Source organism: Maribacter aquimarinus (genome assembly GCF_047345505.1).
Classification (GTDB): Bacteria; Bacteroidota; Bacteroidia; order Flavobacteriales; family Flavobacteriaceae; genus Maribacter.
This window is the reverse complement of record NZ_JBLFEO010000031.1, coordinates 1-46,671: the sequence shown is the minus strand read 5'-3', so window position 1 is coordinate 46,671 and position 46,671 is coordinate 1. Positions and strand designations below refer to the sequence as shown.

The window sequence follows — 46,671 nt, the reverse complement described above, 5'->3', positions numbered from 1 at the left end:
AAAAGGCGGAGAACATTTTAAACAACAGGCCCAGAAAAAGGTTCGGGTACAGAACGCCCAACGAGGTTTTTGCCGCAGCAATAGAAAATCAGGGCATTGTTGCGTTTATGACTTGAATCCAGCTGGGTTAAAGGAAGGGACAAAAGTTTAGGGCAGCCATACCTCACTTCGGCACGGATTATGGATGGTAAAAGGTGGCGGCTTTGACCGGACTAATTTCCAAGTAAGCATAAAATTGAATACCTTCATATTACTTTTTAAGAACACACTATGAAAAACACGGTTGTTATCCTTTTGCTCTGTTTGTTCGGAGTACAGACCTTTGCCCAGCGAAAACCCAAGATCAAGGGCAACAGGAACGTGGTGGAGACCAGACAGGAACTGCCCCCCTTCAACGCCATTGAGCTAAATGATGACGTTCCCGTGGTCCTGGAGAATGCCAATGCGCCCGGGGTGGCCATAGAGGCAGACGAGAATTTGTTGGAAGTGCTCCGTTTCGATGTGGTCAATGAGGTGCTCACCATTTCCTCTTTCTATAAGATCACCTCCAAAAAGAAGCTGAACATCAAGGTGTTCCATACCGGGCTTTTCAGTATCGATGTCCGTGCGGGCGAACTGGCCATGAAGGATGTCATTTCCACAGCCTCCCTAAAGGTGCGCACCTCCGGTACGGCCAGGGTGGAGCTCAACGCCACGGCAGATGTCATTGACTTGACCATGGAGGGCATAAGCTCGGGAGATCTGAATGTGGCCAGTGATTCCTTGATGGTGACCCTCAAGGACCGTATTGATGCCAAGATCTATTCCACCGGAAAAACCAATACCGTGTTCATGTACAAAAATGCCTCGGCCAAATGGGAGGGGAGCACGGATAGCCTAAAGGCCACCTTGTATGGGAACAGCGATCTAAAAGCGGAAAAATTGGAGGCACGGCAAGCCAATTTGATCATGGAAGATTCGCCCAACGCCAGGATCTTGGCCTTGGACCAGTTCAATCTCACTTCCAAAGGGTCTGCGAAAACCAGCCTCTACGGGAATCCCAAAATAATCATGGACAGTTTTTTGGACACCTCCCAACTGCACAAGGAAAACAATTGACCGCACTTGGCAAAGGGCTGGCGCCCGGACCGCGGCCTTAAGTCCTTTGCCAAGAGGAGGCAATGGGCGCCGTCATCAAGGTTTCCGGTATGCCAAAACCGTTCACCAGCACCTCTATATGGGGCCTTAGTTCGGTAGATAGGCGCTCTACCCGTTGGCGTATGGCCTTGCTCTTATTGCTGCCAAAATACCCTTGTTCCAAATACCAGCTGGCGTCTTTCCTGAGCTCGTGCAGGGCGTAAAGGCACCCTAGCTTTTGAAACAATTCCTTGTGCTTCCCTTCCGGCATTTGTGCCGTAAAGTCGGCAAAGGTGCTGTAGGCCAATTCAACGCTGTAGGCCTTGCCCAGGGCCAAGAGGTGGGTCTGCACCTTTAAGAAGGCCTGGTAAGAGGGCATGCCCTTTTTAATGTAGTCCCGGATTCGCATGGCCAGCGTGTAGGTGAGCCTTTCGGTCCTATGGGCAAAGGCGTGCCTGTGAAACTTGGGGTTGTAGAGGTGCTCTTTGTCCACCTTGTTCACGTACATGGGGTTAATGGAGGCGAGCTTGTTGCCCAGTTGTTGGCCCAAAAGCTTCAGCACCGAGGCAAAGCCCGCACTGTTGAACTCGGCCTTAAAGTCAGACAGCACCCCTTTGGCCGCCAATTGCAGCAGTACGTTGTTGTCTCCCTCAAAGGTGGTGAAGATGTCCACATCGCCCTTAAGATCCGCGATCCTGTTTTCCAAAAGGTATCCCTTGCCCCCGCAGGCTTCCCTACATTCTTGGATGGTGCTGTTGGCATACCAGGTAATCACAGATTTGAGGCCGGCCACTTGGGTTTCCACCCTACGCTTGTCCGGTTGGCCCTCGTCACAGTAGATCTGCATCATCTTGTCCAGGGTAACGTGGTACACGTAGGCACTGGCCACCAAGGGGGTTAGCCGCAGTTGGTGGGTGGGATAATCCATCAGGAGGTCTTCCTGTACCTTGATGCTGTCGTTAAATTGCCTGCGTCTAAGGGCGTGCCTTACGGCAATGGCCAAAGCCATTTTGGCCCCTCCAAGGCCGGCCCTGGCCACACAGATGCGGCCGCCCACCAAGGTGCCCAGCATGGTAAAAAAGCGTTTGTTGGGGTTTTTGATTTCAGACTCGTACGCTCCCGCTGCGCTGATGCGGCCGTACTTGTCCAACAGGTTTTCCCTGGGAACGGCCACTTGGTGAAACCAGATTTTGCCGTTGTCCACGCCGTTGAGGCCCAATTTATACCCGTTGTCCTCAATTGTGATGCCCGGTAAGGTGTTGTGCTCCGCATCCCGTAAGGGCACCAAGATGGCATGCACGCCCTCATTCTTTCCGTTCACGATCAATTGGGCAAAAACGGAGGCCATGGTACTGTGCAGGGCGTTGCCTATGTATTCTTTGTTGTCGTTGGGCCCGGGGGTGTGTATGATCAAGGCGTCCCGCTCCCGATCATAGGTGGCTGTGGTTTTTATGCCCCTCACGTTGCTGCCGTGCCCCGTTTCCGTCATGGCAAAACAGCCCAAGAGTTGGGCTTTCCCCGTTTGGGTCAGGTAGGCGTCATGGTGCCTTTGGGTACCCAGCTTTTGTATGCTTCCCCCAAAAAGGCCAAACTGCACCCCAAATTTTATGGTAAGGCTCCCATCGGCATACATCATGTTCTCAAAGATGGTGGCGTAGCCTTCCATGTCCCCGGTGCCGCCGTGGGCCTTGGAAAAGGCCATGGCCCCAAAGCCCTCTTGGGCCAAGTGTACCACCTGATCCAGCACCCTTTTCCGGAAGGCTTCCTTGTCCCGCTGCACTTGCCACTGAAAGTTGGGGTGTTCCAAGGCTTTACGGAAACGATCTACCACCGCGGCATTTTGGCCCTTCAGGATGTGGTCCAACTCGGCCGCGCTGTAAAAATTGGAGCTGATCTCGTGCACCGTTTCCACCTCAAAGAGATGGTTGTAGTGGTTGGGCTGTATGCCCAGGTTCACCTCAATGTGCTTCAGGGCTTCGTTAAACGGGCACTCCTCATGGTAATGGCACACCACTTTCTGGCTAAAGGTGGCCAGGGGATAGGTTTCCGTCTCGATCAATGTTACCTTGGATCGGTCAATGAGCTGTTTCCACGCTTTCAGGGTTTCGTTCCGTGGCGGTTTGGAGACCTTGAGCCAGGAGTGCAGTAGCTTTCTGTCTTCCTGGGTTAGGCTGGCATCCGAGTCAATGGCCGTGCTCACTACGTTTATTTCCGAGGCGGAGACCAAATCGTCTGACCAGATCACATAAAAAAAGGGAACATATTGTAGGGTTCCCGGGGTATAGGGCTTCTTTTTCATGGTCTGAAAATACGAAATTCTGTACGAATCCATCATAAATTATCCCCTTCGTTCCACAAAAAAGATTGAAGTCATTTGCCTATCTTTGTTGGGATGAACGAACATTTAGACCCTTCGGCAGATGGTTTTTCGGAGGCCGAACTGGATTTGGAAAAGGCCCTGAGACCGGTAAGTTTTGACGATTTTACCGGTCAGGAACAGGTGTTGGAGAACCTCAAGGTATTTGTGGAGGCCGCCAACCAGCGCGGAGAGGCCCTGGACCATACCTTGTTTCACGGTCCTCCCGGTCTGGGCAAGACCACCTTGGCCAATATTCTGGCCAATGAGCTCGGGGTGGGCATTAAGATCACCTCCGGTCCGGTGCTGGACAAGCCGGGCGATCTGGCCGGTCTGCTCACCAATCTGGATGAGCGCGATGTGCTGTTCATAGACGAGATTCATAGACTGAGCCCCATTGTGGAGGAATACCTGTATTCTGCCATGGAGGATTTTCGCATAGACATCATGATAGAGACCGGTCCCAATGCCCGATCGGTACAGATCAACCTAAGTCCCTTTACGCTGATCGGCGCCACCACACGCTCCGGTTTGCTCACGGCACCCATGCGGGCCCGCTTTGGCATTCAGAGCAGGTTGCAGTACTACTCCACCGAGCTGCTCTCCACCATCGTGACCCGAAGTGCCGAGATCCTCAAGGTGCCCATCTCCCACGAAGCGGCCATAGAGATTGCGGGCAGGAGCCGGGGAACGCCCAGGATATGCAATTCCCTCTTGCGACGCGTGCGCGATTTTGCCCAGATCAAGGGCAACGGAAAGATAGATATGGAAATCTCCAAATTTGGGCTCAAGGCGCTGAACGTGGACGCCCACGGGCTGGATGAGATGGACAATAAGATACTGACCACCATCATAGACAAGTTCAAGGGGGGGCCGGTGGGCATCACCACCCTGGCCACGGCTGTTTCGGAAAGTGCGGAGACCATTGAGGAAGTGTACGAGCCCTTTCTGATCCAACAGGGCTTTATCATGCGCACCCCGCGGGGCCGTGAGGTCACGGAATTGGCCTACAAGCACTTGGGCCGCATTAAGAACAACATACAGGGAGGCTTGTTCCAATGAAGAAACTTCCCCTTGTCTCCCGGAGCCATGTGATCAAGAACAGAAAGCAGATCCTAAGGAATCCCCTGCCCTTTCACCATGACAACTTTAACCGCCTGGGCGATGTTTTTGAGGTCGCCGTGGGCTTTGGCAAGCGCATTGTCTTTACCCGAGATGCCCAATTCATTAAACAGGTGCTCCAAACCGGGCAAAAAAAATATCAGAAATCATCCCTACAGACCAAAGATCTGGCCAAGTACATTGGCAAGGGGCTGCTCACCTCCAACGGGGAGCATTGGCGCAAACACCGCCGCTTGGTGCAACCTGCCTTTCATAAAAAGAAATTGCAGGGACTGCTGCAGATCATGTACCGTGCCATAGCCACGGAGGTGGATCGCATACGCCCCAATGAACACCAAGATGTTTACCCGCTCATGGGCGATCTGGCCTTTCAGGTCGTGGCCACTTCCCTGTTCAGTAGGGACGACATCCAGAAGGAAATGGCGGCCCTCAAGGACATTACCGAGAGCAACCAGCGCATGCTCATTAAGGAAATGAGGCAACCCTACCTGAATTGGTGGTACCGACTTTCCGGTAAAATTGCCCATCACAAGAAATTGTCCAATGGGGCGAGGGACATCTTGAACACCATTGTGGATGAACGCTTGGCGCAAGAATCGGACAAGGACGATTTATTGGACATGCTCTTGAACGCCCGTTACGAAGACGGCACGCCAATGCCGCGCCGGCAGCTCTTGGATGAAGTGCTCATTCTTTTTGCCGCGGGGCATGAGACCACCGCAAACGCCTTGGGCTTTACCCTCTTTCTGCTGGCCCGCCACCAGGAAGTTCAGGAGAGGGCCCACTCGGAAGTGGCGCGCATACCTTGGGACACGGAGATCACCATGGGGCACCTAAGGCAATTGGGCTATGTAAAGCAGTGCGTGGAGGAAGGCATGCGCCTATACCCGCCGGCCTATTACATAGACCGTGAATGTGTGGCCGAGGATACCGCCAACGGCTACACCATCCCCAAGGGCACCATGCTGTTGCTGGCCATTTATGAGCTGCACCGGGACCCGCGCTTTTGGGAAACGCCGGAAGATTTTGTTCCGGAGCGTTTCGATCCCAGCAATAAAAAGGATTTCAGTGACTATTATTTTCCGTTTGGGGCCGGCCCCAGAATGTGTGTGGGCAATAATTTTGCCATGCAGGAAATGATTTTGACGGTGGCCGAGATTTTGCGTAAATTCCGGTTGCAACCGCCCGCGCAGCCCTTGGAAGTGGATCCGCTCATTTCCCTGAAGCCCAAGGGCATTCCCCTTTTTTTTGAAAGCCGATGAACCTTTCCCAGCGTACCGCAGCCATAAAAGAGGAAGCCAAGCGCCTGGGGTTTCTGTCCTGTGGCATGTCCAAGGCGCAATTCCTGGAAGAGGAGGCCCCGCGCCTGGAGCAGTGGCTCAACAAGAACATGCACGGGGAAATGGCCTATATGGCCAATCATTTCGATAAGCGTTTGGATCCCACAAAATTGGTGGAGGGCGCCAAGACCGTCATTTCCCTGCTCTACAATTACTACCCGCACCAAGAACAGCGCCAAGACACCTACAAGGTGAGCAAATACGCCTACGGGCGCGACTATCATTTTGTGATCAAGGACAAATTGAAGGAACTGATGCATTTCATCACTTCGGAAATTGGAGCGGTGCACGGCCGCGCCTTTGTGGATTCTGCACCGGTCTTGGACAAGGCCTGGGCGGCCAGGAGCGGCCTGGGCTGGATCGGCAAACACAGCAACCTGCTCACCCAGAAAGTGGGGTCTTTTTATTTTATTGCAGAGCTCATCCTGGATTTGGACCTGGCCCATGACGCCCCGGTCACGGACCATTGCGGCAGTTGCACCGCCTGTATCGATGCCTGTCCCACCCAGGCCATTGTGGAGCCCTATGTGGTGGATGGAAGCAAGTGCATCTCCTACTTTACCATTGAGCTCAAGGACGAACTTCCCAGTGCCTTCCAGGGTAAATTTGACGATTGGATGTTTGGTTGCGACGTGTGCCAGGACGTTTGTCCGTGGAACCGGTTCTCCAAACCGCATCGGGAACCCCTCTTTGACCCCCACCCCGATTTGCTGTCCATGTCCAAGAAGGAATGGGAGGAGGTGACCGCAAACGTTTTCGGTGAAATTTTTAGGAAATCGGCCGTGAAACGCACCAAATTTTCAGGATTAAAACGTAATATTGAGTTCTTGAAGAAATAGTGGAAATGGCTGGGAAGCCAACCTTTAATGGAAATTTTGGCATGTTGGGACCCCGGGGCGCAGACCTGCCTTTTGGCAGCCGGGGCGGGAAGAGGGCATTGGCCCTTTTTGCTTAAGAATGCGTTCCGCCATCTTAAGCGTGCAAAAGAAATTGGGAAGATGAAAAACCAGGTACAGTTGATCACTTACGTGGATCGGATTGGCGGCGAGACCATCGCAGACCTCCATAGACTCTTACAGGGACCTTTAAAGGACATGTTCGGCGGGGTGCACCTTTTGCCCTTCTATGACCCCATTGATGGGGAAGACGCGGGTTTTGATCCCGTGGACCACACCAAGGTGGACCATAGGCTGGGCACCTGGGAAGACGTCAGGGCACTGGGCACCACCCATGATGTAATGGCCGATGTGATCGTGAACCATATGTCTGCCCTCTCCACGGAATTTCAGGATTACCTGCAAAAAGGGCAAGCGTCTGTCCACGCCGACCTCTTTCTCACCTTTTCCAAGATTTTCCCCCAGGGAGCCTCTGAAGAGGACCTACTGGCCATTTACCGCCCCAGACCCGGGTTTCCCTTCACCAAAATGCGGTTTGCGCAAGAGGGTGCACGTCTGGTCTGGACCACCTTCACGGCCAACCAAATAGACATTGACGTCACCGCTGCCCAGGGCAAGGCCTATCTGGACCGAATATTGAAGAAATTGCAGGATGCCGGCGTAAAGATGATCCGGTTGGATGCCGCGGGCTATGCCCTCAAGAAAGCCGGCACTTCGTGTTTCATGCTGCCGGAAACATTTGAATTCATTGACCATTTTACCCAAAAGGCAAAAAAAATGGGGATGTCCGTCTTGGTGGAGGTACACTCTTTTTACAAGACCCAGGTGCAGATTGCGGAAAAAGTGGATTATGTCTATGATTTTGCCCTTCCCGTGCTGGTGCTGGACACCCTGTTTAACCGCAATGCAAGAAATTTGAAGCATTGGCTGCAGATCGGCCCGCGCAACTGCATTACGGTATTGGACACCCATGACGGCATTGGTATTGTGGATGTGGCCTCGGAAAACGGGGTGCCCGGACTGATCGATGATGATGCCCTGGACGCCATTGTGGGCAAAATACACGAAAACAGTGGGGGCAATAGCAAAAAGGCCACCGGGGCCGCAGCCTCCAACCTAGATCTGTACCAGGTAAATTGCACCTATTTCGAGGCCCTGGGCCGCAACGGGCGCAACTATCTCCTGGCCCGGGCCATCCAGTTTTTTGTGCCCGGACTGCCACAGGTGTATTATGTGGGCCTCTTTGCGGGCGAGAACGATATGCAGCTGCTGCAAAGGACAGGGGTGGGGCGAGACATCAACAGGCATTATTTTTCCAAGGAGGAAGTGCGGGAGAAAACCGGAGAATTGTTGTTCCGGGCCATGGCAGAACTGATGCGCTTGCGCAACCGGCACCCCGCCTTTAACGGTGATTTTGAGCTGGTGCCCAGCCGGGACACGGTGCTGGAGCTTCGGTGGTCCTTGGCCTCGGATGCCATTGGGCTCCACGTGGATTTGGAAGAGGGCAGCTTTAACATCAGCGGTACGGGCCCCGAGCTCGATCAATTGGAAGATTTCCATCGCTTTTTGGGGCAAGAAGCCTGATCGCCACACCGTGCCTTGGCACAGCGATGGGGCGCCGCCGCAAGAAGGTGAAAAGAGGGCCAAAAAAAAGAAAAAACCGGCAATATTCAGTGCTTCTTCACTGGTGATGCCCATATAACGTCAACACCATGATGAACATTAAAAAACCCAGGCTCAGCTTTTGGCAGATTTTCAATATGAACGTGGGCTTTCTGGGCATACAGTACAGCTTTGGGTTGCAGCAGACCGCCATAAACCCCATTTTCCTATACCTGGGCGCGCCGGAAGAGTCCCTGCCCATTCTCAACATCGCCGGCCCGGTCACGGGACTCATTGTGCAGCCCATTGTCGGTGCCATGTCAGACAAGACCTGGTCTCCCAAATGGGGGCGTCGCAAACCCTATTTTTTAATTGGCGCTCTCATTGGCAGCCTATGCCTCTTTGCCTTCCCGAACAGCCCGGTGCTGTGGTTTGCCGTGGGGCTGCTCTGGATCTTGGATGTGGGCAACAACATGGCCATGGAGCCTTATCGCGCCTTTGTGGGAGACAAGCTCCCTGAAAAGCAATTGAGTCTGGGCTACCAGATGCAGAGTCTTTTTGTGGGGGCTGGCATTCTTTTGGCCAATGGGTCCATAATACTTTTTCAGAGACTTTTGGGCGAGGGGTCCGTAGAAGTGGCCGGTACCATTCCGCAATGGCTGTACTATTCGTTTTACATAGGCGGTATCCTCTCCATTACCACCATTCTTTGGTCCGTTTTAAAAACACCCGAAATACCTCCCTCCGAAGAAGAACTGAAGGAAATCCAAAAAGATGCCGCCCAGCCCTTTATGGAGCGCTTTGCCAAGCCCTTTAAGGAGATTGGATCGGCCATTCATGACATGCCCCCTTTTATGTGGAAACTGGGTGCGGTCTATCTGTTTCAGTGGTACGCCCTCTTTATCTATTGGCAGTACATTACCCCATTGTTCATGAAGACCTTGGGCTATGGCATTTCGGAAGCCGCCTCACAGTCGGCCACGATGAGCACAACGTACAACGTGGTGACCATAATGGTGGCCTTGGCCCTGGTGCCCCTTACCCTAAGATTTGGGGGCCGCAAGATTTACGCCCTCAGTCTGGTGGGCACGGCCCTGGCCCTTTTCTGCATTCCCTTTATTTCCCATCCGTTTTGGGTATTGGCGCCCATGGTGCTCTTTGGCATTGGTTGGGCCGCGATGATGGGCATACCCTATACCATGGTGTCCAAAGTGGTGCCCCAAGACCGTCGCGGGGTGTACATGGGCATTCTAAACATGATGATCGTGATTCCTCAGGGCATAGAAACGCTGACCTTTGGTCCCATCTACAAGTACCTCTTGGGCTCTGATGCCGTGAACGCCATGCTTTTTGCCGGGGTCTTTTTTGTGATGGCCGCTGTGCTGGCCACCAGGCTCACCGACAAGAAGCTGGACTGATGGCGCCGTTCTTCCGGAGTGTTCTGGGTGGCCTTGGCAGAAATTGAGGGGCCCGTACCGATTTTCTTCGGAATACCCCTAAATTTGTTTTTTTTAAAGCGAAATGCATGAGTAAGGAAAGACAACGCATGGAGGCCCTGATCTATCACGCCAAGCCACAGCCCGGCAAGATCAAGGTGGTGCCCACCAAACCCTATTCCACCCAACGGGACCTGGCCTTGGCCTATTCTCCGGGCGTGGCGGAACCCTGCCTGGAAATAAACAAGAACAGGGAAGAGGTTTACAAGTACACCTCCAAGGGCAATGTGGTGGCCGTGATATCCAACGGTACCGCCGTCCTGGGACTGGGCAATATTGGCCCGGAGGCGTCCAAGCCCGTGATGGAGGGCAAATGCCTGCTCTTTAAGATTTTCGCGGACATTGATGGTATCGATATTGAACTGGACACCGAGGACGTGGACAAGTTTGTGGAGACCGTAAAGACCATTGCGCCCACCTTTGGGGGCATTAACCTGGAAGACATCAAGGCCCCCGAGGCCTTTGAGATCGAGCGAAGGCTCAAGGAAGAGCTGGACATTCCGGTCATGCATGACGATCAGCACGGCACTGCCATCATTTCCTCGGCCGCCCTGCTCAATGCCCTGGAGCTCATAGAAAAGGACATTGCCAACATAAAGATCGTGGTGAGCGGTGCGGGTGCCGCGGCCATTTCCTGTACCCGCCTGTACCAAGCTTTTGGGGCAAGTGCGGAAAATATTGTGATGTTGGACAGTAAAGGGGTGATCCGAAAAGATCGCGAAGGCCTCTCTGGCCAAAAACTGGAATTTGCCACCCAAAGAAAAATAGATACCCTGGAAGAGGCCATGAAGGGAGCCGATGTCTTTATAGGGCTCTCCAAGGCCAATGTGCTTACCCCGGACATGCTGAACAGTATGGCCAAAGATCCCATTGTGTTCGCCATGGCCAATCCCGACCCGGAGATAGAGTACAAACTGGCCCTGGCCACCAGGAAGGATGTGATCATGGCCACTGGCCGATCCGATCATCCCAACCAGGTGAACAACGTGCTGGGCTTTCCCTTTATCTTCAGGGGGGCGTTGGATGTCCGTGCCACCAAGATCAATGAAGAAATGAAAATGGCGGCCGTGCGCGCCCTGGCGGAACTTACCAAGGAGCCGGTACCGGAACAGGTGAACATTACCTATGACATTACCCGACTTACCTTTGGCCGGGACTACATCATTCCCAAGCCCTTTGATCCGCGCCTCATTTCCACCATACCGCCCGCGGTGGCCAAGGCCGCCATGGAGAGTGGTGTGGCCAAGGCGCCCATTGAGGATTGGGACAAGTACCGGGAAGAATTGATGCTTCGCTCCGGAAATGACAACAAGGTGGTGCGCATGCTGCACAACCGGGCCAAAATGAACCCCAAGCGCATAGTTTTTGCCGAGGCCGAGCTACTGGATGTGATCAAGGCCGCCCAAATTGTGTACGAAGAGGGCATTGCCGTTCCCATATTGTTGGGGCACAGGCCCACCATAGAAAAACTAAAGAAGCAGCTGGAGTTTGATGCCGATGTAACGATCATTGACCCGCGCGCGCCAGAATCTGACACCACCCGCACCAAATATGCGGACAAGCTCTGGAACATGCGCAAGCGCAAGGGAGAGACGCGTTACAGTGCCCGGGTAAACATGGGCAAAAGAAATTATTATGGGGCCATGATGTTGGTGGAAGGCGATGCGGACGGGATGATCTCCGGGTACTCCAGGGCCTATCCCAAGGTGCTGCGGCCTGTTTTTGAGGTCTGCGGCAGGGCCAAGGGCGTAACCAATGCCAGTACCGTGAACATCATGATCACGGACCAGGGGCCCTTGTTGTTGTCAGATACCTCGGTGAACATAGACCCAAATGCCGAGGAACTGGCAGAGATAGCGCAGATGACGGCCAATGTGGCCAGTACCTTTGGCTTTGAGCCCGTGGTGGCCATGCTCTCCTATGCCAATTTTGGGTCCAGCAACCACCAAGGGGCCAAAAAGGTTCGGGAGGCGGTCCGTATCCTGCACGAAAAAAACCCCGGATTGGTGGTGGACGGAGAAATCCAGACCGATTTTGCCCTGAGCCAAGACCTTTGCCAAAACAATTTTCCCTTTTCAAAATTGGCGGGCAGGAAGGTGAACACCTTGATCTTCCCCAACCTGGACTCGGCCAACATTACCTATAAGCTCTTAAAGGAACTGCACAAGGCAGATTCCATTGGCCCCATCATGATCGGTTTAAAAAAGGCCGTGCACATCCTGCAATTGGGGGCCAGTGTGGACGAGATGGTGAACATGACCGCCGTGGCCGTGATCGATGCCCAAGAACGGGAGAAGCGCAAAAACGCAAAAAAGAAGGGCAGTTAGGGCCGGGGCATCAACAGAACGGCTCGGTCTTGGGTTCCTTTCATGGCCGTGGCGTTCGGATTTAAAAAAATGGGATTTGGTCCTGCTCCATCCTAGGGGCCACAGTGGACAGGATGGAACCGGGCCCATCCATCCAAAGGAACAAAAAAAAAGGTTTGGGAAGGCACCCTGGTGCTGGGCAAGGCATAACGTTGCCGGACACCACCAATGAACACAACAAAACAGTATTGTCATGATCCATCACCTGAGCGGGAAATTGGTAGAGAAGAACCCAACCTACATTGTTGTGGAATGTGCCGGCGTGGGCTACTTTGTCAATATTTCCCTGCACACCTTTTCCAAGCTCACCGATCAAGAGAACATATCCATTTTTACCCACTTGCAGGTAAAGGAAGATGCCCATACCCTTTTTGGTTTTGCCCAGAAGTCAGAACGGGAGATCTTCCGCTTGCTGCTCTCGGTCTCGGGGATCGGTTCCAGTACCGCAAGGACCATGTTGTCTTCCTTGGAGCCGGCCCAGATCAGGGACGCCATAGCCAATGCCGATGTGCGCACCATACAGGGCATTAAGGGCATTGGTGCCAAGACGGCACAACGGGTCATTTTGGACCTGAAAGACAAGATTTTGAAAGTCCAGGAAATGGGCGAAGTTTCAACCATATCGAACAATACAAACAAAGAAGAAGCGTTATCTGCATTGGAGGTTCTCGGATATACCAGGAGGCAGTCCGGGAAAGTGGTGGACAAGATCGTTGCCCAGCACCCCTCCCCAAGCGTTGAGGACATCATAAAACTCGCGCTCAAAAATTTGTAGATAGTTTGAGACAAGGGGCTTTTAGAATTCTTAAAAATCTTTTTAAGGTTGCTTTCCTGTTCTTCATGTTGATGGCCACGGTTTACACGGCCCGGGCGCAGGAGAACCAGGAGCAAGAGGCGGACTCCGTAAAGACGGGCTATGATCTGGGTCGCTTGGTGATGAAGAACCCCGAGAGCATCGTGTCCAAGTACATCTACGATGCGGATATGGACCGCTACATCTACAATGAAAAAATAGGCGATTTTGACATTGGCTATCCCATTATCCTAACCCCGGAACAGTATTACGAGCTGGTGCGCAAGGAAGGCATCAAGGACTACTTCAAGGCAAAGTCGGATGCCTACTCCGGCCAAAAAGAGGGAAGCGAGGAGGCCCGCAAGAACCTGCTGCCCAACTTCTATGTGGACAACAGTTTCTTTGAATCGGTCTTTGGGGGCAACACCATTGAGGTGATCCCGCAGGGGTCGGTGGCCATGGACCTTGGGGTCATTTGGCAAAAAAACGACAATCCCGCCCTGTCCCCCAGGAACCGGACCAATCTTTCCTTTGATTTTGATCAGCGCATAAGCCTGAGCATGCTGGGCAAAATTGGGGAGCGCCTGCAGGTGAACGCCAACTATGACACCGAGGCCACTTTTGATTTCCAGAACATTGTGAAGCTGGACTACACGCCCACCGAGGACGACATCATCAGGAAAATTGAGGTGGGCAACGTGAACATGCCCCTGAACAGTTCCCTGATCCAGGGCGCCCAGAGCCTTTTTGGGGTAAAGACACAACTGCAGTTTGGCAAGACCACCGTAACGGCCGTCTTCTCCGAACAGCGCTCACAGAACAATACCGTGGTGGCCCAGGGCGGGGGCACCTTGAACGAGTTTAACCTAACGGCCCTGGACTACGACGAGGACAAGCACTTCTTCCTGGCCCACTATTTCAGGGACAACTACGATCGTGCCCTTTCCGAATATCCCTTTATCCAGAGCCAGGTGCAGATCACGCGGCTGGAAGTTTGGGTCACCAACCGCAGTCAGCAGACCTTGAACGTCAGGAACGTGGTGGCCCTGCAGGATTTGGGCGAGCCCGATCCTGACCGCACCCGGGTTTCCCAGAACAACGGCAATGCCCCCGGATTCTTTAACAATCCCAGCGACGATCGGCCCCGCAACAACGCCAATGCCTTTGATCCGGCCCGTATCGGGGCGGGCGGCGCCCTTACGGACGGCATACGTGACATTGCCACCGTGGACAACGCCTTCAATGCCGCCAGTTTTGCCGGGGGCTACCGGCCCAACCAGGGGTTTGATTATGCCATTCTGGAAAACGCCAGGAAACTGGAGCCGGGGCGGGACTATGAGTTCGATCGGCAGTTGGGCTACATTTCCCTGAACCAAAGACTCAGCAATGATGAGGTATTGGCCGTGGCCTATCAATACACCTTTCAGGGAGAGGTGTTCCAAGTGGGGGAGTTTGCCAATGGCGCCCTGGACGCCACCACGGTCTCGGCCGGGGCCAATCCGATCATTGAGAACAATACCTTGGTGCTGAAGCTCCTCAAGAGCAACATCCTGAACGTGAGCGACCCCATCTGGGACCTGATGATGAAGAACATTTACGCCACGGGGGCCTTTAGGCTCAGTGAGGAAGATTTTAACATGAACATCCTGTATTCCGATCCCACGCCGCGAAACTACATTACCCCCATAGACGAGGGCCCCGGATCCGGATGGCCAGAAGGTTTGGAAGAACGGATCCTATTGGATGTCTTTAACCTGGACCGTTTGAACATCTACAACGATGTGCAGCCCGGAGGCGATGGTTTCTTTGATTTTGTGCCCGGCCAGACCATAGACATCCAGGGCGGTAGGATCATCTTTACCAAGGTGGAGCCCTTTGGCCGTTACCTCTTTGAGACCCTGGCCAATGGCAACCAAAACGACTATGACAATCCCGCGGCCTATAATGAAAATCAGGAGTTCTATGTCTTCAGGGACATGTACGAGCTCACCAAGGCGGCCGCCCTGCAGGACCCGGAAAAGAACAAGTTCATCTTAAAGGGCCGCTACAAATCGGAGGGCAGCAATGGCATTCCCATTGGCGCCTTCAATGTGCCCCGCGGTTCCGTGCGCGTTACCGCCGGGGGCAGGCAATTGCAGGAGGGCATTGATTATACGGTGAACTACCAGGCGGGTACGGTGCAGTTGCTGGACCCCAGTCTGGAGGCCTCCAACGTGCCCGTGAACATCTCTGTGGAGAACAATGCCGTCTTTGGCCAACAGACCCGCCGGTTCACCGGGGTGAACGTGGAACACCAGTTCAACGAAAATTTTGTCCTGGGCGGAACCCTGCTGAACCTCAATGAGCGGCCCCTTACCCAAAAGGCCAATTTTGGCGTGGAGCCCGTGAACAACTCGGTCTTTGGGCTAAACGGAAACTTTTCCACGGAACTGCCCTTCCTGACCCGTTTGGCCAACAAGCTGCCCAATATTGATACCGATGTGCCCTCTAACCTCTCCCTGAGGGGCGAGGTGGCCGCCCTGAGCCCCGGATCGCCCAAAAATGCCGATTTCAGGGGAGAGACCACCACCTATTTGGACGATTTTGAAGGCGCACAGACCCTGGTGGACATTAGGAGCTTCCTGGGCTGGACCCTGGCCAGTACCCCCTTGGAGTTTGCGCCAGGAGGGCAGTTGGCCGGTGGGAGCCCCGAAGATGCGGACAACCTGCTCAACGGATATGGCCGCGCCAAGATGGCCTGGTACACCATAGACCCCATCTTTTATACCAACCAACGCCCCAATGCCATCACCGACAATGACCTTTCCACCAACGCCACCAGGAGGGTGTTCATAGATGAGGTGTTTCCACAGGTGGACATTGCCCAAGGGCAGACCACCGTACAGGGCACCTTGGACATTGCCTATTATCCCAACCTTAAGGGCCCCTACAACAACAATCCCAATTTTGACACCGAGCCTGCCACGGACAGATGGGCGGGCATCATGCGCTCCCTGAGCAGCACCAACTTTGAGCAGACCAACGTGGAGTTTGTGCAATTTTGGGTCTTGGATCCCTATGTGGACGGGGAGGCCACCTCATCTGGCGAACTGGTGATCAACTTGGGGAACATTTCCGAAGACATTCTAAAAGACGGCCGGAAACAATACGAGAACGGCCTGCCCGGGGTGGACAGCAATGAGTTTGTGGCCCCTACCTCTTGGGGCGAGGTGCCCGCCACCCAATCCTTGGTCTATGCCTTTGATGCCAGTGAGGCCAACCGCAGCCTACAGGATTTGGGACTGGACGGATTGGACGATGCACGTGAGGGGGATATCTACACGGCCAACCCGGGAGACGATCCCGCCCTGGACAATTTTCAGTACTACCTGAACCGGGATGGGAACATCCTGGAGCGCTATCTGGACTTTAACAACCCTGATGGCAACTCGCCCGTGGAGGTCACCAACATCAATAGGGGATCCACCACCCTGCCCGATGTGGAGGACATTGACCGTGACCTTACCATGAACACCGTGAACAGCTACTATGAGTACCGCATAGAGATCAAGCCCAACACCACCATAGACGACAAGTACGTAACGGACATCAAGGAGGGCACCACCCCCGAGCTTCCCAACGGAGATCGGCTCAACCGCAGGTGGATCCAGTACAAGATCCCGCTCAACGATTTTACCCAGGCCGTTGGCGGCATCACGGATTTTAGGTCCATTAGCTTTATGCGGATGTATATGACCGGCTTTAACGACCCCACGGTATTGCGCTTTGCCACCCTGGACCTGGTGCGGGGAGATTGGCGTACCTACGTAAAGACGCTTCAGGATGCCGATGTGGACAATGACCCCACCGATGATGGCACCACCCTGGAGGTGAACACGGTGAACATAGAGGAAAACAATGGCCGGGTGCCCATACCCTATGTGCTGCCCCCGGGCGTGTTGCGCGAGCAGCTTAACAACAACAACACCATCATTCGCCAGAACGAACAATCGCTCTCCCTTTTGGTGGACAACCTGGAGCCCCGGGATGCCCGTGGGGTGTTCAAGAACCTGAACATAGACATACGGCAGTACGAAAAGCTGAAGATGTTCATGCACGCCGAGAAGATATCGGATTTGGACTATCCGGACGATTCCACCCCCTTGGTGGGCTTTTTGCGGATCGGTACGGACTTTACCCAGAACTATTACCAAATAGAGCTGCCCCTGAAATTTACGCCTTTTGGGGCCACCACGGCCGATGAGATATGGCCGGCGGAAAATGAGCTGAACATCTCCCTGGCCGATTTGAACAAGGTGAAATCGCTCTGGATCACCGGCGGGGACCTCAGTGAGGTGCGCTTCTTTGAGCTCCAGGACGGCGAGGTCTTCCCCGTGAACGAATTTGACCCCAGACCGCCCGGCACCCTGCGGATCGGTATAAAGGGAAATCCGTCCCTTGGAAGTATTCGCAGCATGATGGTGGGCGTAAAGAACCAGGACATTTTGCCCGCCAGGGGAGAGGTCTGGTTCAACGAGCTGCGCTTGGCCGGCCTGGACAACAATGGGGGCTGGGCGGCGGTGGCGGCCCTGGACGCCAACATGGCCGATTTTGCCAACATCACCGCCACGGGCAGCAAGAGCACTTCCGGCTTTGGTTCCATAGACCAGATGCCCAATGAGCGCGCCCGGGAAGATGCCATTTCCTATGATGTGGTGACCAACGTGAACGTGGGGCAGTTGCTGCCATCCAAATGGGGGGTGCAACTGCCGTTCAACTATGGTATCTCGGAACAGCTCATTACCCCGGAGTTCGATCCGGTGTACGATGATTTAAAGCTCAATGACCTTATAGAGGCGGCCCCTACGGCCGAGGCAGCGGAAGAGATCAGGGAACAGGCCGAAGACTACACCAAGCGCACCAGCATCAACTTCATAGGGGTGCGCAAAGACCGTGGGCAGGAGGCCGATGCCAATTTTTACGATGTGGAGAACTTTACCTTCAACTACTCCTACAACGAGACCAACCACCGGGATTTTGAGATCGCCCAACTGCGCGATCAGAACGTGAACACCGGTTTTGTCTATAACCACGCCTTTGATCCCGTGGAGGTGGCCCCCTTTAAAAAGAACGATTCCCTTTTAACGGCAAAGTACTGGCAGTGGCTCAAGGACCTGAATTTTAATCTGCTCCCGGCCACGATCTCGCTCAACTCCAACATCAACCGGCAGTTCAACGCCCAGCGGTTCAGGGACGTGCGCGAAGAGGGCGTGGACCGTTTGGAGCTTCCGGAGCTGCAACAGCGCAACTACCTTTTCAACTGGCAGTACGCGGTAAATTACAACCTTACCAAATCGCTCCGTCTCAACCTTACGGGGTCCAACAACAATATTGTACGGAACTATTTCAACCTGAACGAGCCCGAGGATTCCCGGGAGCGCATAGACCAGACCTTGGGCCTCTGGGACGGTTTCTTTGACCTGGGCGAACCCAACAGGCATTCCCAGCAAATGCAGCTCAACTATGACATTCCCTTTGCCAAGATACCGGGGCTGGACTTTATCACCGGCCAGTACACCTATACCAGTAATTTTGACTGGCAGCGGGGCGGCGATGCCCTGATTGCCGTGGCCGGGCAAACCATAAACACGGTGCAAAACGCCAACACCCACAACTTTACCGCCTCCATGACCATGCAGAAATTGTACGATCTGGTGGGCCTGAGAAAACGTGAGGGCGGTGCGGCCAAAGGGGCAAGGGGCGCCAGACGGGTAAATGATGCGGGCACCACGGCGGGCGATGCCGAAAAGGTGGAGAAAAAGAGCAGCGCCGCCTTCAATACCGTGGTGGACATTGTGACCATGATCAAAAGACTCAACATCAATTACAACGAGAGCAACGGAACGGTGCTGCCGGGCTATACCCAGAGCATTGGGTTCATGGGCACGGCACGGCCCACACTGGGCTTTGTGTTCGGCAGCCAGAGCGATGTGCGCTTCGATGCGGCCCGAAACGGTTGGCTCACCACCTTCCCGGAGTTTAACCAACAGTTCATCTTTAACACCAACAAGCAGCTCAATGTCACGGCCACCGCGCAAGTGACCCGAGACCTGACCATAGATCTGGTGGCCGATCGGCAGTTTTCCAGTAGGGTTCAGGAAAATTACGACATACAGGCGCTGTTGGACAACCGAACGGGGCTGCAGAACGAACTGGGCAACTTCAGTATTTCCACCATGATGATCGGCACGGCCTTTGGCAAGAGCGATGAGTTCGATTCTGCCAACTTTGAACGGTTCAAGGAAAACAGGATCACCATTGCCAATAGGCTCGAGGCAGACCGCGGGGGGCAGTCCGGGGGCAACGTGGATGCCGAAGGATTTCCCGTCCGGTACGGCAAGACCCAGCAAGATGTGCTCTTGCCGGCCTTCTTTGCCGCCTATACCGGGCAGAATGCCGATCGGGTAAACCTGGACAGTTTCAGGGACATTCCCATTCCCAACTGGAACATTAAGTACACCGGCCTCATGAAGAACAAGTGGTTCAAAAAGAAATTTAGGCGCTTTTCCCTGCAGCACGGGTACCGGGCCGCGTACAGCATCAACTCCTTTCAGACCAACTTGGAAAAGCAGAACGGTGCCTTTGATGAGGACGGGAACATCCTGCCGGACCTTATCTTGAACAATGTGGTGCTCACCGATCAGTTCAACCCCTTGGTGCGCCTGGATTTTGAGATGCAGAACTCCGTGAGCGTCCTGGCCGAGATACGCACGGACAGGGCCCTCTCCCTGAGTTTTGACAACAACCTCATGACAGAGGTAAACGGCCAGGAATATACCGTGGGGCTGGGCTACCGCATCAAGGATGTGCAGTTCGTGACCAACATTGGGGGCAACAAGACCCGTTTAAAAGGGGACCTGAACCTCAAGGCAGATGTGAGCCTAAGGGACAACATCACCATTATACGCAACCTGGACATAGACAACAACCAGATCACCTCTGGCCAGAACCTGCTCTCCGTGAAGTTCACGGCAGACTACGCCCTGAGCAAGCAGCTGAACGCCCTGTTCTTTTACGACCACAACTTCTCGCAGTTTGCCGTTTCCACGGCCTTTCCCCAGACCACCATCAACGCGGGCTTTACCCTGAGGTACAATTTTGGCAATTAAGAGTGCCCCGGCCCGTTCAATGCGGCTCGGTTTTTTTTTGATTACCATGGGGGAATCCGTTACATTTGTTCTTTGTTAAATATTTTATAATGAACATACCAGCAGAATTAAAGTACACCAAGGACCACGAATGGGTACGGATCGAAGGCGATACCGCCATAGTGGGCATTACCGATTTTGCCCAGGGCGAATTGGGAGACATTGTCTATGTGGAAGTGGAAACCGTGGACGAGACCTTGGGCAAGGACGAGGTCTTTGGCACGGTGGAAGCCGTAAAGACCGTTTCCGACCTGTTTTTGCCCCTGAGCGGGGAGATCGTGGAATTCAACGAGGCGCTGGAAGATGCCCCTGAAACGGTGAACTCCGATCCATACGGCGAAGGTTGGATGGTGAAGATCGCTTTTAGCGATGCCGATGAGATCAACGCCCTTTTGTCCGCGGACGACTATAAGGAGTTGGTGGGTGCTTAAAAAGCGCATGTTCTCCATATTGTGCATAGGCTGGTTGATGTTGGTTACATTGGCCAGCTTATTTTCTTTCCCCCGGACCGATACCCCCATGTCGCGTTTGCCCCATGCGGACAAGCTGGTGCATTTTGTTTTTTATGGGGTCATGGCCGTCTTGATCTACCTGGCGATCGGTGAGCGGAAGGGCAAAAAGGGCCTGGTTACCTCCTTTCTTTGGGTGGCCTTTCTGTGCGCCGTGGTTTATGGTATGGTTATTGAGGTATTACAGCACAATTTAACCACGGACCGTCACGGAGATATTTTCGATGCACTGGCCAATACCCTGGGTGCGGCAGTGGGCGCTTTGGTGATCAAGATGGCGTATTGGGCAGCGCCCGGATTAAAATCAAAAAATTAGTTGTTTTTTAGAAAAATTATTAATTAAATTAGCAAACCTTATAAACTTTGAGAGATGGAACCGAAAAAAAATCCAAAAGCAGACCTTTCCAAGAATAGTGCACTGTACTTCGTCATTGGTCTTGCCGTGGTCATGGCCCTTGTGTACGGTGCCTTTGAATGGAAAACCTATGATGATGCCAACAATTACGATATCTCCATGGACGTGGACGATCTCTTGGATGAAGAGGTTCCGATGACCGAACAGATAAAGACCCCACCGCCCCCACCGCCCCCCGCCGCCCCAGAGATCATTGAGGTTGTGGAAGATGAGGAAGAGGTGGAAGAGACCGTGATCGAGTCCACGGAGACCAGCCAGGAAGAAGAGATCATTGAAGTGGAAGATGTGGTCGTGGAAGAAGTGGATGAGGACGTGGACGTTCCCTTTTCGGTGATCGAAGACGTACCGGTCTTTCCCGGATGCGAGAACGAGAGCGACAAGCGGGCCTGTTTCAACAAAATGATACAAAAGCACATTGCGCGTAATTTCCGTTACCCCGAGATCGCCCAGGAAATGGGCATTCAGGGCAGGGTGGCCGTGATGTTCGTGATCCAAAAGGACGGAAGCATCGGTAACGTTAGGATGAGGGGCCCCGATAAAAACCTGGAGCAGGAGGCGGCCCGCATCATCAACAAATTGCCAAAAATGACCCCCGGAAAGCAAAGGGGACGTGCGGTTCGGGTGCCCTTTAGCATCCCCATCAACTTTAAACTGCAATAGAGAAATAATACCGCTCAATGGTATGCAAAGGCCTTGGACAATCTCCAGGCCTTTTTTTTGTGCCCATTTTTTTGGGCTTTGGTCCATTCCCTAAATATATTATAAATAAGGGGCTATGGTTGCAGGAAAATGGGGTACAGGCTATCTTTGTGCCACTTATTTCAAAAAAAAATGAAAACTGCTGTGGAAGTGGCAACTACAAAATCGTTTGCTGCTGTTTTTGCCGACTTCAAGGAAATCACCAAGGTAAGGCTGGCGGTGAGCGTGGTGTTTTCTTCCATTGCGGGATATTTTTTGGGCGCTCCCCACATCCAATGGCAGTCCGTTTTGTTGCTGGCCTTTGGGGGCTATTGCATGGTGGGTGCCAGCAATGCGTATAACCAGGTCATTGAGCGGGACCTGGACGCCCTGATGAAGCGCACCAGGAAACGGCCCATAGCCTCGGGAAGAATGTCCGTGCCAGCGGCCATGGCCACGGCCATTACCTTGACCCTGTTGGGGGTCATGGCCCTTTATGTGCTTAACCCCAAAACGGCCATGTTCGGGGCCATTTCCATTTTTCTCTACACCAGTGTGTACACGCCCTTAAAGACCATTACGCCCTTGGCGGTGTTCGTGGGGGCACTGCCGGGGGCCATACCCTTTATGTTGGGCTGGGTGGCCGCCACGGACGAGTTTGGCATTGAGCCGGGCACGCTGTTCATGATCCAGTTCTTTTGGCAGTTTCCCCATTTCTGGGCCTTGGGCTGGATGTTGGACGACGACTACAGGAGAGGTGGCTTTAAAATGCTCCCCACGGGAAAAAAAGATGCGGGCACCATTTTACAGATCATCATGTACACCATTTGGATGATCGTCATCTCGGTGATACCCGTCTTTGGCATCACGGGCAGGCTGGAGCTCTCGGTGGGGGCCGCCGCCATAGTGCTCATGATGGGGCTGTGCATGCTCTATTACGCCCTGGCGCTGTACACGGACCGCAGCAATGCGGCGGCAAGGAGGCTTATGTTGGCAAGTGTTGCCTATATTACCTTGATGCAAGTGGTCTATGTGATCGATAAATTTTTGTAAGCGATGGATTTAACACAAGGTACGGTACAGGAAAAAAATGCAAGGGCAAGGAAGATGATGCTCTGGTTCGGGATCGTGAGCCTGATCATGGGCTTCGCCGGATGGACCAGTGCCTACATTGTGAGCAGTGCCCGGGAAGACTGGGTGTCAGAGCTTAACCTGCCCACCTATTTTTACGTGAGCACGGCCATAATCATTCTCAGTAGTTTTACCTATATCCTGGCAAAAAAGGCCATTGCCGGGGGAGATGCCAAAAGTTGCACCACCTGGTTGTGGGTTACCCTGGCCCTTGGGGGCGCCTTTATCTTTTTTCAGTTCCAAGGCTTTGCCCAGATGGTGGCAGACGGGTATTACTTTACCGGCCCCACCAGCAACATAAAACTATCTTATGTGTTCCTGATCGCCATGGTGCACATTGTGCACGTGGCGGTGGGCATCATTAGTCTTTTGGTGGTGCTCTACCAGCAGATCAAGGGAAAATACACGGCCCAAGACTATTTGGGACTCTCCCTGGGGGCCACGTTTTGGCATTTCTTGGACCTGCTCTGGTTGTACCTCATCGTATTTATGAGCACGGTGGGATAATAATTGCGGGCAAAAAAAGTTTTGGATGGGCAAGCCCTTTCATTTACTTCAAAAAAATGTAAATTTGCTAAAGTTTTATTAAAGCGATACATCAATATATGGATTCTACGGTTACAACGACAGCGGACGGCAATGTATGGGGTGGTGGCAACAGGCCACTGGGTGCCAGTTACGGCAAGCTCATGATGTGGTTCTTCCTGGTATCGGATGCATTGACCTTTTCCGGGTTCTTGGCAGCCTATGGTTTTTCCAGGTTTAAATTTGAGGATACCTGGCCCATTGCAGACGAGGTCTTTACCCACGTGCCCTTTGTGCACGGCGTGTACCCCATGATCTATGTGGCCATCATGACCTTTATTCTGATCATGTCCTCGGTGACCATGGTGTTGGCCGTGGATGCGGGGCACAGAATGAAAAAGGATGCCGTGATCTGGTACATGTTCCTCACCGTTATCGGGGGCATCATTTTCTTGGGTTCCCAGGCCTGGGAGTGGGCCACGTTCATCAAGGGCGATTTTGGGGCCGTGGAGACCAAGGGAGGAAGGATTTTGCAGTTTGTGAAGGCAGATACCGGAGAACGGGCCGCCTTGGCAGATTTTGCCATCACCATACCGGACGAGCGGGTAGCGCACGAAAGAAAGAACGGAGTGTGGTACTATGAGGGGGAAGAGCTTCCCAGTTTTACCGTGAACGAAGTGTACGAGGGCTTTAAGGCCAACCCCAACATATTGATGCGCACCGAGGTGATCAATGAAGAAGGGCACAAGACCGTGCTGAGCCGGGAAGAGGGCCTGGCAAAGTTTGAGAACGCCGTGCGCGTGGTGGAAGGCGCCAATCTTGTGCGAAACGAATACGGCAGCAGGCTCTTTGCCGATTTTTTCTTTTTCATTACCGGCTTTCACGGCTTTCACGTGTTCTCTGGCGTGGTGCTCAACCTCATTATTTTCTTTAACGTCATTTTGGGCACCTATGAGCGCAGGGGCCATTATGAAATGGTGGAAAAAGTGGGCCTCTACTGGCACTTTGTGGATTTGGTGTGGGTCTTTGTTTTCACCTTCTTTTACTTGGTATAATCAACATAATTTTTTAAGGTCCGGCCGCACGGCGGACAAAAGACAATTTGGATATGGCACACGAGCATAAATTGGAAATCTTCAGGGGTCTTTGGAAATTTAGGTCCAACGTTCATAAAATATGGGGCGTGCTCTTCTTTTTGGCCTTTGTGACGGCCATTGAGGTGGTCCTGGGCATCATTAAGCCCCCTTTTCTCATGAACACGGACATCTTGGGGATGAAGCTCCTGAACTGGATCTTCATTATCCTTACCCTGATCAAGGCCTACTACATTGCCTGGGATTACATGCACCTAAGGGACGAAAAGAGCTCCCTGCGCAGAACCATTGTCTGGACACCTGTCTTCTTGGTCATTTACTTGGTGCTCTTGCTCTTGGTAGAGGCAGATTACATTTACAACATTTACCATTCCAGTTTTGTGGAATGGGATTTCTAAGGGATAAATTAACAATATGGAAAGACGGTTTAAACACCGTCTTTTTTATTTTTGTACCCCAGGGCATATGACCCGTTTCAGCGTCTTCCCGTATGTTTAAAAGGGGAGTGCCGGAACACGGTGCCGCGGAGAAAAAAAAATCAGTTGAAAAAGACTTTTGTACTGCTCGTGCTTTTTGTGCTGCCCATTGTGGCCTATCTCTTCTTTGCCTCTGGGGTAAACAATTTTGGCAAGCTGCCCGTACTCACCACCGATATCCCCGAGCTCAATTTTTCGGGCCGCTCCGTGCGGTTACAGGATAAGATAACCGTACTGGGCTTTCTGGGGCACGGGGTGGATCAAAAAAAGGGCAACGCCTTCAACCTAAATCAAAAAATATACAAGCGCTTTCACGAGTTCAAGGACTTCCAGTTTGTGATGTTGGTTCCGGAAGGTACGGAAACGGCGGTAAGCGAGCTTAAGGAAGAGCTCTCGGCCTTGGCCGATATTGGGAAATGGCAATTTGTGCACGCAACGGATGGGGAGATAAAGACGGTTTTTGAGAGTTTGGAAACCGACCTGGAACTGCAGGCCGATCTGGGCACCCCCTACGTCTTCATCATAGACAAGGACCGTAACCTACGGGGCAGGGACAAGGATGAGGACGAAGGTACCAAATATGGTTTCAATGCCACCTCCGTGGCGGATCTGAACAACAAGATGGAAGACGATGTAAAGATCATTCTGGCGGAATATCGGCTGGCACTGAAGAAGAACAACGCAAACCGTACCACGAAATGAACAAGAAGTACACCTACATCTGGGTTTCTTTGATCATCCTCATTTTTGGCATCCTCGTGGTGCCCAAAATCGTGGAGCGCATCAAGACCGGCAATGTGGTGGAGCACGATCGTTTGAACGTGGACCGGGACAACGCGGCGCTGAGCTACATCATGCTCAACGGGGAGCGGCGCAAGGTGCCCGAGTTCCGTTTTTTGAACCAGGACAGCCTCTATGTAACGGACAAGGACTATTTGGGAAAAGTGTACCTGGTGGAGTTCTTCTTTACCTCCTGCCCCAGCATCTGCCCCATCATGACCGAAAACCTGGTGGCCCTCCAGGACCACTTTGCCTACAACGACAATTTTGGTGTGGCCTCGTTTAGCATAACGCCAGACTATGATACCCCTGAGGTGCTGCGCAACTACGCGCAGAAGTATGGCATTGTGGACAAGGATTGGAACTTGTTCACCGGGGACAAAGAAGGGGTGTTTCACCTGGCCAACAGTGGTTTCAACATTTTTGCTGCCGAAATGCCGGAGGCCCCGGGCGGTTTTGAACATTCTGGATTGTTCGCCCTGGTGGACAAACAGGGCTACCTAAGATCCAGGCAGGACAAATTTGGCAACCCCTTGGTGTACTACCGTGGGGCCATCACCGAAGCGATGGGGGTGAACGAGCACGGCGAGGAGGAGCAGATAAGTATGCTCAAAGAAGACATTAAAAAACTATTACTGGAATAAGGTGGGAAAAGAACTGGTATTGAAAGAGAAGAGATTCAACAAATTGATCACGGTGGTGTCCGTTGTGATCCCCGTGGTGGTGGCCCTGCTCTTTGGGGTAAAGCTGCCCAATGTGGAGCCCCTGAGCTTTTTGCCGCCCATTTATGCCACCACCAATGGCATTACCGCCGTGCTTCTGGTCTTGGCTGTGGTGGCCATAAAAAAGGGCAACCAACGGTTGCACCAGCAGTTAATGAGCACCTGCATTGCCCTGTCCGTATTGTTTTTGGTGATGTACATAGGCTACCACATGACCTCGGAAAGCACCCCTTACGGTGGTGAGGGTGCCATTCGGTATTTTTACTTTTTTATTTTGATATCCCATATCCTGTTGTCCATTGTCTTGATCCCCTTGGTCTTGCGCACCTACGCCAAGGCCTATCTCAAAGATTTTGAAGCCCACCGGAAAATGGCCAAATACACCTTTCCCCTTTGGTTGTATGTGGCCGTGACCGGGGTGGTGGTCTATATCATGATATCCCCGTACTATGCGCATTGATGTAAAAAGAACCGTGGTTTTCCTTTTGGTGGTATTGCTGCTTCCCCAATGGGCCCAGGCGCAGTGCGCCATGTGCCGTGCCGTGCTGGAAAGTGAGGCCTCCGGTGCCCAGGCAGAGGGCATTAACAATGGCATTGTTTATTTAATGGCCGTGCCCTACATCTTGGTGGCCGGGGTCTTTTATTTTGTTTACAGGAAGGTGAAGTCTTGAGGAAATAACACAGTTTTAACAGTTATTTCCCCTTTTGGGTGTAACAATCCCCAAAAATCCAAGTCTTATTTTTTTGGAAAGGGAACTTGCTTTTTTCTACCGGACGGCACAAGGCCGGGGCATCTGTTTGATGGTCTTGCGCACCGCCCGATCACAAGCTGGGCAGGGGCTGTTCTTTTTCTTCATCAATCAAAAAAAAAATCAATCCAACATGTTCGATCTGGAACGCTGGCAAGAAATTTTCGATACCATTCGGAAAAATAAGTTGCGCACGTTTTTAACGGGGCTCTCCGTGGCATCGGGCATTTTCATCTTGGTGATCCTGCTCGGTTTTGGCCAAGGGATGCAGAACGGTATTGCCAAGGAGTTTCAACAGGACGCCGCCACCAGCGTTTGGGTGTGGCCGGGCGTTACCACCAAGGAGTACAAGGGCCTTAATCCGGGCCGGCCAATTCAATTGCGCAATGAGCACTATGACTTCTCCGCGGCCCTCCTGGCCGATGACATAGAGTACAGGTCTCCCCGTGTCTTTGTCAGGGGCACCTCCGTTAATTTCGGTGCCGAATCCCTGCCCTATCGCGTCCAGGGCGTTTCCCCCCAATTTCAGTTCATAGAGAATGCCTACGTTTCCCAGGGGAGGTTCCTGAACCATCTGGACGAGAAGGGCGTGGCCAAGGTGGCGCTCATTGGCAACAAGATCAAGCGCGATGTCTTTAAGGATACCCTGGACCCTTTGGGGCAAATGTTGGACATTTCCGGTATTCCCTTTAAAATCGTTGGGGTGTACGGAGATGTGGGCGGGGAGCGGGAAGAGGAGCGCATCTTTATTCCGGTAAGTACGGCCCAAAAAGTATTCAATGGCGCGGACCACATCAACAACATGGCCTATACCTTGCCCCCGGCCGAAAATTTTGAGGCCGCGGTGGCCCAGTCCATCGCCTTCAAGGAATCTTTGGACACCTATCTAAAACAGGCGCATACCGTGGCCCCCGATGACACCGCTGCCATACAGATATGGAACCCCATGGAAGAGGCCAAGCGTTTCTACAACCTTATGGGCGGCATAAAGTTCTTTTTTTGGTTCGTGGGCATCTGCACCATCATTGCCGGGGTGGTGGGCGTGAGCAACATCATGCTCATTGTGGTCAAGGAGCGCACCCGGGAAATAGGGATCCGCAAGGCGTTGGGGGCCAAGCCCTGGTCCATTGTGGGCATGATCCTGCACGAGGCCATATTTGTGACCGCCATTGCGGGTTTCACGGGCCTGATCTGCAGTATGGGCCTCCTGGAGCTATTGGGTCCGCACATTGAGGTGGACTATGTCCTGAACCCCAGCGTAAACTTCAATGTGGCCCTCACCACGGTGTTCATCCTTATTTTTGCCGGTGCGGCAGCGGGCTTTTTCCCCGCATGGAAGGCGGCACGGGTACACGTGATAAAGGCTTTGAAAGATGAATGACAACCCTTACCGCCATGTTCAGTAAAGACCGTTGGCAAGAAATCTTGGAAGTGCTCTCCACCAATGTGTTCCGAACCTTGGCCACGGCCTTTGGGGTGGCCTGGGGCATCTTTATCCTCATTGTGCTCTTGGCGGCCGGCAAGGGGCTGGAAAATGGGATACGGGCAGATTTTGGGGACATTGCCACCAATACCATGTTCATGTGGTCGCGCAGCACGGCAAAAGCCTATAAGGGCCTCCCCAAGGGCAGGACCTACAATTTTAAGGTAGAGGACGTAAAGGCCATTGATGAAAAGGTTCCGGGTCTGCGCTTTATATCGCCCCGCAACCAATTGGGTGGTTTTGGCGGTGCCAACAACGTGGTGCGGGGCCTTAGAACGGGGGCCTTCAATGTGTATGGCGACTATCCGGACATCATTAGGCAGGAGCCCATGACCATTACCCGGGGTCGCTTCATGAACCAGAACGATATAGCGGACAAGCGCAAGGTGGCCGTGATCGGCGAAGGCGTGGTCAACGGGCTGTACAGCATGGACCAGGACATCCTCGGTTCTTACATAAAGATACAGGGCGTAAACTTTATGGTCATTGGGTCCTACGCCAAAAAAAGCAGCAATGGGGATGGGGAGGAAGGGCAAAAGGAGATCTTTGTGCCCTTTACCGCCTTTTCGCAGGCCTTTAACCGAGGGGACGACGTGGGTTGGATGGCCATTACCGCCCATGACGGAAATTCCATTACCGCCCTCAAGGAAGACATTGTGAACGTGGTCAAGGAGAACAGGCGCATACATCCGGACGATGAGCGGGCCGTTGGTTATTTTGATCTCTACGAGCAGTACAGCCGTGTGGAGAGCCTTTTTGGTGCCCTGCAGTGGGTGGCCTATTTTGTTGGCGTCCTGGTCCTCTTGTCCGGCATTATCGGGGTTAGCAACATCATGCTCATTGTGATCAAGGAGCGCACCAAGGAAATTGGGATCCGCAGGGCATTGGGAGAGGCCCCATGGTCCATAAAAAAACAGATTCTCATGGAAGCCATCTTTCTTACCGTGATCTCCGGAATGGCCGGCATTGTGTTTGGGGCCGCGGCCATTTATGGCATTAACGCATTGCTGGACCATTTGGGGCCCGTGGACATGTTCGTTAACCCGAGTGTGGACCTTGGCACGGTGATCACGGCCTTGACCATATTGGTCATCTCAGGACTGTTGGCCGGTTTTATCCCGGCAAGAAGTGCCCTAAAGGTAAGGCCCATAGAGGCCCTTAGATCGGAATGACGCTTTTTGGGCAGGGCTAAGCGGCCCATGGCCAAATTGGAACAAACATAAACTGGAACAAAAAATGAAAAAAAGTGTTACGCTCACCATCTTACTGCTCATAGCCGTCACCTTTGGCTCGGCCATGTACTATCTGTACCAAAAAAATGCCGAGAACCCGGTGCAGTATGAAACCGAAACCCCTACCAAGGAGACCATTGTAAAAAAGGCCATGGCCACGGGCAGCATTCTTCCCTTGGAAGAAGTGCTGATCAAACCCAACATCTCCGGGGTCATTGAGGAGATTTTTGTGGAAGGCGGAGATTTTGTGTCCTCCGGAGACCTTTTGGCGCGCATAAAGGTGGTGCCCAACCTCAGTGCCCTAAACGATGCCCGCAACGCCATAGAGGACGTAAAGATCACCCTGGCGGACCAACGAAGAAACCTGGCCCGCCAGACCGCCCTGTTCGATAAAGGGGTGATCTCCCAAGTGGATCTGGAGCGGGCCCAGGTGGCCCATGACCAGGCAAAACAGGCCCATGCCGCGGCCAACAAGCGTTTTGATATCATAAAGACCGGCACCACCCAGGGTTACGGCAACGCGGCCAATACCCAGATAAGGGCCACGGTGAGCGGCATGGTGCTAGAGGTGCCGGTAGAGGTGGGCAACCAGGTCATTGAGGCCAACAATTTTAACGAGGGCACCACCTTGGCCGCCATTGCAGACGTGGAAAAGATGATTTTTGAGGGCAAGGTGGATGAGTCTGAAGTGGGCAAGATAAAAGAGGGCCTGCCGTTGGAAATTACCGTGGGCGCCATTGAGAACGCCGTTTTTGATGCCACGTTGGATTATATTGCCCCCAAGGGCAAGGAGGAGAACGGCGCCATACAGTTCGAGATAAAGGGCACCTTGGCCCAACAGGATTCCATCTTTATCAGGGCCGGTCTCAGTGCCAATGCCTCCATTATCCTGGCCAGGGCAGAGGAGGTGCTGGCCATCAAGGAGGCCTTGGTGCAGTTTGATGAGGATACAAAAAAGCCCTTTGTGGAGGTGCGGACGGGCGATCAAGAGTTTGAGCGCAGGGAGGTGGTACTGGGCATAAGTGACGGGATCCACGTGCAGATAAAGGACGGTCTCTCTGAAAATGATGCCGTTAAGGTCTGGAACCGGGTACGGCCCAATGAACTTGCCGGGAACAATTAAAAACAAAAAGAGTTGCCAGTATGCTTGTGGGCAAAAACCGATGATGCGCAATTTTACTTGGGACCAGAAGGCTTAAGATGTGCGAGTTTGTGTTTGTGGTTCCATAAGTTATTGAGGCCTGCTTTACGGGTGTTTGTGACCGGACATGTTGTTGGGCTTGCGTCCTGGAGTCCCAAGGAGGGCCAGTACCATTTTGTTTCCACAACATTTGTGGTAGAACCAAAAAAAAATATCCGATATCCTGTAACATTCAGGGCAGAGATCGGTCTTATGGTACAAGTAAGCACTGCCCGCTTAACAATTAACGGAACCAAGGAATGATACACATCAGCAATTTGCACAAGTCCTATAAGATGGGAAGCAATTCCCTTCACGTGCTCAAGGGAATAGATTTTAACGTGGAGGAAGGGGAGCTTGTGGCCATCATGGGGTCTTCCGGATCCGGAAAATCGACCCTGTTGAACATTTTGGGGATGTTGGATTCGGCAGATTCCGGAGATTATGTACTGGACGGCGTGCCCATTGTGAACCTCAATGAAACCAAGGCTGCACAGTACCGGAACAAGTTTCTGGGCTTCATTTTCCAGTCTTTTAACCTGATCAACTACAAGAGTGCCCTGGAAAACGTGGCCCTGCCCCTGTACTACCAGCGGGTGAGCCGCAAGGTGCGCCAGGAAAAGGCCCTGAAATATTTGGAACAGGTGGGGCTAAGGGATTGGGCCACCCACCTGCCCAGTGAACTTTCCGGTGGCCAAAAGCAACGGGTGGCCATAGCCAGGGCCATGGCGGCAGAGCCCAAGGTGCTCCTCGCCGATGAGCCCACCGGTGCCCTGGACAGCACCACCTCCTACGAGGTCATGGACCTGATCCAAAAAATAAACGACGCCGGCAATACCATTTTGGTGGTGACACACGAAGAAGACATTGCCCATATGTGCAAGCGGATCGTGCACTTAAAGGACGGCGTGATCGTAGAGGACAAAAAAGTGGAACAAGTAAGGGCTTCCCAATATGTTTAGCATAGACACCTGGAAAGAGATATTCAAGACCATACAGAAGAACAAGCTGCGTACCTTCCTTACGGGGTTCACCGTGGCCTTGGGCATCTTTATCTTTGTGACCCTTTTTGGGATGGGCAACGGCCTAAACAACACCTTCATGAAGTTTTTTGGGGACGATGCCACCAATATCTTCAGGATCTATCCCTCCGAAACCACCATTCCTTACGGAGGTTTCAAGGCCAAGCGGCAGATTGAGTTTGAAAATGACGACCTGGACCTGATCATGCGCGAGTTTGCCCCTTTGGTGGACTACATGACCCCCCAGATACAGCGGGGCGCCCTGGTCACCTTCAAGGATAAATCGGACAATTATACCACCCGCGGCGTCTCCCCGGGCATGCAAATGGCCGAAAAGAACATTTTAATGAAGGGCAGGTACATCAACGCCAAGGACATTAGGGACAGGACCAAGTACGCCGTGATCGGCCGTATGGTGGAAAAAGACCTTTTTGAGGGCCGTGAATCCCTGGGCGAGTACGTGGATGTTGGCGGAAGCGCCTTTAAGGTCATTGGCGTGTTCCAAGACGATGGTGGGGACAATGAGGAGCGCTTCATCTACATCCCCTTTACCACGCGCCAGCTCATTGAGGGAAACAACAACAAGATCGATCGCATCATCTTGGCCTTTAACGAGGCCATTGGGTATGATGGCGCCATGAAGTTTCAACGCAACCTGGACCAGTTCCTGCGCAAGACCAAGGTCATTAGCCCCAAGGACCCGCGGGGCATCAGGATAGAGAACGTGGCAGACAATCTAAAGCGCAACCAGCAATTTGCGGGCATCCTAAAGATCATTATTTCTGGCATTGCCTTTGCCGTGATCATTTCCGGTATTCTGGGCATAAGCAACATCATGGTGTTCGTGGTAAAGGAGCGCACCAAGGAGATCGGCATCCGCAAGGCACTGGGGGCCACCCCGGGGGCCATCATCAGCACCATTTTGCTGGAGTCCATCTTCATTACCACCCTTTTTGGCTTTCTGGGCATGATCGGGGGCATTGTTACCCTTAACCTGATCAATGGCAAGGCCCTGGAAGACGACTATTTCATTACCAATCCCGGCATCCAGTCCGGTACGGCCATTTTTGTGACCATTCTGTTAATTGTCTGTGGTGCGCTTGCCGCCTATCTGCCCGCCAAGAAAGCGGCAAGGATCAAGCCCATTGTGGCCTTAAATGACGAATGATATGAGACAGCTATTTGATAGGGACACGTGGATCGAGATTTTTCAGTCCATCAACAAAAACAAGCTCAGGACCTTTCTTACCATGGTCGGGGTCTTTATAGGCATCTATATCTATATTGGGCTCTCCGGGGCCTCCAAGGGGCTGGACAATGGTTTTGAAAAAGAGTTCGAGACCGTGGCGCGTAACAGCATGTTCATTTGGGCCCAGAGCACCAGCAAGCCCTATGCCGGTTTTAAGACGGGCCGCCAAATACAGTTGAAACTTCAGGATGCCGAGGTGCTGCGCCGGCAGGTACCGGAGATCGTGGCCCTGGCCCCCAGGAACGTAAGGGGCGTTTTCGGTTCCAGCCCGGGGGTGATCACCAGGGGGCTCAAGTCTGGCAATTACTCCGTTTTTGGGGATTTTCCCGAATTCACCAAAATTGCCACCAAAAGGATCTATGACGGTGGGCGCTTCATCAATGATGACGATATTGCCCAGGAGCGCAAGGTGGCCGTGATCGGCGAGCGCACCCAAGACGAGCTCTTTGACGAGGATGAGGATCCCATAGGCGGTTACATTGAGATAGACAACGTAAATTTTCAGGTGGTGGGCGTGCACAAGTTTGCCGGGGGAGGCCCTTTTGACAATGACAGCGACATCTTTATCCCTTTTACCACCTACCGTAAGATCTACAATACCGGAGACAATGTGGCCTGGTTTACCGTGGCCGCGGCAGACGATGCCGATGTGGTGGCCGTGGAGCAGGCCATAAAGGCCAACTTGAGGCGCATACACAAGGCAGACCCCACGGACGAGAAGGCCATTGGCTCCTTTAACCTGGGCGAAGTCTTCAAGAAAATCTTTGGCTTTGCCAACGGGCTCACCTTTCTCTCGCTCATTGTGGGCATTGCCACCATCTTGGCCGGGGTCATAGGCATTGGCAACATCCTCTTGATCTCCGTGAAGGAACGCACCAAGGAATTGGGCGTGCGCCGGGCGCTGGGGGCCACCCCATCGGAAGTGCGCAACCAGATCCTGATCGAGTCGCTCTTTCTCACCATGCTGGCCGGGGTGATCGGCATCATAGCGGGCGCATTGACCCTAAAGGGCATAGACGTGATGACCCAGAACGTGGAAATACCCTACAGCAACCCCACGGTCCCGGTGGCCTATGTCATTGGGTCGTTGCTGCTCATGGTGATGCTGGGCGTTTTGATCGGCCTCATTCCCGCACAGCGAGCGGTGAGCATAAAGCCCATTGATGCCCTGAGGGAAGAATGATAAAAGGAACCACTAACAACAAATAGATAACTAATACAACTAAAAAATGAACAAGATCGTAAAGTATATATTGATCGCGCTATTGGTGATCGGTGCCTTATGGGCCGCCCTGTTCTTTGTAAAGAGCAACAGCAAGAGCACCATTGAGTATGACACTTCCCAACCCTTTACCACCACCATAGAAAGGAAAACGGTGGCCACCGGAAAGGTCATCCCGGAAGATGAGGTGGAGATAAAGCCCCAGATCACCGGAATCATAGACAAGATCATGGTGGAAGAGGGGATGAAGATCAATGCCGGTGAGCTCATTGCCGTGATCAAGGTGGTGCCCAACGAGCAGGCCATGTACCAGGCCCGTGGGCGGGTGCGCAATGCGGAGCTGGCCCTGAATAATGCCAAGATCGAATATGAACGCAACAAGACGCTCTACGACAAGGGCGTGGTCTCCAACCAGGATTTCATCAACCAGAAACTGGCCTTTGAGCAGGCAGAGCAAGAACTCAAGAACGCCAACGCAGACTACCAGATCATCCGCAGGGGATCCATTGGGGGCTCTTCGGAGGCCAACACCAACATCCGCGCCACCGTATCGGGCACCATTCTGGAGATTCCGGTAAAAGAGGGCGATCAGGTGATCCAGAGCAACAACTTCAACGATGGTACCACGGTGGCCTCCATTGCCGATCTGGGGAAGATGATCTTTGAGGGCAAGGTAGATGAGGGCGAAGTGGGCAAGCTGGAAGTGGGCATGCCCCTGGAAATTAGCCTGGGCGCCATTGAAGACCGTACCTTCGAGGCCAAATTGAAGTTCATAGCCCCCAAGGGCGTGGAAGAGGCCGGAGCGGTACAGTTCAAGATCGAGGGCGATGTAACGGTGGATGACAGCGTGCTGATCCGGGCCGGCTACAGCGCCAACGCCTCCCTGGTCCTGGAAAGCAAAAAAGATGTGCTGGCCATCCCCGAAGCACTGTTGCAGTTTGACAAGGACACGGCAGAGCCCTTTGTGGAAGTGGCCACCGGCGATCAGAAATTTGAGCGCCGGGACATTGAAATAGGCATTTCGGACGGGGTGAACGTGGAGGTCGTTTCCGGATTGGAGGAAAGTGACGAGGTGAAGCACTGGAACAAGACGGAGCCCATTAAAAAAGGTGAGGAAGAAGAGGGCGAAGAGGAAGCCGCCTAACAGACATCCATCAACATAATCAATAGCAATCAAAAAACAAGAACATGAAATGTAAAGCCATTACACTACTGCTGCTCTTTGCCGCAACGGCGCTCTCCGCGCAGGTAAAGCAATGGACGCTGCAGGAGTGCGTGGAGTATGCGGTGGAGCACAACCTTACCGTGGCCCAATTTGAACTGGACCTCGAAAATGCCGAGATAGACAAGTCCGACGCCCTGGGCAATTTCCTTCCCACGCTAAACGCCAATACATCGTACTCCAGCAACACGGGTTTCTCCATTAACCCCACCAACAACTTGCCCACCAACAGGACCCAGAACAATGTGAACGCGGGCCTCACTACCGGGGTCACCCTTTTTGATGGGCTTCGCAACGTGCACCAGCTCAACCGGGCCAAACTCAACGCCATTGCCAACCAGTACCGCCTGGACGACCTAAAGGATGATATTAGGCTCAGCGTGGCCAACAGTTATCTGCAAGTGCTGAGCAACAAGGAGCTGCTCAAGGTGGCCAGGGCACAATATCAGTTTACCGAGCAGGACCTGATCAGGACCAAGGAGCTGGTGGAGTCCGGGGTGCTGCCCAGGGGCGATCTCTTGGAAATAGAGGCCACTGCCGCCAACCAGCAGCAGCAGATCATCAATGCAGAGGGGCAGGTGCTCATCTCCAGGATCGGCCTGGCACAACTGCTGCAGATCACGGACTACGATAATTTTGACATTGCGGACCAGGCGTTCGACATTCCACCATCGGACATTCTGAGCAACACCCCCAGTTCCATTTACGCCAAGGCGCTGGAGTTCAGGAACGATATTAAATTGTCCCAGACCAATGTGGAACTGGCGGAAAAGGACCTGGACATCAGTAAAGGGGCCTTGTTGCCCACCTTGGGGGCCTTTGCCAACTACGGCACCCGATATTCGGATGTGGCACAGCTTCCCGTACCGGGACTGCCCTCGGGCTCCATTCCCCAGTTCTTTACGCCCAGCTTTACCGATCAGCTCTGGATCTTTGATGGGGTCTCCTTTGGGGTGCAGCTCAACGTGCCCATATTCAACGGATTCAGTGTGCGCAACGCCATTGACCGCTCCGAAATAAACGTGGAGCGGGCCAAATTGCAGTTGGAGCAGGAGAAGCTGGACCTGGAGAACATCGTGAACCAATCTTATGTGGATGTCAATACCACCTTCAAGGCCTACGAGGCCGCGGAAAAGACTTTGGAGGCCCGGAGATTGGCCTTTGAATATGCCAAAGAGCGTTTTGACGTGGGGCTGATGAACGCCTTCGATTTTAGCCAGGCCCAGGCCCGGGTGGACAATGCCGCCGCCGATGTGGTGCGCACCAAATACGACTATATTTTTAGGTTGAAGATATTGGAGTTCTACTTTGGCATGCCCATTGTGCTGAACTAGACCGATGCTTGGATATAAAATGGAACGCCCGTGAATTACAGGTTCACGGGCTTTTGCTTTTTGGGCGTAAGCCCTACCTTTGGCACATGGGACTGATCTTGAATTTGGAAACGGCCACCACCAATTGCTCCGTTGGCGTGGCCCAGGACGGAAGGTTGTTGTCATTAAAAGAGCACAATGCCCCCAATTACTCCCACGGAGAGCAGCTGCACCTCTTTATCAAGGAAAGTCTGGAAATGGCCGGGAAGGACCTTGGCGATCTGGATGCCGTGGCCGTGAGCAAGGGCCCCGGTTCCTATACGGGGCTGCGCATTGGGGTGTCTGCCGCCAAGGGGCTTTGTTTTGCCCTGGGACTGCCACTGATCGCCGTTCCCACCTTAAAGAGTATGGCCCTGTCCGTGAAGGAGAGGGTACGGGATATGGTGGTTTCCGTGCTGGACGCGCGCAGGATGGAGGTCTATGCGGCCGTTTACGACGCCCGGCTCCAAGCCCTTGGGCCCACCGAGGCCGTGGTGGTAAACCGTGATTCCTTTTCCATTTACAGGCATCGGGAGGTGCTGTTCGTGGGCAGTGGCGCCGCCAAGATAGCAGACCTCTTGGACCATGACACTTTTTCCTATGACCCCACGGTGATCCCTTCCGCAAGGCAAATGGTTGCTTTGAGCCAGGAAAGGTATGCGGCGGGCCAGTTGGAGGATGTTGCTTATTTTGAGCCCTATTACCTAAAGGACTTTATGCTGCAGACCAAGAAAAAACAGGGCCACTGACCGTATCACTTCTCCCCGATGGTGTGCATGACCCGCTGTGGAAAGGGTATTTCAATGCCGGCCTCGTCAAAGCGGTATTTTATTTCTTCCATCACGTGAAAATGGGCGGCCCAAAAGACCTCATTGTCTGCCCAAAAGCGCAAGGTCAGGTTCACGGAACTATCGCCCAGTTCCCCAACATAGACCTCGGGTGCCGGTTGGGTGCGTATGTTTTCGTTTTCCTTGCAGATGGCCAAGAGGATGTCCTTGGCCTGTTTTATGTTGGATCCGTACCCGATGCCCACGTCTATCTTGTCCCGGCGCATGGGCTCGGCATTGTAATTGATGATGTTGTTGTTGCTCAATTGCCCGTTGGGGATTATGGCCTCCTGGTTGCCAAAAGTGGTGAGCTTGGTGGTAAAGATGTTAATGTCCTTTACGGCACCGTCCACCCCTTGGGCAGAAATCCAATCGCCGATCTTGAACGGTTTAAAGACCAAGATGAGCACGCCGCCGGCAAAATTGGCCAGTGACCCCTGTAGGGCCAGCCCCACGGCCAGCCCGGCAGCCCCTAAAATGGCCACCAAAGAGGTGGTTTTTACACCCAATTGGGTAATGACCAAAACAAACAGGATCAGTTTCAGGGCAATTTTTATAAAGCTCTGCAGAAATCTTTCCAGAGCCTGGTCGTAATCGCGTTTTTCAAAATGCCGGCGCACCAGTCTGTTGATCAGCCTAATGGCGTAGATGCCGGCAATTAGGATCACCACGGCCCAGATGAGGTTGGGCAGGGCGCTCCATATCCAGGCTATGGCATTGTCTGCGTGTGCTTTCCAGTCGGTCAATTTTTCCATCTTCAAATCAGATTTTTATGTGTTTGGGAAATGAGTTGCGTTAGGTTGGGCAGCATCTGTGGCGGTCCTGGTCTTCCGCGGGGCTTTCCGTGTCCCTTGGAAGTTAGTTGCCAAGGGGCGACACAATCGGAGCATGCCAAGGAACCGTGGCTTGTGCTGGCAGTGCAAAGGAACAAAAAAAGCGCCTTTAGGCGCTTTTTAAAAGGTGTTCGGGTCAATTATTTAACCTCGAAGGTTATTTTTACGTTCACCCGGAACTCAGTGACCTTGCCATCGTCCACCATCGCGCTCTGTTCGTTCACGTAAACCGATTTAATGTTCTTGACCGATTTGGCGGCCTGATCTACCGCCTTTCTGGTGGCATCTTCCCAACTTTTGTCGGAATTGGCCAATACTTCAATAACTTTTAAAACTGCCATAATTAGTGTTTTTAAATGAAGCCTTAAAATACTAAAAAATGATGGGACGCCCACGGCGAAAGGTCAATTTTTAACCGTTTAGGGCAACAACCTCATTGATACGGTCACCCATCATGTTCTTGAGCATGGTCTCAATGCCGTTCTTTAGGGTAAAGGTAGAGGAGGGACAACCGCTGCAGGCGCCCTGTAGGATCACGTTTACCCGTTTGTGCTCCGCTTCGTAAGACTTAAAGAGAATGTTGCCGCCATCACTGGCCACGGCAGGCTTTACGTACTCTTCCAGAATGGCCACGATCTCTTTGGAGGTGTCGTCCAAAGGGCCCGCGGGCGCACTGGCTTCCGTGGTAGGGGCCACTTCGGGGGCGTTCACGGATCGCGCGCCATCGCCCACCACTTCCTTGCCGTCTGCTATGAAGTTTCGGATCAGTTCGCGCAGTTCCAGGGTTATGTCTTCCCATTCGGCCACCTCGTACTTGCTCACGGAAACGTAGTTCTCGTCCAGGAACACCTGTTTTACGAACGGAAACTGGAAAAGGGCCATTGCCAGGGGAGCGTGCTTGGCCTCGTCTATGTTCTTGAACTCATAGGCCGTGCCCACAATTTTCTTGCTGGCCACAAACTTCATCGTGGCCGGGTTGGGCGTAACTTCGGCATAGACCGTCACGGGAATCTTTTTGTCGGTCTGTTCCTCGATCACCACCGGTTCCCCGGCGTTGAGGTACTCCACCAATTGCTGGGCCACCTCGTCCTTGACATCTTCCCACTGCACAATGTCGTACCGTTCCAGTCCTATGAAATTTCCGGACACATAGACCGTTTTGATAAAGGGCAGGTGAAACAGTTGTTGCGCCAGGGGCGAGTTTTGGGCCTCGTCTATGTTTTTGAACTCGTAGTTTTTTCGTTGCACCAACAGGTGGTTGGCCTCAAACTTCAGAATGTGAGGATTGTTGGTGGCCACCACGGTAATGGAATACTCCTTCATTGTTTCTGTTTTATGTTGTGTGCAGATGGCTGGGCCCTTGGTTGGGGTAAAAAATTCAAAAAAAAGAAATTTTTGGACAAAAATCAATGATTTTACCCTCCTGTCCTGTCCCGATCTGCGGCTTATGCCTATATTGCAAAAATACGAAGGAAATCTAAGATGTGCCCTACATAATAATGTTTCGTGTGGGCCGTTATACCTTATGGTCGCCGGCCTGCCCCTGGCGCCTCCCAAAGCCCTAAGATGAAGTGTAAATATCTTCCTGTCCTACTTGTGCTGTTTCTATTTGGTCACTGGGCCAAGGCACAGGAGGGCATTCCCGTTTATTTTGATTATTTGGCAGACAATTACTACCTGGTTTACCCTTCTATGGCGGGGATAGGCGAGGGCGGAAAGATCCGGGCCACGGCCAGGATGCAGTGGTTTGATGTGGAAGACGCCCCGAGCCTGCAGACCATAAATGCCAATTTTAGGTTAGGGGACGGGCCCAGTGGGGTAGGGGTCATTCTCTTTAACGATGCCAATGGCTACCATTCCCAAACGGGCGCCAAAATGACCTATGCCCACCATTTGCGCATGGGCGGCACGGACATCAGGGCGCTGAACCAACTTTCCTTTGGGATCAGCGGCACGATCTTACAGAGTAGCCTGGACGAATCCGAGTTCAGGTCCCTTGTGCCCGATCCGGCCATAGCGGGCCAACGGCTCAGCGCATCTTATTTTAACGTGGACCTGGGCCTTTCTTATAACCTGCAGGAGTTCTATGCCCATTTTGCCGTGCTCAATGCGCTCACGGGCAGCCAGCGCAACGTGTACTACCGGGACCGCCAGGACAACCCGGACCAGCTGGTTATTGACAACATTCGCCGTTACCTTGTTTCCGCAGGCTACATCTTTGGAAGAAATGAGTGGCAGGTGGAGCCCTCCGTACTGTTTCAGTTGACCGAGTTTACCCGGGAAAAGACCATTGACATCAACGCCAAGGTGTACAAGGACGTGGATTTTGGTAGGGTGTGGGGCGGAATCTCCTATCGCAGGAGTTTTGACGGGGCGCAATTCCAGACCGCCACCGGCTTTGGCGAACAGCGCCTGCAGCTCGTGACCCCCATTGTGGGGGCCAATATCAAGAACTTTATGGTGTCCTATAACTACTCCTACCAAATGGGCGACATCCGTTTTTCCAACGGCGGCTTTCATCAGATCACCCTGGGGTACGACTTTGGCCAGCGCGAGCGACGCTATGATTGTTATTGCCCGGCCGCCCAGTAACCGCCTTCCGTAGTGCCATGTTAAACGACATGTGGTGCCGGCCACCGTTTTCTGCCCGGGCCTCTTTTGGCGTCCCAAGGGCATCTCCCCGTTCCGTGCTGTGCCTACCAACGGATGTGCTTTGCCAATGCCTGTCTCTTTATGGCCCTGACCATGGCGCTTTCCAGGGTGGGTTGGGAAGCATCCTCTTGTTTTTGGGCCATGTATTCCTTCCTTTTCATGTCCAGGTCCTGTATCTCTTTCTGTATGGCTTCCCGCTCCTTGCGCTTGGCCTCAATGATGGCTTCCATTTCTTCTTTGGATTTGTTGCGCAGTTCTTTCGGAAGCGCATCCTTGTCCAGCTGGGAGAGGTCAAAGGACTCGTCCGTGGTGGCATCGACCAGGTCCCATGCTTTGTTGGAGTACAAACGGGAGCTTTTGCTCACCGCCCTTTTCACCGCCACGGCCTCTTCCATTTCCATGGCATTGGCATCCTGTACGGCCTGCTTCCGAAATTTGGACGCCCCCAGGCTGCCAAAGGAGATATAGGTCTTGTTCAGCTTGGTGTTCAGCTTTAGGATCACGTCGTCGTAGGGCGTGCTTATGTGCACCACATCCCTGTTGTGGTCAATGGCCATGTATTCCCCACCGGTGAGCTGGGCTCCCTTTTTCCATTGGGTGCGTACCCCCAGTGCATGGTTTCCGCAGAAAATGGTGTTTACCACCACGTCTTTTTCCTTGGCGTTCAGGGCGGCGTTCACATAACTTTGCCGGCCTTGGTCAAAGGGTTCGTTTCCGGCAATGAAGATCATTTTCAAATCTCCGGGCGTGCTGCCCCAATCCAGTTGTTTCAAGGAGGTATTGATCACCGCCCCGCAGTATTCCTCCCCGCCGTGGGTGGTCAGGGAAAACAGTTTCTCGGAGATTTCATCCAGGTCCGAGCTAAAATCCAGCACTTGCTGTATGTACCCCTCACGGGAAGAAAGGTTGTCGTTCCCATATTGGTACAGGGCAATTTGCAGTTTGGGCGGGGCACCGTTGCCACATCTGGCGTGGGTAAACTCGTTCACAATGTCCCATAACTGGGATTTGGCTTGGTTAATGAGTCCGTCCATACTGTTGCTGGTATCCAACAAGAGGGCAATTTTTACCGAAGCACCGTCTTTTCGTTCGGAATCGATATGGGAGGGGATAAAGCTCCGTTTTTCTTGTGCTTTTTCATGTTGCATGGCATCGTTGGGCCGGGAATGTCCCAAGAAGAGCGCTGCCAAGAGGCAAAGGCCTATGCTGTGATACTTTTTCATGATGATTTGTTTAAAGGGTTATGGCGTAAAACTAGGGCCAGGCCCGGTAAAGAAAAACCGGGACTTAGGGAAGTGCCCCTTTCCCTGCGCCAAGGTGGGCTTTGGGTGAGTGAAGTGGGTTAAACGCTCTTTTTTGGGGCACCATGCCCTACCTCCCCATTTTTTGAAATCATATAAATGACCTAAGTTTACCATAAGTATGCAAAAGATGCGATCCCTAGCGAACATCATGTTGTCCCTTTTTTTAATGTGGGGCCTTTGGGCACACGGCCAAACCGGGACCGATACCGGCAGGCTAGACCTTGGCGGTCAGGTGCTCAACGCTTCCAATGAACCCTTGGCCGGTGTTTCCGTGAGCGTTGAAAGTGGTGTTGGTACGATGACCGATGCCGCCGGGAAATTTCACATTTCCGTGTCCCTGGGCCGGGAACTGGTCTTTGAGCACCCTGGTTTCCAAACGGCCAGGAAACGGGTGGAAGATGCAAAGCCCCTAAAAGTGGTCTTGGCCCAACAAGGGGAAGGGGGTGCAACGGTTTCCGGAAGGGAACCGGGCCGGTTAACATCGGCCCCATCATCCAAGAAAAAGGGGCTGCACGCGGTCTATTTGGATTCTGCCAGGTTCCATATGCGGAAGGACATTGCCAAGAGTGTCGATTTTGTTGCCGCCTCCATCAATGAAATGGAAGACGGTGGGGATCAGAACGCCTTGGCGCAGTCGCTGAGCGTCTTGGGCGAGATCTATTTCTTTTACAAGCAGTACGATCTGGCCGCGGATAATTTTGAGCAATCGTTAAAGATCAATGAAACGTTTTCCACGGCCCTATGGCTGGCGCGGTCCCATCTCCTGGACAAGGAAGTGGGCTTGGCCGAGGAGGTCTTGCTTCCCTTGCGCAACCAAAGGGGGGTGCCACGCCAACAGCAGGTGGAGCTCCTGGAGCTCCTGGGCGACCTTAAAAAGGCAAAACGGGACCTGCCGGGCGCCGTATCCCTGTACCAGGAGGGTTTGCAAATGGCGCAGCAAGGGCGGCTGTCCTTGCAGATCACCGACCTCAATTCAAAGATTGCCGATGCCTACAGTGAGGGCAACCAATTTATGGAGGCCGAGCGCTACTATGGCAATTCCCTGGAAATGGCCAATCAACAGACGCCCACAAGGGCCTTGAGGGAAAATGAAAAAGTGGCCGATTTTTACAATAAGAAAAACGATTACCAAGAGGAAATCGCCCTTAGGAAGAACAGCTTGCGGGAGTTGAACAAGTTGAACGTGCGGGAGAGAGGGGCCAGGGAGTTGGATTTGGGGGATACGCTCACCTCCCAGCGCATCAACTACAAAATAGCGAACGCCTATATTGCCCAGGACAAGTACAGCGAGGCCATCTCCCATTTGGAGCAGAGCATTGTGGAGGCCGATTTTGAGGACGACCTGTTGGTACAGAAGGATGCCACCAGGAAGCTGTCCGAGGTCTATGAGGTCAAGGGAGATTTCAACAAGGCACTGCAAACCTACCAAGCCTATGTGAACGTGGTGGATACCTTGTATGTGCGCAAGGAAGAGGAGATATCCCGCGCGGCCCGCTTTACCCGTGAGATCAGCTCCGTGCAGAACAGGATCAAGGGACTGGAGCAGGAACGGGAGCTCACGGCCAGCAAATACAATTTGGCACTGACGGAACAGGCCCTCTCCCAAGAAAGTTACAAGAGGCAACAGTGGTTGATCTATTCCCTGGTGCTTGGCCTTTGCCTAATGGGGCTGGCGGCCTTTTTCTTTTACCGCAGCAACCAACAGCAGAAATTGGCCAACAACCTGTTGGCATTGAAGTCTCTCCGCTCCCAGATGAACCCCCATTTTATCTTCAATGCCCTGAACTCCGTCAATAATTTCATTGCCAAGAACGATGAACGGAGCGCCAACAAGTACCTGAGCGACTTTTCCAAGCTCATGCGGTCCGTTTTGGACAATTCAGAGGCCGATTTCATTCCCTTGTCCGAAGAGCTGCAACTGTTGGAGCTCTACGTAAAATTGGAACATTCGCGCTTTCCGGATAAATTTGACTATCATATTGAGATCGAGGAGGGCCTTAACGTGGAGCATTTTCAGATTCCCCCCATGTTGTTGCAGCCCTACATAGAGAACGCCATTTGGCACGGCCTGCGCTATAAACGGGCCAAGGGCACATTGGAGATAAGGGTGGCCGCCGTGACGGGGAACCAGGTGCAGGTAACCATCAGGGACAACGGCATTGGGCGCCAGGCCTCTGCCCGGGCAAAGACCCAGCATCAGAAGAAAAAACGATCCAAGGGAATGGCCAATATAGCAAGGCGGGTGGCCATACTCAACAAAATGCAACCGGACAAGGTGTCCATAGCCATAAACGATCTCAAGGAAGATGGTAGCGGAACCGAGGTGATCTTAACATTGAAAAAAGACTGATGGAACTCACAGCCATTGTAGTGGACGACGAGCCCACTAGCCGGGAAATCCTTACGAACTATATGGGCAAGTACTGTCCCGGAGTTCGCTTGTTGGGCGAGGCCGGCTCTATGGAAGAGGCCTTGGCCCTGATCGGGGCACAGCCCCCCGACGTGGTCTTTTTGGACGTGGAAATGCCCTTTGGCAACGCCTTTGACTTTTTGGCGGCCGTTCCGGACCGGAGCTTTGAGACCGTTTTTGTCACCGCCTATGAGCACTACGCCAAAGACGCCCTGAACCAGCAGGCCGCATACTACCTTACCAAGCCCATAGATATTGGGGAGCTCATCCATGCCGTGGACCATGTCCTGGAAATCAGGAGCAGGGAAAAGGCCCTGGAAGACCAGGTGCTGAGGCCCAAGATGGGCCAGGTGCAGGGAAAGATCACCCTGCCACAGCAAGACGGATTTGAGGTGCTGGACGTGGCAGACATCCTGTACTGCCGGGCAGATGACAATTACACGGAGATATTCCTGGAGAACAAAAGATTGGTGGTTAGCAAGACTTTAAAATATTTTGAGGAGCATCTTTCCCAATTTGCCTTTGCTCGCACCCACAAATCCTATCTCGTGAACGTGAACCGGGTGGTAAAGTACAAAAAGGGAAAGGGGGGCAGCCTCATTCTTTCCAATGGCAGGGAGCTGTTGGTGTCCGCTTCCAGAAAGAAAGCCTTTTTGGCGTATTTTAAATAGGGTAAACATAAGCGTATGATCAAAGAGGTCAGGGGCCACGCCCCTAAAATTGGGAACGATTGTTACATTGCCGAAAATGCCACGGTGGTGGGCCAGGTACAGATGGGCGATCAATGCAGTATTTGGTTCAATGCGGTGGTGCGCGGGGATGTGCACTACATTGAAATGGGCAACAAGGTAAATGTACAGGACGGGGCGGTGATCCATTGCACCTATGAAAAAGCGCCCACCAAGATCGGGAACAATGTCTCCATTGGGCATAATGCCATTGTGCACGGCTGCACCGTAAAGGACAATGTGCTCATAGGAATGGGCAGCATCATCATGGACCACTGCGTGGTGGAGAGCAACAGCATCATTGCGGCGGGAGCGGTGCTAACCAAGGGCACCCACGTGCCCCAGGGAAGCGTCTTTGCCGGTATGCCCGCCAAAAAGATAAAGGAGGTGGATCCTTCCCTGAGCCGTGGCGAGATCGATCGCATCGCGGAGGCCTATGTCATGTACTCCGGCTGGTTCAAGGAAGGGGGTTGATTTTTTTGGTTCTATGTTAAATACAGTGGGTAATCGAATTTCAGTTTACCCGCTATGAAATAGATCATGTTTATAAAATTCTCCGTGTTCCGGTAGCCCCTTGCCCTTTTCTTGGCAAGCTGTATCTT

Annotated in this window: 38 protein-coding genes and 1 pseudogene; 34 read left to right on the top strand and 5 right to left on the bottom strand. The window is 52.9% G+C overall.

Annotated elements, in window-relative coordinates:
- Nucleotides 1-116: pseudogene (locus ACKWCC_RS19375) on the top strand (IS30 family transposase); the annotation flags it as partial.
- Nucleotides 117-270: 154 nt separating this feature from the next.
- Nucleotides 271-1,098, top strand: a complete 828-nt coding sequence (locus ACKWCC_RS16930; protein ID WP_413997152.1) for a GIN domain-containing protein — start codon at nucleotides 271-273, stop codon at nucleotides 1,096-1,098.
- 37 nt (nucleotides 1,099-1,135) lie between these two features.
- On the opposite strand, the gene ACKWCC_RS16925 is transcribed toward ACKWCC_RS16930, so the two are convergent.
- On the bottom strand, nucleotides 1,136-3,451 hold the full coding sequence (locus ACKWCC_RS16925) for an acyl-CoA dehydrogenase family protein (RefSeq protein WP_413997151.1): 2,316 nt from the start codon (nucleotides 3,449-3,451) through the stop codon (nucleotides 1,136-1,138).
- Between the two features lie 57 nt (nucleotides 3,452-3,508).
- Between ACKWCC_RS16925 and ruvB the strand changes: the two genes are divergently transcribed.
- The 28 genes from ruvB (at nucleotide 3,509) to tsaB (ending at nucleotide 38,064) form a co-directional block, all read left to right on the top strand.
- A complete protein-coding gene (ruvB, locus tag ACKWCC_RS16920) occupies nucleotides 3,509-4,534 on the top strand; it encodes a Holliday junction branch migration DNA helicase RuvB (protein ID WP_413997150.1) in 1,026 nt (341 codons plus the stop codon).
- Nucleotides 4,531-5,856, top strand: a complete 1,326-nt coding sequence (locus tag ACKWCC_RS16915) for a cytochrome P450 (RefSeq protein WP_413997149.1) — start codon at nucleotides 4,531-4,533, stop codon at nucleotides 5,854-5,856. The genes ruvB and ACKWCC_RS16915 overlap by 4 nt, the downstream gene beginning before the upstream one ends.
- Complete coding sequence (gene queG, locus ACKWCC_RS16910; RefSeq protein ID WP_413997148.1) at nucleotides 5,853-6,773, top strand: tRNA epoxyqueuosine(34) reductase QueG; 921 nt, start codon at nucleotides 5,853-5,855, stop codon at nucleotides 6,771-6,773. Before ACKWCC_RS16915 ends, queG begins: the two co-directional genes overlap by 4 nt.
- Before the next feature lie 159 nt (nucleotides 6,774-6,932).
- Nucleotides 6,933-8,414, top strand: a complete 1,482-nt coding sequence (gtfA, locus tag ACKWCC_RS16905; protein WP_413997147.1) for a sucrose phosphorylase — start codon at nucleotides 6,933-6,935, stop codon at nucleotides 8,412-8,414.
- 131 nt (nucleotides 8,415-8,545) lie between these two features.
- Nucleotides 8,546-9,850, top strand: coding sequence for an MFS transporter (locus ACKWCC_RS16900; protein WP_413997155.1), 1,305 nt, complete (start codon nucleotides 8,546-8,548; stop codon nucleotides 9,848-9,850).
- Between the two features lie 107 nt (nucleotides 9,851-9,957).
- Nucleotides 9,958-12,255 (top strand): NADP-dependent malic enzyme, encoded by a 2,298-nt coding sequence (locus ACKWCC_RS16895; protein ID WP_413997146.1) that lies wholly within the window; start codon nucleotides 9,958-9,960, stop codon nucleotides 12,253-12,255.
- 232 nt (nucleotides 12,256-12,487) lie between these two features.
- Complete coding sequence (gene ruvA / locus ACKWCC_RS16890; RefSeq protein ID WP_413997145.1) at nucleotides 12,488-13,069, top strand: Holliday junction branch migration protein RuvA; 582 nt, start codon at nucleotides 12,488-12,490, stop codon at nucleotides 13,067-13,069.
- Nucleotides 13,070-13,134: 65 nt separating this feature from the next.
- Complete coding sequence (gene sov / locus ACKWCC_RS16885) at nucleotides 13,135-20,235, top strand: T9SS outer membrane translocon Sov/SprA (RefSeq protein ID WP_413997154.1); 7,101 nt, start codon at nucleotides 13,135-13,137, stop codon at nucleotides 20,233-20,235.
- A gap of 89 nt (nucleotides 20,236-20,324) precedes the next feature.
- Complete coding sequence (gcvH, locus tag ACKWCC_RS16880; RefSeq protein ID WP_413997144.1) at nucleotides 20,325-20,705, top strand: glycine cleavage system protein GcvH; 381 nt, start codon at nucleotides 20,325-20,327, stop codon at nucleotides 20,703-20,705.
- 7 nt (nucleotides 20,706-20,712) lie between these two features.
- On the top strand, nucleotides 20,713-21,099 hold the full coding sequence (locus ACKWCC_RS16875) for a VanZ family protein (protein ID WP_413997143.1): 387 nt from the start codon (nucleotides 20,713-20,715) through the stop codon (nucleotides 21,097-21,099).
- 54 nt (nucleotides 21,100-21,153) lie between these two features.
- A complete protein-coding gene (locus ACKWCC_RS16870) occupies nucleotides 21,154-21,858 on the top strand; it encodes an energy transducer TonB (protein WP_413997142.1) in 705 nt (234 codons plus the stop codon).
- A 171-nt stretch (nucleotides 21,859-22,029) separates the two neighbouring features.
- Nucleotides 22,030-22,929 carry a heme o synthase gene (cyoE, locus tag ACKWCC_RS16865; protein WP_413997141.1) on the top strand — a complete coding sequence of 300 codons (900 nt, stop codon included), beginning with the start codon at nucleotides 22,030-22,032 and terminating at the stop codon, nucleotides 22,927-22,929.
- A gap of 3 nt (nucleotides 22,930-22,932) precedes the next feature.
- Nucleotides 22,933-23,514 carry a cytochrome c oxidase subunit 3 gene (locus ACKWCC_RS16860; protein ID WP_413997140.1) on the top strand — a complete coding sequence of 194 codons (582 nt, stop codon included), beginning with the start codon at nucleotides 22,933-22,935 and terminating at the stop codon, nucleotides 23,512-23,514.
- 98 nt (nucleotides 23,515-23,612) lie between these two features.
- On the top strand, nucleotides 23,613-24,587 hold the full coding sequence (locus ACKWCC_RS16855; RefSeq protein ID WP_413997139.1) for a cytochrome c oxidase subunit 3: 975 nt from the start codon (nucleotides 23,613-23,615) through the stop codon (nucleotides 24,585-24,587).
- A gap of 53 nt (nucleotides 24,588-24,640) precedes the next feature.
- Nucleotides 24,641-25,024 carry a cytochrome C oxidase subunit IV family protein gene (locus ACKWCC_RS16850; RefSeq protein ID WP_413997138.1) on the top strand — a complete coding sequence of 128 codons (384 nt, stop codon included), beginning with the start codon at nucleotides 24,641-24,643 and terminating at the stop codon, nucleotides 25,022-25,024.
- 144 nt (nucleotides 25,025-25,168) lie between these two features.
- Nucleotides 25,169-25,804, top strand: coding sequence for a hypothetical protein (locus ACKWCC_RS16845; protein WP_413997137.1), 636 nt, complete (start codon nucleotides 25,169-25,171; stop codon nucleotides 25,802-25,804).
- A complete protein-coding gene (locus tag ACKWCC_RS16840; RefSeq protein ID WP_413997136.1) occupies nucleotides 25,801-26,526 on the top strand; it encodes an SCO family protein in 726 nt (241 codons plus the stop codon). The genes ACKWCC_RS16845 and ACKWCC_RS16840 overlap by 4 nt, the downstream gene beginning before the upstream one ends.
- A gap of 19 nt (nucleotides 26,527-26,545) precedes the next feature.
- Nucleotides 26,546-27,064: a DUF420 domain-containing protein gene (locus ACKWCC_RS16835; protein WP_413997135.1), complete on the top strand. Its 519-nt coding sequence runs from the start codon at nucleotides 26,546-26,548 to the stop codon at nucleotides 27,062-27,064.
- A complete protein-coding gene (locus ACKWCC_RS16830) occupies nucleotides 27,054-27,275 on the top strand; it encodes a hypothetical protein (RefSeq protein ID WP_413997134.1) in 222 nt (73 codons plus the stop codon). Before ACKWCC_RS16835 ends, ACKWCC_RS16830 begins: the two co-directional genes overlap by 11 nt.
- Nucleotides 27,276-27,486: 211 nt before the next feature.
- Complete coding sequence (locus ACKWCC_RS16825) at nucleotides 27,487-28,734, top strand: ABC transporter permease (protein WP_413997133.1); 1,248 nt, start codon at nucleotides 27,487-27,489, stop codon at nucleotides 28,732-28,734.
- 14 nt (nucleotides 28,735-28,748) lie between these two features.
- Complete coding sequence (locus tag ACKWCC_RS16820) at nucleotides 28,749-30,008, top strand: ABC transporter permease (RefSeq protein WP_413997153.1); 1,260 nt, start codon at nucleotides 28,749-28,751, stop codon at nucleotides 30,006-30,008.
- 64 nt (nucleotides 30,009-30,072) lie between these two features.
- The gene (locus tag ACKWCC_RS16815; RefSeq protein ID WP_413997132.1) at nucleotides 30,073-31,191 is read left to right on the top strand and encodes an efflux RND transporter periplasmic adaptor subunit; all 1,119 of its coding nucleotides are present in this window, start codon (nucleotides 30,073-30,075) and stop codon (nucleotides 31,189-31,191) included.
- A gap of 317 nt (nucleotides 31,192-31,508) precedes the next feature.
- Entirely contained in the window at nucleotides 31,509-32,210 is a 702-nt protein-coding gene (locus tag ACKWCC_RS16810; protein ID WP_413997131.1) for an ABC transporter ATP-binding protein, read from the top strand.
- Entirely contained in the window at nucleotides 32,203-33,438 is a 1,236-nt protein-coding gene (locus tag ACKWCC_RS16805; protein WP_413997130.1) for an ABC transporter permease, read from the top strand. The genes ACKWCC_RS16810 and ACKWCC_RS16805 overlap by 8 nt, the downstream gene beginning before the upstream one ends.
- A 1-nt stretch (nucleotide 33,439) precedes the next feature.
- Complete coding sequence (locus ACKWCC_RS16800; protein ID WP_413997129.1) at nucleotides 33,440-34,702, top strand: ABC transporter permease; 1,263 nt, start codon at nucleotides 33,440-33,442, stop codon at nucleotides 34,700-34,702.
- Nucleotides 34,703-34,748: 46 nt separating this feature from the next.
- Nucleotides 34,749-35,885, top strand: a complete 1,137-nt coding sequence (locus tag ACKWCC_RS16795; RefSeq protein WP_413997128.1) for an efflux RND transporter periplasmic adaptor subunit — start codon at nucleotides 34,749-34,751, stop codon at nucleotides 35,883-35,885.
- A 44-nt stretch (nucleotides 35,886-35,929) separates the two neighbouring features.
- The gene (locus ACKWCC_RS16790; protein ID WP_413997127.1) at nucleotides 35,930-37,297 is read left to right on the top strand and encodes a TolC family protein; all 1,368 of its coding nucleotides are present in this window, start codon (nucleotides 35,930-35,932) and stop codon (nucleotides 37,295-37,297) included.
- A gap of 86 nt (nucleotides 37,298-37,383) precedes the next feature.
- Nucleotides 37,384-38,064 (top strand): tRNA (adenosine(37)-N6)-threonylcarbamoyltransferase complex dimerization subunit type 1 TsaB, encoded by a 681-nt coding sequence (gene tsaB / locus ACKWCC_RS16785; protein WP_413997126.1) that lies wholly within the window; start codon nucleotides 37,384-37,386, stop codon nucleotides 38,062-38,064.
- 5 nt (nucleotides 38,065-38,069) lie between these two features.
- On the opposite strand, the gene ACKWCC_RS16780 is transcribed toward tsaB, so the two are convergent.
- The 3 genes from ACKWCC_RS16780 to ACKWCC_RS16770 all read right to left on the bottom strand — a co-directional run bounded on the left by ACKWCC_RS16780 (nucleotide 38,070) and on the right by ACKWCC_RS16770 (nucleotide 40,298).
- The gene (locus tag ACKWCC_RS16780) at nucleotides 38,070-38,897 is read right to left on the bottom strand and encodes a mechanosensitive ion channel family protein (RefSeq protein WP_413997125.1); all 828 of its coding nucleotides are present in this window, start codon (nucleotides 38,895-38,897) and stop codon (nucleotides 38,070-38,072) included.
- A 218-nt stretch (nucleotides 38,898-39,115) separates the two neighbouring features.
- On the bottom strand, nucleotides 39,116-39,316 hold the full coding sequence (locus tag ACKWCC_RS16775; RefSeq protein WP_413997124.1) for a dodecin family protein: 201 nt from the start codon (nucleotides 39,314-39,316) through the stop codon (nucleotides 39,116-39,118).
- A gap of 70 nt (nucleotides 39,317-39,386) precedes the next feature.
- Entirely contained in the window at nucleotides 39,387-40,298 is a 912-nt protein-coding gene (locus tag ACKWCC_RS16770) for a NifU family protein (protein ID WP_413997123.1), read from the bottom strand.
- Between the two features lie 243 nt (nucleotides 40,299-40,541).
- Between ACKWCC_RS16770 and ACKWCC_RS16765 the strand changes: the two genes are divergently transcribed.
- Nucleotides 40,542-41,567 carry a PorP/SprF family type IX secretion system membrane protein gene (locus ACKWCC_RS16765; RefSeq protein WP_413997122.1) on the top strand — a complete coding sequence of 342 codons (1,026 nt, stop codon included), beginning with the start codon at nucleotides 40,542-40,544 and terminating at the stop codon, nucleotides 41,565-41,567.
- Between the two features lie 104 nt (nucleotides 41,568-41,671).
- Here ACKWCC_RS16765 and ACKWCC_RS16760 read toward each other — a convergent pair whose 3' ends face one another.
- Entirely contained in the window at nucleotides 41,672-42,850 is a 1,179-nt protein-coding gene (locus tag ACKWCC_RS16760; protein ID WP_413997121.1) for a vWA domain-containing protein, read from the bottom strand.
- Nucleotides 42,851-43,058: 208 nt separating this feature from the next.
- On the opposite strand from ACKWCC_RS16760, the gene ACKWCC_RS16755 reads away from it, so the two are divergent.
- The 3 genes from ACKWCC_RS16755 to ACKWCC_RS16745 are packed head-to-tail and all read left to right on the top strand — an operon-like array spanning nucleotide 43,059 to nucleotide 46,543.
- Nucleotides 43,059-45,281, top strand: coding sequence for a histidine kinase (locus ACKWCC_RS16755; protein ID WP_413997120.1), 2,223 nt, complete (start codon nucleotides 43,059-43,061; stop codon nucleotides 45,279-45,281).
- The gene (locus tag ACKWCC_RS16750) at nucleotides 45,281-46,012 is read left to right on the top strand and encodes a LytR/AlgR family response regulator transcription factor (protein ID WP_413997119.1); all 732 of its coding nucleotides are present in this window, start codon (nucleotides 45,281-45,283) and stop codon (nucleotides 46,010-46,012) included. Before ACKWCC_RS16755 ends, ACKWCC_RS16750 begins: the two co-directional genes overlap by 1 nt.
- Before the next feature lie 15 nt (nucleotides 46,013-46,027).
- A complete protein-coding gene (locus tag ACKWCC_RS16745) occupies nucleotides 46,028-46,543 on the top strand; it encodes a gamma carbonic anhydrase family protein (protein ID WP_413997118.1) in 516 nt (171 codons plus the stop codon).
- The last annotated feature ends 128 nt before the right edge of the window (nucleotides 46,544-46,671 follow it).

Bases quoted from the DNA above. Each gene is read 5' to 3' on its own strand.
- ACKWCC_RS16755 (WP_413997120.1), top strand. From the start codon at position 43,059: ATGCGATCCCTAGCGAACATCATGTTGTCCCTTTTTTTAATGTGGGGC.
- gcvH (WP_413997144.1), top strand. From the start codon at position 20,325: ATGAACATACCAGCAGAATTAAAGTACACCAAGGACCACGAATGGGTA.
- ACKWCC_RS16765 (WP_413997122.1), top strand. From the start codon at position 40,542: ATGAAGTGTAAATATCTTCCTGTCCTACTTGTGCTGTTTCTATTTGGT.
- ACKWCC_RS16930 (WP_413997152.1), top strand. From the start codon at position 271: ATGAAAAACACGGTTGTTATCCTTTTGCTCTGTTTGTTCGGAGTACAG.
- ACKWCC_RS16750 (WP_413997119.1), top strand. From the start codon at position 45,281: ATGGAACTCACAGCCATTGTAGTGGACGACGAGCCCACTAGCCGGGAA.
- ruvA (WP_413997145.1), top strand. From the start codon at position 12,488: ATGATCCATCACCTGAGCGGGAAATTGGTAGAGAAGAACCCAACCTAC.
- ACKWCC_RS16915 (WP_413997149.1), top strand. From the start codon at position 4,531: ATGAAGAAACTTCCCCTTGTCTCCCGGAGCCATGTGATCAAGAACAGA.
- ACKWCC_RS16875 (WP_413997143.1), top strand. From the start codon at position 20,713: ATGTTCTCCATATTGTGCATAGGCTGGTTGATGTTGGTTACATTGGCC.
- ruvB (WP_413997150.1), top strand. From the start codon at position 3,509: ATGAACGAACATTTAGACCCTTCGGCAGATGGTTTTTCGGAGGCCGAA.
- ACKWCC_RS16815 (WP_413997132.1), top strand. From the start codon at position 30,073: ATGAAAAAAAGTGTTACGCTCACCATCTTACTGCTCATAGCCGTCACC.
- ACKWCC_RS16820 (WP_413997153.1), top strand. From the start codon at position 28,749: ATGTTCAGTAAAGACCGTTGGCAAGAAATCTTGGAAGTGCTCTCCACC.
- ACKWCC_RS16795 (WP_413997128.1), top strand. From the start codon at position 34,749: ATGAACAAGATCGTAAAGTATATATTGATCGCGCTATTGGTGATCGGT.
- ACKWCC_RS16760 (WP_413997121.1), bottom strand. From the start codon at position 42,850: ATGAAAAAGTATCACAGCATAGGCCTTTGCCTCTTGGCAGCGCTCTTC.
- ACKWCC_RS16770 (WP_413997123.1), bottom strand. From the start codon at position 40,298: ATGAAGGAGTATTCCATTACCGTGGTGGCCACCAACAATCCTCACATT.
- ACKWCC_RS16840 (WP_413997136.1), top strand. From the start codon at position 25,801: ATGAACAAGAAGTACACCTACATCTGGGTTTCTTTGATCATCCTCATT.
- ACKWCC_RS16860 (WP_413997140.1), top strand. From the start codon at position 22,933: ATGGATTTAACACAAGGTACGGTACAGGAAAAAAATGCAAGGGCAAGG.
- ACKWCC_RS16830 (WP_413997134.1), top strand. From the start codon at position 27,054: ATGCGCATTGATGTAAAAAGAACCGTGGTTTTCCTTTTGGTGGTATTG.
- sov (WP_413997154.1), top strand. From the start codon at position 13,135: ATGTTGATGGCCACGGTTTACACGGCCCGGGCGCAGGAGAACCAGGAG.
- tsaB (WP_413997126.1), top strand. From the start codon at position 37,384: ATGGGACTGATCTTGAATTTGGAAACGGCCACCACCAATTGCTCCGTT.
- ACKWCC_RS16745 (WP_413997118.1), top strand. From the start codon at position 46,028: ATGATCAAAGAGGTCAGGGGCCACGCCCCTAAAATTGGGAACGATTGT.
- ACKWCC_RS16780 (WP_413997125.1), bottom strand. From the start codon at position 38,897: ATGGAAAAATTGACCGACTGGAAAGCACACGCAGACAATGCCATAGCC.
- ACKWCC_RS16870 (WP_413997142.1), top strand. From the start codon at position 21,154: ATGGAACCGAAAAAAAATCCAAAAGCAGACCTTTCCAAGAATAGTGCA.
- ACKWCC_RS16800 (WP_413997129.1), top strand. From the start codon at position 33,440: ATGAGACAGCTATTTGATAGGGACACGTGGATCGAGATTTTTCAGTCC.
- ACKWCC_RS16805 (WP_413997130.1), top strand. From the start codon at position 32,203: ATGTTTAGCATAGACACCTGGAAAGAGATATTCAAGACCATACAGAAG.
- ACKWCC_RS16855 (WP_413997139.1), top strand. From the start codon at position 23,613: ATGGATTCTACGGTTACAACGACAGCGGACGGCAATGTATGGGGTGGT.
- ACKWCC_RS16775 (WP_413997124.1), bottom strand. From the start codon at position 39,316: ATGGCAGTTTTAAAAGTTATTGAAGTATTGGCCAATTCCGACAAAAGT.
- ACKWCC_RS16925 (WP_413997151.1), bottom strand. From the start codon at position 3,451: ATGATGGATTCGTACAGAATTTCGTATTTTCAGACCATGAAAAAGAAG.
- ACKWCC_RS16895 (WP_413997146.1), top strand. From the start codon at position 9,958: ATGAGTAAGGAAAGACAACGCATGGAGGCCCTGATCTATCACGCCAAG.
- cyoE (WP_413997141.1), top strand. From the start codon at position 22,030: ATGAAAACTGCTGTGGAAGTGGCAACTACAAAATCGTTTGCTGCTGTT.
- ACKWCC_RS16810 (WP_413997131.1), top strand. From the start codon at position 31,509: ATGATACACATCAGCAATTTGCACAAGTCCTATAAGATGGGAAGCAAT.
- gtfA (WP_413997147.1), top strand. From the start codon at position 6,933: ATGAAAAACCAGGTACAGTTGATCACTTACGTGGATCGGATTGGCGGC.
- ACKWCC_RS16900 (WP_413997155.1), top strand. From the start codon at position 8,546: ATGAACATTAAAAAACCCAGGCTCAGCTTTTGGCAGATTTTCAATATG.
- ACKWCC_RS16825 (WP_413997133.1), top strand. From the start codon at position 27,487: ATGTTCGATCTGGAACGCTGGCAAGAAATTTTCGATACCATTCGGAAA.
- queG (WP_413997148.1), top strand. From the start codon at position 5,853: ATGAACCTTTCCCAGCGTACCGCAGCCATAAAAGAGGAAGCCAAGCGC.
- ACKWCC_RS16790 (WP_413997127.1), top strand. From the start codon at position 35,930: ATGAAATGTAAAGCCATTACACTACTGCTGCTCTTTGCCGCAACGGCG.
- ACKWCC_RS16850 (WP_413997138.1), top strand. From the start codon at position 24,641: ATGGCACACGAGCATAAATTGGAAATCTTCAGGGGTCTTTGGAAATTT.